The 57,671-nt window shown below is 39.2% G+C and carries 59 protein-coding genes and 2 riboswitches (1 of these 61 running past the window's edge); of the genes, 28 read left to right on the plus strand and 31 right to left on the minus strand.

Going from position 1 to position 57,671, the window contains the following annotated elements:
- Positions 1 to 336 precede the first annotated feature (336 nt).
- The 12 genes from lysS to pth all read right to left on the minus strand — a co-directional run bounded on the left by lysS (position 337) and on the right by pth (position 15,587).
- On the minus strand, positions 337 to 1,830 hold the full coding sequence (lysS, locus tag AC5KOD_RS17730) for a lysine--tRNA ligase (protein ID WP_496915921.1): 1,494 nt from the start codon (positions 1,828 to 1,830) through the stop codon (positions 337 to 339).
- Positions 1,831 to 1,976: 146 nt separating this feature from the next.
- Positions 1,977 to 2,966, minus strand: coding sequence for a tRNA dihydrouridine synthase DusB (dusB, locus tag AC5KOD_RS17735; RefSeq protein WP_496915922.1), 990 nt, complete (start codon positions 2,964 to 2,966; stop codon positions 1,977 to 1,979).
- A 19-nt stretch (positions 2,967 to 2,985) separates the two neighbouring features.
- Entirely contained in the window at positions 2,986 to 3,864 is an 879-nt protein-coding gene (hslO, locus tag AC5KOD_RS17740) for an Hsp33 family molecular chaperone HslO (RefSeq protein WP_496915923.1), read from the minus strand.
- 172 nt (positions 3,865 to 4,036) lie between these two features.
- Positions 4,037 to 6,199: an ATP-dependent zinc metalloprotease FtsH gene (gene ftsH, locus AC5KOD_RS17745; protein ID WP_496915924.1), complete on the minus strand. Its 2,163-nt coding sequence runs from the start codon at positions 6,197 to 6,199 to the stop codon at positions 4,037 to 4,039.
- A 70-nt stretch (positions 6,200 to 6,269) separates the two neighbouring features.
- On the minus strand, positions 6,270 to 6,818 hold the full coding sequence (hpt, locus tag AC5KOD_RS17750; RefSeq protein WP_496915925.1) for a hypoxanthine phosphoribosyltransferase: 549 nt from the start codon (positions 6,816 to 6,818) through the stop codon (positions 6,270 to 6,272).
- A 52-nt stretch (positions 6,819 to 6,870) separates the two neighbouring features.
- Positions 6,871 to 8,268 carry a tRNA lysidine(34) synthetase TilS gene (tilS, locus tag AC5KOD_RS17755; protein ID WP_496915926.1) on the minus strand — a complete coding sequence of 466 codons (1,398 nt, stop codon included), beginning with the start codon at positions 8,266 to 8,268 and terminating at the stop codon, positions 6,871 to 6,873.
- Between the two features lie 220 nt (positions 8,269 to 8,488).
- Entirely contained in the window at positions 8,489 to 8,926 is a 438-nt protein-coding gene (locus AC5KOD_RS17760) for a S1 domain-containing RNA-binding protein (protein ID WP_209532140.1), read from the minus strand.
- 69 nt (positions 8,927 to 8,995) lie between these two features.
- On the minus strand, positions 8,996 to 9,460 hold the full coding sequence (locus AC5KOD_RS17765) for an FtsB family cell division protein (protein WP_496915927.1): 465 nt from the start codon (positions 9,458 to 9,460) through the stop codon (positions 8,996 to 8,998).
- A 62-nt stretch (positions 9,461 to 9,522) separates the two neighbouring features.
- Positions 9,523 to 9,798 (minus strand): RNA-binding S4 domain-containing protein, encoded by a 276-nt coding sequence (locus tag AC5KOD_RS17770; RefSeq protein WP_496915928.1) that lies wholly within the window; start codon positions 9,796 to 9,798, stop codon positions 9,523 to 9,525.
- 71 nt (positions 9,799 to 9,869) lie between these two features.
- Positions 9,870 to 11,453: a putative polysaccharide biosynthesis protein gene (locus tag AC5KOD_RS17775; protein WP_496915929.1), complete on the minus strand. Its 1,584-nt coding sequence runs from the start codon at positions 11,451 to 11,453 to the stop codon at positions 9,870 to 9,872.
- A 9-nt stretch (positions 11,454 to 11,462) separates the two neighbouring features.
- Entirely contained in the window at positions 11,463 to 14,999 is a 3,537-nt protein-coding gene (mfd, locus tag AC5KOD_RS17780; RefSeq protein ID WP_496915930.1) for a transcription-repair coupling factor, read from the minus strand.
- Between the two features lie 18 nt (positions 15,000 to 15,017).
- Positions 15,018 to 15,587 (minus strand): aminoacyl-tRNA hydrolase, encoded by a 570-nt coding sequence (gene pth, locus AC5KOD_RS17785; protein WP_496915931.1) that lies wholly within the window; start codon positions 15,585 to 15,587, stop codon positions 15,018 to 15,020.
- A gap of 367 nt (positions 15,588 to 15,954) precedes the next feature.
- On the opposite strand from pth, the gene AC5KOD_RS17790 reads away from it, so the two are divergent.
- Positions 15,955 to 17,337, plus strand: a complete 1,383-nt coding sequence (locus AC5KOD_RS17790) for a L,D-transpeptidase family protein (protein WP_496915932.1) — start codon at positions 15,955 to 15,957, stop codon at positions 17,335 to 17,337.
- Positions 17,338 to 17,384: 47 nt separating this feature from the next.
- Here AC5KOD_RS17790 and AC5KOD_RS17795 read toward each other — a convergent pair whose 3' ends face one another.
- The 4 genes from AC5KOD_RS17795 to AC5KOD_RS17810 are packed head-to-tail and all read right to left on the minus strand — an operon-like array spanning position 17,385 to position 19,859.
- A complete protein-coding gene (locus tag AC5KOD_RS17795; protein WP_496915933.1) occupies positions 17,385 to 17,906 on the minus strand; it encodes a transcription repressor NadR in 522 nt (173 codons plus the stop codon).
- A 4-nt stretch (positions 17,907 to 17,910) separates the two neighbouring features.
- Positions 17,911 to 18,177, minus strand: a complete 267-nt coding sequence (locus AC5KOD_RS17800; protein ID WP_496915934.1) for a chorismate mutase — start codon at positions 18,175 to 18,177, stop codon at positions 17,911 to 17,913.
- A gap of 20 nt (positions 18,178 to 18,197) precedes the next feature.
- On the minus strand, positions 18,198 to 18,890 hold the full coding sequence (locus tag AC5KOD_RS17805; RefSeq protein ID WP_496915935.1) for an NAD-dependent protein deacylase: 693 nt from the start codon (positions 18,888 to 18,890) through the stop codon (positions 18,198 to 18,200).
- A 51-nt stretch (positions 18,891 to 18,941) separates the two neighbouring features.
- Entirely contained in the window at positions 18,942 to 19,859 is a 918-nt protein-coding gene (locus AC5KOD_RS17810; protein WP_496915936.1) for an EamA family transporter, read from the minus strand.
- Between the two features lie 186 nt (positions 19,860 to 20,045).
- On the opposite strand from AC5KOD_RS17810, the gene AC5KOD_RS17815 reads away from it, so the two are divergent.
- The 4 genes from AC5KOD_RS17815 (at position 20,046) to AC5KOD_RS17830 (ending at position 23,508) form a co-directional block, all read left to right on the plus strand.
- Positions 20,046 to 20,345: a hypothetical protein gene (locus AC5KOD_RS17815; RefSeq protein ID WP_496915937.1), complete on the plus strand. Its 300-nt coding sequence runs from the start codon at positions 20,046 to 20,048 to the stop codon at positions 20,343 to 20,345.
- A 50-nt stretch (positions 20,346 to 20,395) separates the two neighbouring features.
- Positions 20,396 to 20,571, plus strand: a riboswitch (Lysine riboswitch).
- A 134-nt stretch (positions 20,572 to 20,705) separates the two neighbouring features.
- Positions 20,706 to 22,289 carry an ABC transporter permease subunit gene (locus tag AC5KOD_RS17820; RefSeq protein WP_496915938.1) on the plus strand — a complete coding sequence of 528 codons (1,584 nt, stop codon included), beginning with the start codon at positions 20,706 to 20,708 and terminating at the stop codon, positions 22,287 to 22,289.
- 2 nt (positions 22,290 to 22,291) lie between these two features.
- Positions 22,292 to 23,032, plus strand: a complete 741-nt coding sequence (locus tag AC5KOD_RS17825; RefSeq protein ID WP_496915939.1) for an amino acid ABC transporter ATP-binding protein — start codon at positions 22,292 to 22,294, stop codon at positions 23,030 to 23,032.
- 293 nt (positions 23,033 to 23,325) lie between these two features.
- Positions 23,326 to 23,508 (plus strand): hypothetical protein, encoded by a 183-nt coding sequence (locus AC5KOD_RS17830; protein ID WP_496915940.1) that lies wholly within the window; start codon positions 23,326 to 23,328, stop codon positions 23,506 to 23,508.
- A 62-nt stretch (positions 23,509 to 23,570) separates the two neighbouring features.
- On the opposite strand, the gene AC5KOD_RS17835 is transcribed toward AC5KOD_RS17830, so the two are convergent.
- The 3 genes from AC5KOD_RS17835 to AC5KOD_RS17845 form a co-directional block, all read right to left on the minus strand.
- Positions 23,571 to 24,194, minus strand: coding sequence for a 50S ribosomal protein L25/general stress protein Ctc (locus tag AC5KOD_RS17835; RefSeq protein ID WP_496915941.1), 624 nt, complete (start codon positions 24,192 to 24,194; stop codon positions 23,571 to 23,573).
- Between the two features lie 524 nt (positions 24,195 to 24,718).
- Complete coding sequence (locus AC5KOD_RS17840; protein ID WP_496915942.1) at positions 24,719 to 25,516, minus strand: alpha/beta hydrolase; 798 nt, start codon at positions 25,514 to 25,516, stop codon at positions 24,719 to 24,721.
- 19 nt (positions 25,517 to 25,535) lie between these two features.
- Positions 25,536 to 26,327, minus strand: a complete 792-nt coding sequence (locus AC5KOD_RS17845; protein WP_496915943.1) for a putative ABC transporter permease — start codon at positions 26,325 to 26,327, stop codon at positions 25,536 to 25,538.
- A 604-nt stretch (positions 26,328 to 26,931) separates the two neighbouring features.
- Between AC5KOD_RS17845 and AC5KOD_RS17850 the strand changes: the two genes are divergently transcribed.
- The 4 genes from AC5KOD_RS17850 (at position 26,932) to AC5KOD_RS17865 (ending at position 32,168) form a co-directional block, all read left to right on the plus strand.
- Positions 26,932 to 27,534: a helix-turn-helix transcriptional regulator gene (locus AC5KOD_RS17850; RefSeq protein WP_496915944.1), complete on the plus strand. Its 603-nt coding sequence runs from the start codon at positions 26,932 to 26,934 to the stop codon at positions 27,532 to 27,534.
- Between the two features lie 6 nt (positions 27,535 to 27,540).
- Positions 27,541 to 27,774 carry a DUF2922 family protein gene (locus tag AC5KOD_RS17855; protein ID WP_496915945.1) on the plus strand — a complete coding sequence of 78 codons (234 nt, stop codon included), beginning with the start codon at positions 27,541 to 27,543 and terminating at the stop codon, positions 27,772 to 27,774.
- A 905-nt stretch (positions 27,775 to 28,679) separates the two neighbouring features.
- Positions 28,680 to 30,407: an ABC transporter ATP-binding protein gene (locus AC5KOD_RS17860; protein WP_496915946.1), complete on the plus strand. Its 1,728-nt coding sequence runs from the start codon at positions 28,680 to 28,682 to the stop codon at positions 30,405 to 30,407.
- Positions 30,408 to 32,168, plus strand: a complete 1,761-nt coding sequence (locus AC5KOD_RS17865) for an ABC transporter ATP-binding protein (protein WP_496915947.1) — start codon at positions 30,408 to 30,410, stop codon at positions 32,166 to 32,168.
- Positions 32,169 to 32,212: 44 nt separating this feature from the next.
- Here the strand turns inward: AC5KOD_RS17865 and thiT are convergent, their stop codons facing one another.
- Positions 32,213 to 32,803, minus strand: coding sequence for an energy-coupled thiamine transporter ThiT (gene thiT / locus AC5KOD_RS17870; protein ID WP_496915948.1), 591 nt, complete (start codon positions 32,801 to 32,803; stop codon positions 32,213 to 32,215).
- A gap of 66 nt (positions 32,804 to 32,869) precedes the next feature.
- A riboswitch (TPP riboswitch) is annotated at positions 32,870 to 32,973 on the minus strand.
- Positions 32,974 to 33,106: 133 nt separating this feature from the next.
- Complete coding sequence (locus AC5KOD_RS17875) at positions 33,107 to 33,583, minus strand: nucleoside deaminase (RefSeq protein ID WP_496915949.1); 477 nt, start codon at positions 33,581 to 33,583, stop codon at positions 33,107 to 33,109.
- A gap of 148 nt (positions 33,584 to 33,731) precedes the next feature.
- Here AC5KOD_RS17875 and AC5KOD_RS17880 point away from each other — a divergent pair, with 148 nt between their 5' ends.
- Positions 33,732 to 34,598 carry a PhzF family phenazine biosynthesis protein gene (locus tag AC5KOD_RS17880; protein WP_496915950.1) on the plus strand — a complete coding sequence of 289 codons (867 nt, stop codon included), beginning with the start codon at positions 33,732 to 33,734 and terminating at the stop codon, positions 34,596 to 34,598.
- 147 nt (positions 34,599 to 34,745) lie between these two features.
- On the opposite strand, the gene AC5KOD_RS17885 is transcribed toward AC5KOD_RS17880, so the two are convergent.
- Positions 34,746 to 35,219: a helix-turn-helix transcriptional regulator gene (locus AC5KOD_RS17885; protein ID WP_496915951.1), complete on the minus strand. Its 474-nt coding sequence runs from the start codon at positions 35,217 to 35,219 to the stop codon at positions 34,746 to 34,748.
- A 426-nt stretch (positions 35,220 to 35,645) separates the two neighbouring features.
- On the opposite strand from AC5KOD_RS17885, the gene AC5KOD_RS17890 reads away from it, so the two are divergent.
- From AC5KOD_RS17890 to iadA, 5 genes are all read left to right on the plus strand, one after another.
- Positions 35,646 to 35,852 carry a hypothetical protein gene (locus tag AC5KOD_RS17890; protein ID WP_496915952.1) on the plus strand — a complete coding sequence of 69 codons (207 nt, stop codon included), beginning with the start codon at positions 35,646 to 35,648 and terminating at the stop codon, positions 35,850 to 35,852.
- A 5-nt stretch (positions 35,853 to 35,857) separates the two neighbouring features.
- Entirely contained in the window at positions 35,858 to 36,562 is a 705-nt protein-coding gene (locus tag AC5KOD_RS17895; protein ID WP_496915953.1) for a sortase domain-containing protein, read from the plus strand.
- A gap of 357 nt (positions 36,563 to 36,919) precedes the next feature.
- Positions 36,920 to 37,879, plus strand: a complete 960-nt coding sequence (locus AC5KOD_RS17900) for a sortase domain-containing protein (RefSeq protein WP_496915954.1) — start codon at positions 36,920 to 36,922, stop codon at positions 37,877 to 37,879.
- Between the two features lie 344 nt (positions 37,880 to 38,223).
- Positions 38,224 to 39,960, plus strand: coding sequence for a putative basic amino acid antiporter YfcC (gene yfcC, locus AC5KOD_RS17905; RefSeq protein WP_496915955.1), 1,737 nt, complete (start codon positions 38,224 to 38,226; stop codon positions 39,958 to 39,960).
- A 29-nt stretch (positions 39,961 to 39,989) separates the two neighbouring features.
- On the plus strand, positions 39,990 to 41,174 hold the full coding sequence (gene iadA, locus AC5KOD_RS17910) for a beta-aspartyl-peptidase (protein ID WP_496915956.1): 1,185 nt from the start codon (positions 39,990 to 39,992) through the stop codon (positions 41,172 to 41,174).
- Positions 41,175 to 41,224: 50 nt separating this feature from the next.
- Here iadA and AC5KOD_RS17915 read toward each other — a convergent pair whose 3' ends face one another.
- Both AC5KOD_RS17915 and AC5KOD_RS17920 read right to left on the minus strand, forming a co-directional pair.
- Positions 41,225 to 41,866 carry a helix-turn-helix domain-containing protein gene (locus tag AC5KOD_RS17915; RefSeq protein ID WP_496915957.1) on the minus strand — a complete coding sequence of 214 codons (642 nt, stop codon included), beginning with the start codon at positions 41,864 to 41,866 and terminating at the stop codon, positions 41,225 to 41,227.
- Positions 41,863 to 42,039 (minus strand): hypothetical protein, encoded by a 177-nt coding sequence (locus AC5KOD_RS17920; RefSeq protein WP_496915958.1) that lies wholly within the window; start codon positions 42,037 to 42,039, stop codon positions 41,863 to 41,865. Before AC5KOD_RS17920 ends, AC5KOD_RS17915 begins: the two co-directional genes overlap by 4 nt.
- Before the next feature lie 138 nt (positions 42,040 to 42,177).
- Here AC5KOD_RS17920 and AC5KOD_RS17925 point away from each other — a divergent pair, with 138 nt between their 5' ends.
- From AC5KOD_RS17925 to AC5KOD_RS17935, 3 genes are all read left to right on the plus strand, one after another.
- Positions 42,178 to 42,930, plus strand: coding sequence for an exodeoxyribonuclease III (locus AC5KOD_RS17925; protein ID WP_496915959.1), 753 nt, complete (start codon positions 42,178 to 42,180; stop codon positions 42,928 to 42,930).
- A gap of 21 nt (positions 42,931 to 42,951) precedes the next feature.
- Complete coding sequence (locus tag AC5KOD_RS17930; protein ID WP_496915960.1) at positions 42,952 to 43,563, plus strand: hypothetical protein; 612 nt, start codon at positions 42,952 to 42,954, stop codon at positions 43,561 to 43,563.
- A 184-nt stretch (positions 43,564 to 43,747) separates the two neighbouring features.
- Positions 43,748 to 44,281 (plus strand): 3'-5' exonuclease, encoded by a 534-nt coding sequence (locus AC5KOD_RS17935; protein ID WP_496915961.1) that lies wholly within the window; start codon positions 43,748 to 43,750, stop codon positions 44,279 to 44,281.
- A gap of 90 nt (positions 44,282 to 44,371) precedes the next feature.
- Here the strand turns inward: AC5KOD_RS17935 and tsaE are convergent, their stop codons facing one another.
- The 3 genes from tsaE to AC5KOD_RS17950 all read right to left on the minus strand — a co-directional run bounded on the left by tsaE (position 44,372) and on the right by AC5KOD_RS17950 (position 46,770).
- A complete protein-coding gene (gene tsaE / locus AC5KOD_RS17940; protein WP_496915962.1) occupies positions 44,372 to 44,830 on the minus strand; it encodes a tRNA (adenosine(37)-N6)-threonylcarbamoyltransferase complex ATPase subunit type 1 TsaE in 459 nt (152 codons plus the stop codon).
- Positions 44,831 to 44,937: 107 nt separating this feature from the next.
- A complete protein-coding gene (gene pta, locus AC5KOD_RS17945; RefSeq protein ID WP_496915963.1) occupies positions 44,938 to 45,918 on the minus strand; it encodes a phosphate acetyltransferase in 981 nt (326 codons plus the stop codon).
- 162 nt (positions 45,919 to 46,080) lie between these two features.
- Positions 46,081 to 46,770, minus strand: a complete 690-nt coding sequence (locus AC5KOD_RS17950; RefSeq protein ID WP_496915964.1) for a uracil-DNA glycosylase — start codon at positions 46,768 to 46,770, stop codon at positions 46,081 to 46,083.
- A 337-nt stretch (positions 46,771 to 47,107) separates the two neighbouring features.
- On the opposite strand from AC5KOD_RS17950, the gene AC5KOD_RS17955 reads away from it, so the two are divergent.
- Entirely contained in the window at positions 47,108 to 47,977 is an 870-nt protein-coding gene (locus AC5KOD_RS17955; protein ID WP_496915965.1) for a Cof-type HAD-IIB family hydrolase, read from the plus strand.
- Between the two features lie 50 nt (positions 47,978 to 48,027).
- The gene (locus tag AC5KOD_RS17960) at positions 48,028 to 48,555 is read left to right on the plus strand and encodes an LURP-one-related/scramblase family protein (protein WP_496915966.1); all 528 of its coding nucleotides are present in this window, start codon (positions 48,028 to 48,030) and stop codon (positions 48,553 to 48,555) included.
- A 44-nt stretch (positions 48,556 to 48,599) separates the two neighbouring features.
- On the opposite strand, the gene AC5KOD_RS17965 is transcribed toward AC5KOD_RS17960, so the two are convergent.
- Positions 48,600 to 49,163, minus strand: coding sequence for a GNAT family N-acetyltransferase (locus AC5KOD_RS17965; RefSeq protein WP_496915967.1), 564 nt, complete (start codon positions 49,161 to 49,163; stop codon positions 48,600 to 48,602).
- A 180-nt stretch (positions 49,164 to 49,343) separates the two neighbouring features.
- Complete coding sequence (locus AC5KOD_RS17970; RefSeq protein WP_496915968.1) at positions 49,344 to 50,474, minus strand: 3D domain-containing protein; 1,131 nt, start codon at positions 50,472 to 50,474, stop codon at positions 49,344 to 49,346.
- Positions 50,475 to 50,657: 183 nt separating this feature from the next.
- Between AC5KOD_RS17970 and AC5KOD_RS17975 the strand changes: the two genes are divergently transcribed.
- Both AC5KOD_RS17975 and AC5KOD_RS17980 read left to right on the plus strand, forming a co-directional pair.
- Positions 50,658 to 51,137: a nucleoside 2-deoxyribosyltransferase gene (locus AC5KOD_RS17975; protein WP_496915969.1), complete on the plus strand. Its 480-nt coding sequence runs from the start codon at positions 50,658 to 50,660 to the stop codon at positions 51,135 to 51,137.
- 190 nt (positions 51,138 to 51,327) lie between these two features.
- Complete coding sequence (locus tag AC5KOD_RS17980; protein ID WP_496915970.1) at positions 51,328 to 52,203, plus strand: helix-turn-helix transcriptional regulator; 876 nt, start codon at positions 51,328 to 51,330, stop codon at positions 52,201 to 52,203.
- 89 nt (positions 52,204 to 52,292) lie between these two features.
- On the opposite strand, the gene AC5KOD_RS17985 is transcribed toward AC5KOD_RS17980, so the two are convergent.
- Both AC5KOD_RS17985 and coaB read right to left on the minus strand, forming a co-directional pair.
- Entirely contained in the window at positions 52,293 to 52,844 is a 552-nt protein-coding gene (locus AC5KOD_RS17985) for a flavoprotein (protein WP_496915971.1), read from the minus strand.
- Entirely contained in the window at positions 52,845 to 53,573 is a 729-nt protein-coding gene (gene coaB / locus AC5KOD_RS17990; RefSeq protein ID WP_496915972.1) for a phosphopantothenate--cysteine ligase, read from the minus strand. It abuts the gene before it with no gap.
- 305 nt (positions 53,574 to 53,878) lie between these two features.
- Here coaB and AC5KOD_RS17995 point away from each other — a divergent pair, with 305 nt between their 5' ends.
- The 6 genes from AC5KOD_RS17995 to AC5KOD_RS18020 all read left to right on the plus strand — a co-directional run.
- Positions 53,879 to 54,463 (plus strand): MptD family putative ECF transporter S component, encoded by a 585-nt coding sequence (locus tag AC5KOD_RS17995; protein WP_496915973.1) that lies wholly within the window; start codon positions 53,879 to 53,881, stop codon positions 54,461 to 54,463.
- 35 nt (positions 54,464 to 54,498) lie between these two features.
- Positions 54,499 to 55,191, plus strand: coding sequence for an energy-coupling factor transporter transmembrane component T (locus AC5KOD_RS18000; RefSeq protein ID WP_496915974.1), 693 nt, complete (start codon positions 54,499 to 54,501; stop codon positions 55,189 to 55,191).
- A 1-nt stretch (position 55,192) separates the two neighbouring features.
- Complete coding sequence (locus tag AC5KOD_RS18005) at positions 55,193 to 56,659, plus strand: ABC transporter ATP-binding protein (protein ID WP_496915975.1); 1,467 nt, start codon at positions 55,193 to 55,195, stop codon at positions 56,657 to 56,659.
- 152 nt (positions 56,660 to 56,811) lie between these two features.
- On the plus strand, positions 56,812 to 57,051 hold the full coding sequence (locus tag AC5KOD_RS18010; protein ID WP_496915976.1) for a hypothetical protein: 240 nt from the start codon (positions 56,812 to 56,814) through the stop codon (positions 57,049 to 57,051).
- Between the two features lie 63 nt (positions 57,052 to 57,114).
- Positions 57,115 to 57,327 carry an SHOCT domain-containing protein gene (locus AC5KOD_RS18015; protein ID WP_496915977.1) on the plus strand — a complete coding sequence of 71 codons (213 nt, stop codon included), beginning with the start codon at positions 57,115 to 57,117 and terminating at the stop codon, positions 57,325 to 57,327.
- 25 nt (positions 57,328 to 57,352) lie between these two features.
- Positions 57,353 to 57,671 carry the 5' end (the start) of a response regulator transcription factor gene (locus tag AC5KOD_RS18020; protein ID WP_496915978.1) on the plus strand. It continues 359 nt past the right edge of the window, so the window shows 319 of its 678 coding nt (coding positions 1-319); it begins with the start codon at positions 57,353 to 57,355; its stop codon lies off the right edge, out of view.

Genomic DNA, 57,671 nt, shown 5'->3' on the forward strand with positions numbered 1-57,671 from the left:
ACATAACACAGTTGACAATGTCAACAACTTTTTTAAAGTTTTTTATGTTGTGTTTTGTCTGTCACATCTCAGCGACATGTAATAATATACCAAGTCTTTTAGGAAATTGCAACTATTATATTGAGTTTTTTTAGTTTTTTTTATTTAGCTGTATAAACCCAGTAAATACCTGTGTATTATTCGTCTTTTACCTACAAACAAGAACACTCTTCCTTTATAACATTCGCAAAAGTAATCACCATGAAAACTGACTTCTGACAATCGCCCCTACTTACTTGGTATAAATTAGCTAAAAATAAATGTAAAAGCCCACTAAAAATTAGCGGGCTTTCTTTGTTAACGCATCGTTGGAAAAAGTAACACATCGCGAATTGATTGGGAATTTGTCAGCAACATAACCAGTCGATCGACACCAATTCCTAAACCACCTGTTGGCGGCATACCATACTCTAACGCTTCTATAAAATCATTGTCGATTCCATGTGCTTCATCATTCCCTAAATCTCGCTCACGATCTTGAGCTTCAAATCGTTCACGCTGATCAATCGGATCATTTAATTCAGTAAAGGCATTACCATACTCATTTCCGACAATAAAGACTTCAAAACGATCTGTAAAACGACTATCTTCTGGATTTTTCTTCGATAACGGTGACACCGCTACAGGGTGACCATAGATAAATGTTGGTTGAATTAAGGTGTCCTCAACAAATTCTTCAAAGAACTCATTGACAACATGACCAAATTCCATGTGCTCCTCAACTTTAACATTATGTGCGTTCGCAATTTCACGGGCCTCTTCATCGGTCATCTCCTGCCAGAAATCAACACCTGTCTGCGCCTTGATTGCATCCACCATATGCAAACGAGTCCATTCACCACTCAAATTGACTTCCGTTTCACCATAAAGAACCGTTAAACTACCATTTACTTTTTGAGCGACATGCTTAATGATCCCCTCTGTTAAATCCATAACATCACGGTAATCCGCATAAGCTGTATAGACTTCTAACATGGTAAATTCAGGATTATGAGTCGTATCAATTCCTTCATTACGGAAAACTCGCCCAATTTCGTAGACTTTTTCCATCCCACCAACAATTAGTCGTTTCAAATGCAGTTCTAGCGCAATTCGTAAATACAATTCAATATCAAGAGCATTATGGTGTGTAATAAACGGTCGAGCCGCAGCTCCACCTGCCATATTATGTAACGTTGGCGTTTCAACTTCTAAGTAATCATGATCGTTTAGATAATTACGAATTTCCTTAATAATCTGGCTACGTTTCACAAACGTATCAAAACTATCGCGATTACTAATTAAATCTAAATAACGTTGGCGATAGCGCTGCTCCACGTTAGTTAAACCATGATATTTATCTGGTAAGGGACGAAGAGCTTTCGTTAGAAAGGTTAGGCTCGTTGGCTTAATTGTCAATTCACCCATATCTGTTTTCATGATATCACCGGTCACACCGATAAAATCACCTAAATCAGCCTGTTTAAACAAGTCGTATTCTTCTTCACCGACTGTATCTTTTCTGACATAAATCTGAATTTGCCCTTCTCTATCTTGCAAATGAGCAAACCCTACTTTTCCTTTACCACGCTTAGTCATTATTCTACCAGCAACCGTTGCTGTTAAATGTTGATCGTTTAGCACTTCTTTAGTCATGTCACCATATGCTTCGTGCAATTGCTTAGAATTATGGCTACGATCAAATCGTTGGCCAAATGGATCCATTCCAGTAGCCTGTAACGTGGCCATCTTTTCTCTACGAACCAATAATTGGTCATTCATTTCTTGTTGAGTATTTTGTTCCTCAGTCACTCTGTTTCCTCCGTTCTTTCAAAAGCTACATTCTTCTATCTATAATGCCACACTAAAAACAAAAAAGGCAAGGGAAATCTTTCCTTTTGCCTTTTTTATCCATTTTAAACACTTGATACCCTCATCTTTTAGCTGGTAGTATTCACTTAACGTGCAAGCCCTCTAGCTTCTGTTGCATCCACAAACTCATCCAACAACGTAATAATTTCCGCTTGTTTAGTCGCTTGATTAATCGCAACCTTGGTTTTTGCCGCTCGCGGAATCCCCTTCAAATAATAAGCAGCATGCTGACGAAATTCGCGGGCACCAATCACTTCACCCTTCAAGTCAACTAAACGCTCTAAATGAAGCTTAGCAGTTTTTATCTTTTCACGTGCCTCAGGTTCTGGTAATAACTCACCCGTCTCCAAATAATGCTTGGTTTGATAAATCATCCACGGATTACCTAATGCAGCACGTCCGATCATAACTCCCTCACAACCAACCTCTTCAATCATCCGCTTGGCATCTTGAGGCGTTCGGACATCACCATTCCCCATAAAAGGAATCGTTAACTGCTTTTTGACTTCCCGTAGAACATCCCAATTCGCTTTACCTTCATACATCTGAACACGAGTCCGACCGTGCATAGCAACTGCCGCCGCACCAGCTTTTTCTGCCGCCAACGCATTCTCAACAGCAAAAACATGTTGATCATCCCAGCCAATTCTCATTTTAACCGTTACAGGTATCTTGACAGCCGAAGCCACCGCCTCAACCATCTCATACACCTTATTAGGATCCAATAGCCACTTAGCCCCTGCCTCATTTTTAATCACTTTATTGACCGGACACCCCATGTTGATATCAATAATTGCCGCTTTTGTATTTTCCTCCACAAATTTGGCCGCCTCAACCAAGGTATCTTTACCGCCACCCATGATTTGCACACTTAACGGATGCTCACTCTCATCGATATAAAGCATCTCTAAGGTCTTTTTATTTCTAAATTGGATCCCTTTATCACTAATCATTTCGCACACTACTAACCCTGCGCCAAACTCTTTGACCGTTACCCGAAAAGCAGCATTACTAATACCGGCCATTGGTGCAACGACCACTCTATTAGGAATCTCAATATCGCCTATTTTCCACATAGTGGTTCCCCCTTATTCCTTACCCGATCTCTTCCAACAAAGCTGTTAAATCAGCTTCATCAAACTGATACTTATTACCACAAAAATGACAGACCGCTTCCGCTCCCTGATCCTCATCAATCATCGTTTGAATTTCTTCCCTCCCTAGGGAAATAATTGCAGATGAAAACTTATCCTTCGTACAATCACAATGAAATTGGACAGGCACCTTGTCCAAAATCTTGACATTCTCTTTACCTAACAACCGGTTAAGAATCTCTTCAGGTGTTTCCCCTTGCTCAATCAAACGCGAAACAAATGGAATTTCGGCAATATGTTTTTCGATTTTAGTAATCGTTTCATCCGTTGCACCTGGCATCACCTGAATCATGAAACCACCAGCAGCTTTAATCGTGTCATCTTTATCAACCAAAACACTTAACCCCACAGCAGATGGCACTTGCTCAGAATTAGCCAAATAATACGTGAAATCCTCACCTAATTCACCAGAAACTAAAGGTACTTGTCCTGAAAAAGGCTCCTTGAGACCTAAATCCTTAATAACAGACAGCACACCTGCCGTCCCAACCGCTCCTCTAACATCAATCTTTCCTTTATCATTTAAAGGCAAACTAACATGAGGATTTTGAATATACCCCTTCACATTACCATGCCCATCAGCTACTACAATAATTGATCCTCCGGGACCATCCCCTTGAATCTTAACAGTGATTTTGTCCTCACCTTTATTCATCGCACCTAACATCAAAGAACCGACAATGCTTCTCCCTAAAGCGGCAGAAGCCGTATTCCACGTGTCATGGCGATGCTGCGCTTCCCCAACAGTTTTTGTAGCATTAACAGCAAAAGCTCGTATTTGACCTTCAAAACACAACGCTTTTAATAAATAATCTTCCATTTAAATTCACCTATTTTTCTAGATTTTAATTGTCCTTACTATCTTAAACCGAAAAATCATTTTAGACAATTTTGCTGTTTGATAGTGTATCAAGAATAGAAATTGATTGCAAGCTCTCTGGTATCATCCAAAGCAAAAGTGGGCTGCCAAGGCAACCCACTTGATTTAACGCTTATTTGTAGCGATCTTCGAATTTTTCTTTTTCATACTCGGTTTTCGCTTCTGCTTTTTCTTCATCTGTTTGCTCTTCAGCATCATCTGATGGAACTCTTGGTGTCACAGGTTCGTCAGTTGTTTTAACTGGTTCATCAGCTTCCAAAGCTCTCTCTTTATCTTCTTGCTTCTCTTCCTCTTGCTTCTTCGCTTCTTTTTCTTCTAAGGCTCTTTTAGCTTCCTCAAAAGTACCAGCCTTTTCACTTGGGAATTGATTAGCAATCACATCAGCAGGCATCACACCATCTTCGAAAAGTGATTTAATGCTACGAGCATCTAATGTTTCAAACTCTAACAATTTCTCAGCAATTAATTTGTGCTGCTCACGATGCTCTTCAATAATTTGACGAGCCTTCGCATGAGCTTCGTTTAGAATACTACGAACTTCTTCGTCGATTTCAAACGCAACTTGCTCAGAATAAGCCTTAGTTTGACCATAATCACGGCCAACGAAAACTTGATGATTCCCTTCATACTGAACAGGTCCTAATTTATCGCTCATACCGTACTCAGTTACCATGCTACGAGCTAAACCAGTTGCTTGCTCAAAGTCATTGCTAGCTCCCGTTGATTTAACCCCAAAGATAATCTCTTCAGCAGTACGACCACCTAGTAAACCAACAATTTGTTCAAACATTTCTTTCTTAGTGATTAAGAAACGATCTTCCTTAGGAAGGGAAATCATATAACCACCCGCACGACCACGAGGAACAATTGTTACCTTATGAACCGTGTTAGCATCATCTAACACTAGCCCACAGATTGTATGACCCGCTTCATGGTACGCAACCAATTCACGCTGCTTCTTGCTGACAACCCGATCTTTCTTAGCAGGACCCGCAATAACACGGTCTTGTGCTTCATCAATATCAGAAGCATCCACTTTCTTTTTATTACGACGAGCAGCCACTAAAGCTGCCTCATTCAAGACATTCTCTAAATCAGCCCCGGCAAAACCTGGTGTTTGTTGAGCAACGACTTTCAAATCAACATCCGCTGCCAATGGTTTATTCTTGGCATGAACTTTAAGAATCGCTTCACGCCCCTTAACATCTGGGCGACCAACTAAAATTTGACGGTCAAAACGACCTGGACGTAACAATGCTGGATCCAAGACATCAGAACGGTTAGTTGCCGCAATGACAATAACACCTTCATTCCCACTAAATCCGTCCATTTCAACAAGTAATTGGTTCAGGGTTTGCTCACGCTCATCGTGTCCACCACCCATACCAGCTCCACGTTGACGACCAACCGCATCGATTTCATCAATAAAGATAATCGCAGGAGCCGTTTTCTTAGCTGTTTCAAATAGATCACGAACACGGCTTGCACCGACCCCGACAAACATCTCCACAAAATCAGAACCTGAAATTGAATAGAATGGTACGCCGGCTTCACCTGCTACTGCTTTAGCTAGTAATGTTTTACCTGTTCCTGGAGGGCCCTCTAATAGAACACCTGCCGGAATTCTAGCACCAAGCTCCACAAAACGACGAGGATCTTTTAAGAATTCAACCACTTCTACTAATTCTTGTTTCTCTTCCTCAGCCCCTGCTACATCAGAGAAACGAACTTTATTGGCTTTTTTATCAGCTTCTTTGGCTTTTGATTTACCAAAATTCATTACACGGCCACCGCCGCCACCTTGCTGACCTTGCCCCATCATCATGTAAACAAAGAAAATCATCACAATCAATGGTAGGAAAGAGAACAACATTGACAACCAAACACCATTGCTAGATTGTTCTTTAATTGTTACTTTCGTTTTAGCCGTTGTGGCATTTTTAGTAATTTCTGCTAATGTCGCATCATTAGGCAAGACGATGGTTGTAAAGCGATCATTCGCCACATTACTTGAACCCAAAATCGATAGACCTTTGTCTTCAACTTTTGGTTTGTCATAATACGTTCCTGTAATCTTATACGCACCATTAGCTGGCTGTATTTCCATGTCTTTAATTTTATCATTTTTTAACTGCTCAGAAAACGTTGAATACGTTATATCCGAACCGGGGCTTTTCTTATCGCCAAAGAAAAAGAACACGACCATTGCCATCGCTAAAACTAGCAATATATAATAGAGTGTATTCTTCATTCCCCCGTTTTTCTTTTTATTCATATAGGGCCTCCCTCTAATCACACAATCTTTTTGTCACGCATATTTATTCTAACATACTTTTGAAATATTATTAGTTATTTGTCTCGTAAATCTCAGGTTTTAATACGCCTACAAATGGTAAGTTACGATAGTTTTCTTTATAATCAAGTCCACAGCCCACAACAAACTCATTTGGCACATCGAAACCAGAATAGTCAGGCGTAATATCAACCACTCGCCCCTCTGGTTTATCTAAAAGCGTCACAATTTTAACTGACTTAGCTTGACGGTATTTAAATAATTCAACTAAATATTTTAAGGTTTGACCACTGTCAATTATATCTTCAACAATCAGCAAGTCACGACCTGCCACATTGGTATCTAAATCCTTAATAATTTTAACCTCTCCAGAAGAAACGAGCGCTACCCCGTAGCTTGAAACATCCATAAAATCCATCTCTAATTGCATGTTCATTTCGCGAATTAAATCCGCCATAAATGGAACAGCCCCTTTTAAAATACCAATCACTAACGGATTTTTGTCTTGATAATCCTTCGTAATTTGTTGACCCAATTCTTTTGTTTTAGCTGCTATTTCTTCCCTTGAATACAATGATTTTTCAATGTCTTTCTCTAACATAAGAGTCTCCTTCCAAGTCTTGCTTACTCTTTTGAAAAGCTTTTAAGGACTATCAGTCCAACTTTAAATAGATAAGCCTGTAATGTATTTTATCAGTTTCTTTCACAATACTCAAATAACTTTTCTTAATTGGGACAATCCACAGAATTTCACCTTGTGGTTCGCAAACTAACCAGGTTTGCCAACGTTTATTAGCCGGTATTTTCTCATCAATAAAAATCCGACTAACTTTCTTATGATTACCTGCTTGATTAAAAATAACTCGGTCTCCAGCCTCTGCTTGTCGAACGATTAAATGCTTCATTGCCACATCTGCTGAAACAGGACAATCAAAAGCCTGCCACTGGGCAATCTCAGGTGGTAGCCTTAAAGGCTGATCCACTCGCTCAAAGCCTAACCATTCAGTCGAACTAAGGTAAATACCCGCTCCTACCTCAAGGTGTCGCGGTGAATCACACATACTTTCAGCAACCACCGTCTTACTCAAATAGGCTTCATCATAACTTTTTTCAAAGTGCCACCCTTTAGATAAATGAAACTCATGAGCCCCGTCATCCGCTCGTAACATCACTAACAGTTGCATAAGTTGCTCTTCGTTTACAGCTACCCCGTCAGAAACGAGCGCTCTCTGAAAAAGAGCAACCAATAGCATGTATTGTTGACTCTCCTTTAACAGACGAAACTCTGTCAGATCGATTCGCCAAGACTCAGCTACTACTCTCATAACACGTGGCCAAATTTCTTTGACCGTATCCTCTATAATATCATTAGCATACGCAATTTGTTTGACTAAATTATGAATATGTTTTAAAAAGTTTGCGTTTTCTGCTTTAAATTGTGGAATAAGTTGGTGTCTCACACGATTTCTAAAATAATCATGACTGTAATTACTTTCATCTTCAACATACGGTAACTGTTCCTTTTCTGCCCATGTCAAAAGCTGCTCCTTAGAAAAAGCTAGCAAAGGCCGATGAATAACCAGTCCATTTCGGTAACTGGTTGGGCGGATACCTACCATATTTTGGAGCTGAGCCCCTTTAGTCACTTTCATCAAAATAGTCTCTGCCTGATCATCAGCATGGTGTGCTGTCACTACACAATCATACTTCTCACGATCACATATTTCAGCAAAAAAAGAGTAGCGAGCTTCTCGGGCTCTGCTTTCCACATTTCCTACCTCGACTTGCTGATCCCACCTCTTAACATAAAAAGGAATCCCAGCCTGTTGACAATAAGATTCTAAAAAAAACTCCTCCGCCAAAGAGGCTTCTCGCAACTGATGATTGACGTGAGCCACTCCAAAAAAAGGACGTTCCGTCTCAGACAATTGCTTAAATAGCCCCAACAGCACCATTGAATCCACACCGCCAGAGACAGCCAACAAAACCCGATCAGATTGTCGCCAAAAGGATTCTTGCTTATTTAATTGCCTAAACTCTCGGCTTAACACCACATACCCTCCTTATTTCAAAACCAATGCACCTAACAAGAAAGGGGGTGGGACAAAAGTCCTACCCCCTATTTCACGAATGCTATGCGGTCCATACACTGAAATCTGCTCATTACACTTCAAAAAAATTGCGAGCCACCATTCATTGGTCTTTAAACCTTAGACATGAGGGACATCGAAGTAACTTACAGGTTACACAACTTCGTATAAGTTCAATTATTTAATTACGTCGTCCGCCACGACCGCCACGTTTGCCTTCAGTGTTACGTTTTAACGAAGTCAAACGATCATCGCTGTCTTTCAAGAATGAACTCATTAACGAGTCAAAATCATCCTTTTTGTGAGCAGCTTGGACAACCGGTTTTTTATATTCTTTTCGTTGAGGGCGAGTAAATTCTTTTTTCGGTGCTCTTTCAGGCACTTCTTCGGAAACTCGGCGAATGGATAAACCAATCTTACCATCATTACCAACAGACATTACTTTAACTTCAACAGTTTCGCCTACCTTAAGTACATCATTAATGTCCTTAACGTAATTATTGGAAACTTCACTAATATGAACCAACCCTGTTTTACCTTCACCTAGATCGATAAATGCTCCAAAATTTGTAATACCTGACACTTTACCAGAAATTTTTGCCCCTACTTCGATTGACATAAAAAAGTTGTTCCTCCTTAGTATTTTTAACCCTTTTTTATTATAGTAACTCACCTACAAGCCCAATACCTATTTCGACGATTGATTCGTCTCAGAATTAGTAGCGGATTCATCGGCTTTTGTTTCTCCACGAGAATTTGGATTGATTTGCGGGATACTGTAAACACGTTCTCCCTCTTTAGTGTAAAAATATTTTTGACGTGCTAATTTTTGCAAATAAGCCGGATCCTCTAATAGTTTCACATCATATTTCAACGAAGCCACTTGCGCTGTTAAATCTGCTTGAGTTGCTTCAGCTGTCGCCTTTGTCTCATTCAATACATTGATACGTTGATAACTACGCAATAAATTAAACCCACTTAACACGAAAACAACTAACGCTACAGCAAAAATAACCGCTAAACGACGACGTTTAAAAATGATTCGCTTTTGTTGTTTATTAAATTGTTTAATTTGTTCCTTAGTAAATTGATTGCCAATAGACGCAACATTAGACTCTTTTGGCTTTGGCTGTTCAATTATCTTATCTTCCATATCAAAAACTCCATTCACGGATTCAGTATCATAGACATTATATCAATAAGGACGGCCATTGTCTAATCTAAATTTTCGAAGGTTTTCTCTCTTGTTTCACTGACAATTTCATACATATCTTGCGCGTCCTCTTTTTTGGTCGAATCCTTCAAATCCAATACTTTAACTTCAAGGGTTTTATTCCCAAAAACTATTTTAAGTTGATCGCCAACTTTAACACTTGTCGACGATTTTGCTAACTGGCCATTGACTTGTATACGGCCTTTATCCGCCACTTCTTTCGCCACTGTACGCCGCTTAATAATCCGCGACACTTTTAAAAATTTATCTAAACGCATCGTTGTTCCTCCTATTTTATAATTACCAATTTTTTTACTTAATAACACAAGATAAAGTTATCCACCATACCTTATTTCTTTAAACGCAGCAGCTTCTTCCCCATCGGAATCGCTAGCCACTCTCTTAACGTAAACAACTCACCTTTAACCAATAACCAAACAAAAATGCCTCCGCCAATTACGACCCCAACGATTGCTGCTAGAAAAAATAACACACGCGACCCAGTTGCTAACAACCACGTTTCTATAAGTAAACGATACGCACCAACACTTGCCACCATCGCTACAAGACACTTCATTAATTTCCATAAAAAAATAGCATTAACGGCCCCTTTTGTCTGCTTTGGCGAATAATAAATCAAAATAAGCAAGCAACTAACCAAGCCAAGTAAAGTTGCAAGGCTAGCCCCTGTTGTACCTAATGTCCGAGTCAATAGTGGACTCGTCACAATTTTAATCACGCATCCAACACTCACGCCATACAACGGCGGTCGGTAATGGTTACGACTTTGAAACAACGTTTGAAAAGCTAACACTAGCGACATTAGGAAAATCGTCCCCATAAACAAACTCAATGACACTTCTTCGCCGTTGTCTCCAAAAAGACTTCGGTTAACATATGGAAGCAGTAAAATTAATCCAACACTAGCTGCACTAGAAACCACAACCGTTAATCGTAAAAAAGTAGCCACTGCTCGTTGATAAAAAACATATTTTTTTTCTACATGGTACTTCGTCAACGTAGGTAAAAAAGAGGTAGTCAACGCGACCGCAATCACCAAACCAACTTGTACCAGAGGCTGCCCTCGGTCATAGATTCCTTTAGTTACTTTAGCTTCCATATTCGTTAAACCAAAAACTACCAACTGATTTTTTATCACAAATGAATCAACGAGCTGAAATAATACCAGTAATGAACTGTAGCCACAAATCAAACCACCCTCTACTAAAAAGCGGCGCAAATAGACGCGTGACTGAGTCGTTTGGCCAAGACTATGCAATAAGCCTTTTAATCCAATCCCCTCAGTGACTAATGAGGATGTCATTAAGATAACAAGCGCTCCACAACCACCAACAACCGCACCCGCCATCGCAATTGTGCCGATTTGATAAATTGACCAATCAAGTCTTGTCAAAATGAACGCCGCGACTAGAATGACACCCACTCGTAAAACTTGTTCCCATAATTGAGAATAAGCTGTTGGTCCCATAACTAGTTCCCCTTGAAAGTAACCTCGATAACTAGTCAAAAAAGGGGTGAGTAAGAACACGAATGAGACCATCTTTATCATAGGCGACAACGCCTCATCACCCATCCAGCTAGCCAGTAAATCACTGCCAAAAAAGGTGACTGCGAACAACACCGTAGATAACCAAAAAACTAAAGGGAAAAGCTGCCTAACAACCACTATTTTTTGAGTCTCATCCTCTTGCTCAGCAACCAATTTTGAGACAAATATCGGCAATCCGGAAAGAGCCAACGTCATCGCAATCCCATAAATTGGATAGACTTGCTGATAGGCGTAAAACCCCTCATCGCCAACCATATTTTGAAAGGGAACTCGGTAAATAGCACTCAAAATTTTGACAATAAAAGAGGTTGCCGTCAATAATAGCGCCCCGCGCATCAACCGTTGTTGACCTGCTTTCGCCATGTCTCTCACCTACACTTCTTCCATCGCTTCTTTGCTAACATACTTTTCTTGTCGAAGAGCTGTCACAAATTGAGAAAGTTCCATCAACCATACCGCCGCACTCATATCCTTTGGTATCGTGAGCGTAATTTTCATCTGAGCATCATCTAATCCCAAATCAGCTTCCAATTTGGTTGCCGTTAGCGTCTTAATAATCTGCTCCACCTTGTAGGCATTGGTTCCCGCAGTACTCAATAGTAGGCTCAGTTTATTTTTTGTTCGACGAATACTTTCAATTAATGCAAAATCACCGTTCATCTTAATCAGACCAATTGACAGTAAGTAACCAACCTCATCAGGATATGGCCCAAAACGGTCAAATAAATCATTTTCCAGTTCCTCATACATGTCCATTGTTTCTAATTGGCGAACTCGTTTATAAATTTCAATTTTTTGACGCTCATCAGTTATATACTCTGAAGGAATATACGCATCAATTCCCACATCGATCTCTACAGAGGTTTTGTAATCATGGGTGGTTGACCCTTGTTTACGCGCTACAGCATCGCTTAACATTTGAGTGTACATATCAAATCCGACTGAATCAATAAAGCCGTGCTGTTGAGCGCCTAGTAAATTTCCAGCTCCACGAATAGATAAATCACGCATCGCAATCTTAAACCCTGACCCTAACTCGGTAAAATCTTTAATCGCTTGAAGACGTTTTTCACTCACTTCATTTAAAATTTTCTGCGGCTCATACATGAAATACGCATAGGCTACGCGATTACTCCGACCTACCCGACCTCGCAATTGATACAATTGAGACAAGCCCATGTGATCCGCGTTCTCAACAAACAGCGTATTAACATTAGGAATATCCACTCCAGTCTCAATGATAGTTGTCGTCACAAGTACATCGTACTCTTTATTAACAAAATCATATAAAACATTTTCCAGTTGAATCTCAGTCATTTGACCATGAGCGTGGGCAATTCGAGCATCTGGAACTAACTCCAATAACTCATCCACTTTTTGGACAATCGTGTCCACACGATTATACAAGTAAAATACCTGACCTCCGCGAGCTAACTCGCGCTCAATCGCATCACGAACTGCCCCAGGATTTTTTTCCATGACGTAAGTTTGCACCGGATAACGATTAGCCGGTGGTGTTTCAATCACTGATAAATCACGCACACCAAGCATTGACATGTGAAGTGTTCGAGGAATCGGTGTCGCCGTCAACGTTAGCACATCCACTTCAGAACGAAGCTGTTTAAGTCGCTCTTTGTGCTTCACACCAAAGCGTTGCTCCTCATCAATAATCAACAGACCTAGGTCTTGAAAATTAATATCTTTCGATAAAATTCGATGTGTTCCTACAACAATATCAATTTGACCTTTGCGCAAAGCATCCGTGGTTTCTGTTTGTTGTTTTTTAGTTCGGAAACGACTTAACAAACCAACCGTTACTGGAAAACCTGCAAACCGTTCAAGCATCGTTTCATAGTGTTGCTGAGCTAAAATAGTCGTTGGCACCAAAAAAGCAACTTGCTTGCCGTCTTGAACCGCCTTAAAAGCTGCTCGCAAAGCAACTTCTGTCTTTCCATACCCAACATCCCCTACTAATAAGCGGTCCATTGGTTTAGTTTTCTCCATATCGCGCTTAATTTCCTGAATACTCCTTAGCTGGTCCTCTGTCTCACTGTATGGAAACGCATCTTCAAATTCCTTTTGATAATCATCGTCTGGCGAAAAAGCATACCCTTTTTCAGCTTCACGAGCTGCATATAATTGAATCAAATCATCCGCGATATCTTCAATTTTAGCGGTTACTTTACTACGTGTTTTGGTCCACTCGCTGCCACCTAATTTATTGATCTTCGGCGATTTAGATTCTGATGCAACATACTTCTGAATAAGATTAAGCTGTGTCACTGGGATAAATAATTTATCATTATTCTGATAAACAATCGTCATATAATCCTGATGAACCCCATCCATTTGGAGAGTCTCCATCCCAACATATTTACCGATCCCGTGATTAATATGAACCACGTAGTCACCAGGTGTTAACTCATTGTAGCTCTTTAAACGCTCTGCATTAGAAATGGTTTGCTTACGAGCTCTTTTTTTAGCTACCGTCTGCAACAACTCACGTTCTGTAATAACAACTAGCTTTTCTTCTGGTAGCTCAAAACCTGATTGTAACTGCCCAACCGCAATTTGAACCTTGCCATCCAATAACTTATCAGCCGTCGTAATAACCGCTGACATACCATGATCAATAAACATCTCTTCAGCTTTTTTACTTTTTTCTTCATTAGAAACTAATACGATGACTGTTTCATTTTTCTTCTGCCAACGCTCCATTTCAACTTTTAACAGTGGCATCTGACCGAAAAATTGTTGCATCGCTCTAAACTGAATATTATGAACAGCTTGAAACTTTAAATTTCCCATACCTTTTTGAAATAAAGAAAAGAAACTAATATGACAAGGTGTCTGCTTTAAGACCTGACGAAACTCTGCTCCTAAGGCTTGATCTGGAAACACCCTTAATTCTTGAAGCTTGAGTGTCAGCCACTCAGCCTCTTCAAGCAGCATCTCTTTTTCAGCTTCCAAAACTCGTGGGTAGTCATCCACACAGATCAAGTCACCAGTCTCTAGATAGTCAAATAAGGATGTTTTGTCAGCATATAAAAAATCTAAATAATAGCGCGCATCATCTGTTGGATTACCTGATTGCCACTCACCAATTAAGGTCTCAAAATAGCTTCTTAGTAACTCTTTATCAGTCTCTTCTTTAACCACCGCTACATGTTTAGCTAAGGCATCCTTTAAGCGCTCTGCTCCCGCGCTTAACTCTGCCTCACCAACAAATACATCTGTTGCTGGACTAATAGTAATCTCCTCAATCGGCTGAATAGACCGTTGAGTATCTGCTTCAAAATAACGAATTGAATCTACCTGTACATCAAAAAAATCAATTCGAACAGGGTAATCGGTCGTCAATGGATAAATATCTAAAATACTGCCACGCAAACTAAATTCTCCTGGTTTGCCGACCATCCCTTGACGTTCGTAACCCATGAGAACTAACTGCTTAATTAGTTGATCAATGTCAACCTCAGCCTCTTTAACAATTTTGCGTTCAAAATTTTGCCAATCATTTGGCGCAGGTAAAAACTTACGTACCCCAGCCAAAGGAACCACAATAACACCTGGCTGACCACTTGCCAAAAATGACAATGTCGTCACTCGTTCTGCCACAGCTTCTGGTGAAGAGAATGACATCTCAACGGAAGTTACCTCATCAACTGGAAACAAATGAAGACGATCATCAGGGATTACATTCCGTAAATCATCTATTAAATTACGCGCCTGGTATAAATTAGCTGTTACAAGAACGACACGTTTTTGCTTCTCCTGAAATAAGCTAGCCATAACCAGCATTTTAGCTGAACCAGCTAATCCTGTGACTAATTGCTGTTTAGCCGTATCCGTTTGGTCCAACCACGACCGCACTTTTTCTGATTTAATCACCTTATCTAAAATACTCATTAATTGTTATCCTACTTCCTATGTCTTCATATTAAATTGATTCATTGCCTCAGCAAAAGTATGACCTGCCGCCCAATAAAGACTTGCATCGGCCGCTTTTTTAACAGAAATTAATATCTCCTCATGAGTTTCTTTTGGAAAAGTTCCTAGTACATGAGAAATCACATCTTGACCTGGTCGTGGACGATCAATGCCAATTCTAATCCGATTAAATTCTTGAGTTCCTAAATGTTGAATTAAACTTTTAATTCCATTATGACCACCAGCACCGCCTTTTTGACGTAAGCGTAAACTACCAATCGGTAAATCCAAATCATCGTAGACAACTAATAAATCAGCCATCTCCAAATTATAATAAGACATTAACAGTCCTACTGAGCGACCAGATTCATTCATAAAGGTCACCGGTTTCGCTAAGATAATCTTTTCACCACCAATAAAAAACTCCGCAATTTCTGCTTCACACTGATGCTTATTAAATGATGCCCCTTCTCGGTGCACTAATTCGTCAATTGTAATAAAACCGATATTATGTTTTGTGGCCATATATTTTGGGCCTGGATTACCTAATCCCACTATTAACTTCACTAATGATGCCCCTTTCAATTAATCAACTGACTGAAAATCATGTTAGAAAAACCCTGAAATTTTACTCAGTCATACACAAAATAGCTGAGCGATGAGTCACTCATCGCCCAGTTTTCCTTCAATTATAACACATCTCTGGAAATCTTCATAAATAATTTACTTGCTTTCTACTAAGAAAATTTCTATATTTAACTTAGGAGCGCCATAACTAGTCAGGCTACTAGTTATTAACCTGTCATTGATTCTTAATATTCTCTTAAAACGATTCAATTTCACCTCAAAGACTCCCATTAGCAAAAGAAATAGGTCGCAATTTCTAGCCGATATGTTACAATATGATTACAAAACATAAGAAGGAGCTTTTTTAATGAAAGCAAAGAATTGGATATTTATCTTAATAGGCGTACTTTTAATCCTAATCATTGGTCTCTATGCCTATCAAGTTAATTTTTTTAAACAGCATTATTTCCCACAATCTTCGGCCAATGGTGTCGATGTTAGTCAGATGACTCTTGAACAGGCCGAAAAAGTAATGACCGATCACAATGCCAAAGAAACATTTGACATTCTTGATAATGGACAGGTTTGGAAACAGATTCCCACAAGTGAATTGGGTATGGAATACAATTACTCTCCTGACCTAAAAAAAATATTAAGTGAACAAAATAACTATTTATGGTTTATGAGTTATTTCAATAAAAAGAATCATGAATTGAAAGATGCCTCCGTTAATGAAGAAAATTTAAAAGCCTTCACGGACTCACTCACAAATGAAATCAGTGAACTTAATAAAAGTCGTACCGTGTCCGTCAATGCTACGATTAAAAAAAATGACCAAGGGTTTGAAATAGTTCCAGAAGTTCAAGGGAACAATATTGAAACGGATAAAGTCATTGAAACATTGAAAACAAACCTAACAACAGGAAAAGAAAATCTCGAGTTAGAAACATTTATCGCAACACCAACAGTCAAATCTGATAATGCTGATTTGAAGAAAAATTTAGATGAAGTAAGTCGCATCACTAATCAACAAGTTAACTATGTTATTAATGGTAACAATGTGGCCATATCAAAAGGTGACATTGCCAATTGGATTAATTACGATGGCGCCAACAACAAAGTGGCTCTGGACAAGGAAAAAATCAGAGCTTATGTTGCCTCTATCGGTGACCAGTATAACACTAGTACTAATCCAACCACTTTCAAAAGTACCGCTCGTGGTGAGGTGTCTGTTCCAAGTGGTTCTTACAGTTGGACAATTCAAACTGATTCTGAGACTGATACTCTTTACGATGAGCTTTTAAAAGGAAATGGCGTTAATCGCTCACCAATTGCTCAAGGAAGTGCCTCAATCAGCTCACCTTTAATTGGCAATACGTACATAGAAGTTGATTTACAAAGTCAGCATATGTATTACTACCGCGATGGTGGCTTAGTTTTAGATACTGACATTGTCTCTGGAAAACCAGCCACACCAACACCTCCTGGCGTGAATTACATCTGGAACAAAGAACGTAATTCAACCTTACGAGGAACAAATGACGATGGCTCCAAGTATGCAACTCCCGTTGATTATTGGTTGCCAATCGATTGGGCTGGAGTGGGGATCCATGACTCTAATTGGCAGCCAGCATATGGTGGACAATTGTGGCAAACAGCTGGCTCACACGGTTGTGTCAATACACCGCCTGATGTCGCTGGTAAACTCTTTGATGCTGTTGAAGTTGGTACGCCAGTATTAGTCTTTTAAACAAATAGAGAGTGAGACAAAAGTCGATTTGGCTTTTGTCTCACTCTCTATTTTTCTTGGTAAAGTAACCCCGCTTCAGCGAGCCCTTCTCGAATCTGAACAAAATGAGCGTAATCAAGACATCGCAACGTGTGCAGATGAATCCCGCCGGTCAAATCAAGTAATAAGCGAGCATTTTTTTGCATGATTTTTTGGATAAATAGAGCCACATCCTCTTTTGTACGGATATCCAAATTCCCTGTCAACTCACCATAAAAAGGATGATCCACAGACACATTCTCCACTATGCCGCCTAGGTTAACAATCAGCAACAGCTCTGCTTCTGTTTCTGCCAATTGATGCTGACACACTACCTGCCCACGGTAACACTCAGGAGTTTCTTCCTGCTCTAAGACATAACCTTTAGCAGTTGCACGTACTGCCACTCCCGCTGCCCGAATCAAGGCAACATCACCGACAATAATTTGACGACTCACGCCAAAATCCTTAGCAAACGCTGACGCACTCAATGGCTTTTCTGCTGCTACTAATTGTGCCACAATCAACTCTCGCCGCTCTTCTCCTGTCATGACATCACTTCCCATTAGTCTTTGATTGGTAATTCTTAGAAATAGCTAGCATTTCTTGATAAACCTCAACAATACTAGCTTCATACGACAGTTCTTTCACATAACTTCGAATTTTATCTAAAACAATGGCTTCTCGTTGACCATCTAAAATATCTAATTGATTCTCTCGTTTAATCCTCGCCACTTCTGTGACAACTGACATCCGCTCTTCCAATAAAGCGACAATTTTTCGATCTAATTCATCAATCTTTTTACGTTGCTCAGTTAACATAATCTTCCTCTTTTCCATGGTCACAGCTCGCTAAAAAATTCTACTGCATCCTCTGTCACCATCAGGTAGTCCTCTTTTAAACAAAGAGGCTCATTATTCACCACAATCACTTGACTTCCCGGTTTCTTGAAACGTAACAAATCACTAAACGGATACACCTTAAAACTCGTTCCAACAATCACCAATACCTCTGCCGATTCAACTGCTTGAATGGCCGACTCAATCACTTGATTAGCTAAGTTTTCTTCATATAAAACAACATTAGGTCTAAGATGTCCCTCACATTCTCTATGTCGATCACTCATCAAGTACTCATCTACGGTTACCTCTTTTTGGCACGTTAGGCAATAGCACTCATACAAACTGCCGTGAAAATTAATTACCTGACTGCCTGCCGCCTGATGAAGCTGATCAATGTTTTGTGTCACAACTACAACTTCTTTTTGACTTCCTAGTTGAGCCATTTTTTGATGAATACTATTTGGTTTAGCCAAAGGATGATACAACTGCTTAATAAACCCATAGAAAACAGCTGGTTCAGTCATCAAACAACTATGACTCAACAAATACTCCGGCTTCTCAAGTCCTTCATACACGCCACCCATCGACCGATAATCAGGAATACCTGACGGAACAGAAACGCCTGCTCCTGTTAAAAAAGTCAGGTGCTGACTCTCTCTTATTACAGCCAATGCTTGCTCTCGTCTACTCATCTTTATCACCTCTCTTCATTATAACAATAAAAAAGGACTCATTCTAGCTGATTAGCCATCATAAAAACCTAAAATAGCAATCGCCACCATAATCATCCCAATCACTAAATACTGCTTAACCGTCAATTTTTCCTTTAAAAAAAGTCGTGATAAAAGAACTGAAACAATGCTATAAGATGAAATCAGTGGAGCAACCACAATAGCATTACTTGCAATCGCACCAACATAAAAAAATTGGCCCAAGGTCTCACAAAGAGCTGCTAACGTACGATACTTCTCTTTCCTGATGGACATCTTGTCCCTCTTTATTAAAGTTAAATAGCCCAAAATAACACAAGCAACTATCAGAAAGGTTAATTCATAACTGATTAAGGCTTGATCCTCAGACATAATCTTCTTAGTTTCTAAGTAATAGCCATCGAGAAACGTTCCAGCTCCATCAATTACACAATACAAAATTGGAAAAATAATTGCCACTGCCCCTAGTCGGTATTTTTTATCAATCGTTTCCTTTGCATCAGCTAAAGCACGATCGGCTTCTTTCTTTTCATAGTAAGACAATAAAAATATTCCTACTGAAATCAAGCCTACTGCCACAAATTGAACAAAAGCCATGCGACTACCCAAAATCAAAAATGACATCAACGCTGAGACCGCTCCCGAAGAATTACTAATCGGCGATGAAATAGATAATTCAATATACCTTAAGCCCAAATACCCAATTGCCATCGATAAAATATACATGGCTGAAACAGGCAAATAAAGAACCAGATTATGCCAATCAAAATTAACTTTTTGATAGATCATCATATAAAAAACAGCATGTAAACCCATTACAAGGCCAACCATTACAACTGTTTTTAGCGCACTATTAGACTCTGCAGGATTATTTCCTTTTTTATAAAATAAATCTGCCGTTCCCCACGCTAAAACCGTAATTAGTGCTGGAATAAACCACACTATTATCACCTACTTTTCCTATTTGTCTTATTAAAAATAACGTAGAATCCTTTAAAGGTCAATAGACCGCTTTTATTCCTCTCGTCACTATTAAAGGCAGAGTTTGTGATAAAAAAAACAGTTTTCTAACAGTTTTCAATGACAAGGCCTAGATAAGATGTTAAAATAGCAAGTGAGAAGAAAGAGGTGGAAAAAATGGTAGCATTTTTAATTTATTGGGTGAGTATTTTGGTAAGTATTGCATGGATCGTTATCAGCACTGGTTTCTCTATTTATTACTTAACGAACAAAGAAAATGGCAATTTATGGGCATTTGCACTATTTAACGTTTTAGCAGCTATCGTTCTAGCTATTGTTTTACTTGTTTATAAGACATGGGATTTCGGTATCACCACATATAGCTCGCTAATGTACGCACTAATTGCAGTTGAATTAGTCTTAGCAGTTATTAAAGCTGTTCTTGGCCGTGAACCAAAGCTAGAAACAGCTAAATAAACCAAGCAGCACTTATATGAATCATCACAACAATTAAATACGTACCTCAGATATGAGGTAGAGGTCGCGATAATTAGGAATGGTAGTCGAGTATGAGGATACATTGACGCTATCAGGAGGGAACATCGCCGAAATATCTATTAGCCTCACTAATAGATATTGGGACAACAGTTGATAGCTGTTGAACTGTCTTAGTTTGTAAAAACTAAGTTGCGCTAGTCATGTCTAAAGGCAGGATGAATTAATCCGTTATAGCGACCTCATGAAAAAATCATGAGGTCGCTATTTATTTTTCATCAAGTGACGCAACAAGCAATTCAAATAATGGAGACTCATCATGCTCCATATTAGGAGGAACAAATGACGATTAGAAAAAAAGTTGGGGTAATCCTCGCACTATTTGTCGGGCTGTTGATTGGTAGCCAAACTGTCCACGCAGAAGGCACTTTTAGAGTGGGGATGGAAGCAGGCTATGCCCCTTTCAACTGGACCCAGACAGACGATAAAAACGGAGCTGTTCCCATCGAAGGCTCAAAAGAATTTGCAGGTGGGTACGATGTCGAAATTGCAAAAATTATCGCAAATAAGCTAGGCAAAGAACTAGTGATTGTCAAAACCGAATGGGATGGTCTAGCTCCTGCTTTGACCTCAGGAAAAATTGACGCTGTAATTGCTGGGATGTCTCCAACTGAAGAACGAAAAAAACAAATCGATTTTACCGATGTCTACTATCAATCTCATCTCGTGATATTAGTAAAAAATGGCAGTACATTTCAAGAGGCAAAAAGCTTGGCTGATTTTAAAGGAGCGAAAATCACCGCTCAATTAAATACCTTCCACTACTCTGTTATCGATCAAATTCCAGGAGTTAGTAAGCAAACAGCCATGGATAATTTCCCTGCTATGCGGGTGGCACTTGAATCAGAGAAAATTGATGGCTATGTCACGGAAAAACCTGAAGCACTGACCGCAGAAAAAGCTAATCCCAATTTTAAATTGGTTGAATTTTCTAAGGAAAATAGCTTCCAAACTGCGCCAGAAGATACGGCAATTGCGATTGGATTGAAAAAAAATAGTCCTTTACGGACGGAAATCAATCAAATTTTAGCTGATATTCCTGTTGATAAACAAGACGACATTATGAAAAGTGTGATCGATAAACAAGCAGACAACGAGACCAACGAGATTTGGATTGTCAAAATCATTAAAGAAAATGGCATGATGTTCTTACGAGGAGCAGGAATGACCCTTTTCATCTCCCTTATCGGTACAGTTATTGGAACAACAATTGGGATGGCCATCGGAATCTTCCGAACAATCCCAACACCTGACACGGCCCTTAAAAAATTTGGCCTAGGCTTCCTCAACAAGTTTTTCTCTGTTTATATTGAAATTTTCCGCGGGACGCCAATGATTGTTCAAGCCATGGTCATCTATTATGGCAGTTCTCAGGCGTTTAATATTGACCTGAATCCAACCTTTGCCGCGCTCTTTATTGTCTCTATCAATACAGGGGCGTACATGACAGAAATTGTTCGTGGTGGAATTTACTCCGTTGATAAAGGACAGTTTGAAGCTGCTCAAGCAATTGGTATGACTCATTTTCAAACAATGAAAAATGTCGTGGTTCCACAAGTTATTCGCAATATTCTCCCTGCGACAGGAAATGAATTTGTCATTAATATTAAAGACACCTCTGTCTTAAATGTCATCGCCGTAAGTGAATTGTACTTCCAAGGAAAATCTGTCGCCGGTAGCAACTACCGCTTTTTCGATACTTTCTTTGTCGTCTGCATCATCTACTTTATTATGACCTTCACTGTGACACAAATACTGCGCTACTTAGAACGCCGACTTGACGGACCTGATGATTACGCACCATACGCCAATCAAATGCAAGTTAAAAAAATTGAACAAACCGACTCTACAAGAGGGGGGAGATAGTTATGACAACAATGATTGATATTCAGCATCTTAATAAATGGTATGGACAAAATGAAGTTCTAAAAGACGTCAGCCTCTCTGTGGATAAAGGCGAAGTGGTGACTATTATCGGCTCCTCAGGTTCTGGAAAGTCAACCCTACTACGCTGTATCAATTTACTCGAACAACCGACCAAAGGCAAAATCCTTTTCAATGGTCAAGACATCCTAGCATCAGCCTATAATCTACCAGAGTACCGCACCCATCTAGGCATGGTCTTTCAGCAATTTAATCTGTTTGATAATCACGATGTTTTGAGCAATTGTGTCGTCGGTCAAGTCAAGGTCTTAAAACGATCAACAGCTGAGGCTGAAAAAATAGCTGTGGATAACTTACGAAAAGTTGGCATGGCTGATTTTTGCCACGCCAAACCTAAGCAATTATCAGGAGGACAAAAACAGCGAGTCGCCATTGCTAGAGCACTCTCGATGAATCCTGACTGTCTCTTATTCGATGAACCGACCTCTGCTCTCGATCCAGAAATGGTCGGCGAAGTCTTAAAAATCATGCGTGATTTAGCTGAATCAGGACTGACAATGGTTGTTGTTACCCATGAAATGGGCTTCGCCCGCGATGTATCTGATCGGGTGATCTTCATGGATAAAGGCGTCATAGCCGAGTCGGGCACACCTGAGCATATTTTTAATCATCCTACTGAGGAACGAACAAAACAGTTTCTTGAAAGAGTCTTATCAGATAATTAGACCTTTTCCCCAACTCAGAAAAACTGTGAATAACTTTTACACAAAGTTATTCACAGTTTTTTAATTAATTTCACTCATTTTTTCATCGTTACTCACAATATAAACAGGGTTATCCACAAAAAAAGTGGATAACTTTTGTTTTTCTGTGGATAACTCTCTTTTTTCCCCACTTTTACCTAAGCAGAAAAGTTGTTCTTCGTTCAAAAAAAGCTTAAATTAAAAGAGGCTTGAAATTAGTCTAAACAAATTAAACAGACTAAAATAATCGAAACGAGCGGTGTTGGAGGTAGTTCATGGAGTTCAAACGTTTTTTGCAATTATTTATCGTATATAGTCTCTCAATTTTTATTCCACTTTTACTAATTAAGTGGTTAAACATTTCAAATTTCAGTATCATGCTTGCCATTCTTATTATCATCGGCTATTTAGTCATGACCATCCCATTAACCATCATGACCTTACGAAAAAACAAGTAATCACGCAATTCAGCCACTTAAAAAGGCTAAGACATTTTTCAGTCCTAGCCTTTATTTATTAATTATTCAGCCTTATCTCCACCAATAACTTCTGGTTGAGTTGGGGCACTTGTTTCATCACTTTCAGGCTCTTCATGTACTTGAGCTTCTTCCACAACTGCTACTTGCTCTTCTGGATCTGTTACAATCGTGAAGTCTGAGTTAACAGGAATATCAGCTATTGTAATAGCATCGCCAATCTCCATCCCTGACACATCTACGTCAATTCGGTCTGGTAACTTATCTGGCGTTGCAGATACGATTACTGTGTATAGGTTTTGTCCAAGAACCCCACCAGCCTTAACTCCTTTAGGTGTTCCAACTAGTGCTATCTCTGCTTCAACTTCTGTTTCTTCGTTCATGTCCACTGCTAAAAATTCTACGTGTACCCAATCCCGCTTAAAGGTATCTAATTGTTGATCGTACAATAACGTTGGGACTTTTCTACCGTCAATTTCTAACGTATAAACAGCATTTTGACCATTCTCTTTCAAAATACGGGTCAATTCTTTGCCATCTACTGAAATAGCCGTGTTTTCAATTTTGTTGCCGTAAACGACACCTGGGACTTGTCCTTCTGCACGTAATTTCTTACGTAATGATCTCGGTCTAACCGCTCTTTCTGCTACTTTTAAGATTACTGCCATAATTATTCTTCCTCCTTAAGATATTATCCAAAAATAAGCTCGTTTTAGGTCTAGAATAGGAGTCAAATCCTCAATCAATTTTCACTTAATCCTACACTAGCTCTAAACATTAAATCTTTTTTTGCCATTTCTTGAGAAACGAACTTCCACTTATAGTTATAGACAATCTCTCTCAATTATAAAGAATACCTCTGGCTGGACAGGCCTTCATCATTCACTAATCAAAAAACAAACGAGATTGCTTAAACAACTAATCTAGTCCACTAAATTAGCTATTTGCTCATCGCAAGCTTTCTGTCTACCATCAACAACTGACGGCTTAACAAAACTCGCACTATAATATAAGCTTATGTCCTAACCATACTAGCAATACCTATTTAAGTCAAATTTAGCGGTTATTCTAGCGAAGAAACCGCTTTTTAAGTGATAATTTAATATTTTATTTACTTTTTTCATGATTTATTCATTAAAAAATCACCGATTAACCACATTTAACTTTCGTGATTAATCGGTGTGTCTATCTATTAATCGTGTTTTTTCTCAGATAATAACCACTTCAATGCTACTTGAATTTGTTCATCCCAGTCTTCCCACTTATGATCCCCATTACTAAAACTCGCAGTAACATCATAATCCAAATTGTTTAAATGAGTTAAGGCCCGTTGATTCTGACCATATAAAAAATCCTGTTTGCCACACCACATAAAGAGGCGTGGTTTAGGTCGATCGCTTTTTACCAGCTCATCACTCAAATACAGCAAGTCATTATTGGAACCTGTTAGACTCTCGGCTGAACCAAATATTCCCTGCCAAAAAGGAGAATCAGCTTCCATCTCTCCCTGTTTAAAAGCTGTTGCAATATCCAATGCACCTGAAAGTGACGCAGCAGCACCAAATGTTTCGGACTGACGTAAGCCTAGTTTGAACGCTCCGTAGCCACCCATAGACAAACCAGCCACAAAAGTCTCCTCACGTTTTTTAGACATTTTCGGAAAAAATTCACGACAGATTTGCGGCAGCTCTTCTGAGATATGTTGCCAGTAATTAAGTCCATAGGCGGTGTCTGTGTACCATCCCAAATGTGTGGTCGGCATCACAACCGCGATTCCCAACTCGCTCACATAACGCTCAATTGATGTTCGGCGTAACCAAATACTGTGATCATCGCTCATGCCATGTAACAAATACAAGGTCGGGTACTCTTCAGTAGTTACTGTCCCAGTCATTCCAATTTGGGTTTTCGTTTGCTGAGGTATAATCACATTCATCGACATTGTCATTCCTAATACATTTGAAAAATAACTGACTTGCATTAACGCCATTTAACTTCCCTCATTATCTTTACTTTTTTTTAGGTCGTAGTTCTTTTATAGCCGCTCGTAATTCATCCATATTAACCACATCAGTCATCTTAAATTGGCTAAAGCTTCCTAAGATACGGCGATGATTAAAATTAATTTTAGGTAATTTTGCCAGTTCACTCCGCTTCTCACGTAGCTTGTTAACTAACTCTGAACGACTGACCACCAACTGCTCTTTTTTCTCTTCCAACTCCGTTGTCACGCGAGCCTTTAGCTCGGCCTTACTCGATTCAACTGCCTGAGACCAAGCAGCCATAGCTTTGCGAAAAGCTAGCATATTCGTCACCGTGTAAATTAAATCCATTCCCATTAGGACTATCAAGATAATTGGCAATCCATTTCCAAATGTCCGCTCTAAAAAGCTCGCCAACACCTGAACTTGTGGATGAATGACTTTGACAATCAAGACACACGCTAGCCCCCAAAACAAAGATACAGGTACTGCGATACGGCCATTAATATTCAATGGCACATCATGATAATCCCACCAAGTGGCATGAAACAGCTTTTCCAAGACATAACTTGTAAGATACTCCAGCACTGTCACCAAAACAGCCGAAAATACATAGAGCACTAACACATTATTTTGATACGGCTCCACAAAATAGAGCACACTCACCACACCAAACCCATAAATCGGACAATAAGGCCCCACTAAAAAACCGCGATAAACAAATTTCTTAGCCTTTAGAGAACAGTAAACAGTCTCCCACAGCCAGCCAATAATCGAATAAATAACAAATAATAGCACAACTCGACTAAAAATCGACACACCCTCACCTCTTTTGTTTTCTTTTATTGTACCAAACCTCACGGAAACTGTCGTGAATTATTACGCAAATATGACTAAAAGGAGGATAGTCTTCTATCATAAAACAATGACCTTAAACCTCTAGATAGAACCCTTTTATGGTTAGTTAACATACAATTGACAACAAACCACATCATAACAATCTTTTCATTAAGTTAATAAACACTTTTCAGCATTATCATTTATCAAAAATCAGTCTCCCTGTTATTAAACTAATTATGATCAAATAAGCGTTTAAAAAACATTGACAACGTTTTCATAATAATGCAACAATGAGGTAAGAATACAGTTAATTTACTGGCTAACATTAATTTGATTGTTTGCCATCACCTTAAAACGGCTTGGTAGCAGGCGATTCACAACAAACTAAAAAAAATCAAAAGTCAAACTAATGACAGCATTTCCCAAAACTAAGTTAATTTAACCATTTGTGAGAAAAAGGATTGCTCACTTTTTAACAAAACAGCTGTTTTTTTTCTAGTAATAATGTATCACCGCAAATAGACACCAACCGCTAAATCTCCATTCGAAATAATCCTGTGCCTACTAAGAAAGGAAAAAAATAATGACCGAAGATAATACCACACATGATAATCTCAAAGATGCCTCTAAGCTCGTGAGAGACTTGCGAAAGGAAAAACAATGGACACAAGATTTCTTAGCTAAGAAAATGGGCGTTAGTCGCCAAACCGTCATGCGGTTAGAAAATGCCGCCATTGGAAAATTGAGTTTAAATTTATTGGTCAATGCTATAGAATCCTGTGGCGGAAAGCTCATACTTTCTAGCACTTCACAAAAACGACCGTCCAAAAAGAAACGCCGTGACCTTGAAATAGAACAGCAAATTTTGAAGGATTTCTCAAATGGAAACATACTTGAAGCAGAAGAAAAACTAGCAAGTATTAGCCGCTGGAACTATGAAAGCCATCAACTAATGCAGCGAGGAAGCCGAGAAGCCGCCAGAGCGGCTAGTTTTCATTTCAAAGGAAAAGAAACTGCGGCCATTACTCACATTAATAAAATAGCAATGGGCATGCAGATGTGCGGCTTTGATTCACAAGCTAGAGAAGTGGTTGCACGCTTTCAACGCGCTACTATTAAGGGAGAGCAGGCTATTGTGGAGCAGTATGCCGCCATCCAACAACAAAATCAAACAGGAAAGGAGTAACAACATATGAAAAAGCGGAAATATCTACAGTTTATTTTTGTCAACCAAATGGGGAAGAAACATCGAATGAACGTGACCTCCTTCTTGGAAGGACTAGATCCAATATTGCTGCAACAAAGCATTCAAGAGGAGTTAAACAAAAATATATTGATTGATACTAAAGCAAATGATCGCCATTTGGTATACTGCCAAAATATCAAAAGAATTGAAATCACTACTCGTGATCTTTTTACAAGTTAATTTATTATGAAAGCTATCGCACCATGGAGTAGTGCGGTCAAAACTCAACGAAGGGATTCTTCATATGATACTTTTGAAGAACTTAGGTTGCGTTGGACTTTTGTCTTGCTAATTAATCCGACTCGGAATTCGCGAAAAGCTGTCACACCATGGAGTAGAGCGGTCAAAATTCAATAAAGTGGTGCTTCAGATGATACTTTTGAAGGTCTTAGGTTGCGTTGGACTTTTGTCTTGTTATTTAATCGTACTCAGAATTTGCGAAAGGCTGTCACACCATGGGCTAGATCAGTCAAAACTCAACGAAGGGATTCTTCATATGATACTTTTGAATGGCTTGAGTTGCGTTGGACTTTTATCTTGTTAATTAATCTGACTAGGAATTTACGAAAGGCTGTCGCACCATGGGCTAGATCAGTCAAAACTCAACGAAGGGATTCTTCATATGATACTTTTAAACGGCTTGAGTTGCGTTGGACTTTTATCTTGTTAATTAACCCGACTGGGAATTTGCGAAAGGCTGTCACACCATGTGGTAGAGCAGTCAAAATTCAATGAAGTGGTGCTTCAAATGATACATGTTGATAAATTATTTACAATTAGATGAGAGTCTCAAATCAAAAATAAATTGGGTGACAGCCATCCAATTAGCCTCTGGGGAAGTCACATTCTCCAGAGGCTAATTGTGTTACCTCCCCTTTTTCGACTACCACATTAAATAATCCAGCCTATTTCCACTTTTTTACTTTCTTCACTAGATTCACAACACTCCCCTCCGTGTTAAATAACACGCATTAGTGTATAATGTTTTTAGAGAACTTTCATGACTTTTACCAAAAAAAGTAACCACATTGATTGAAAAGTGATCGGGTAAGCAGTTATTAATACCTATTATTGGGAGGAAATTAATGGTTTCATTACTTAAATACACTAAAAAATACCGAAAAGAAATTATTCTTGGGCCATTTTTCAAATTTTTAGAGGCAGTTTTTGAGCTATTATTACCTATTTACATGGCCCGTTTAATTGATAATGGTATTGCTAAAAATGACCCTAATTATGTCATTAAATCAGCAATGACAATGATCGCTATGTCAGTTATTGGCTTAGTTTGTGTCATGATTTGTCAATACTATGCCTCAATTGCCTCACAAGGCTTTGGAACAGAATTACGCAAGCAATTGATGAAAAAAATCAATACCTTGTCTCATCAAGAGCTAAATGATTTTGGAACAGCCACTTTAATTACTCGCATGACCAGCGATATTAATCAACTTCAACTTGCTTTAGCAATGCTGATTCGTTTAGTCATCCGAGCTCCTTTTTTGAGTATTGGCTCCGTTGTCATGGCTTTTTATATCAATCCTAAAATGGCTTTAATCTTTGTTTTCTCCTTGCCAGTGTTCTGTCTAATTCTTTTTTTTATGATGAAAAAAACAGTGCCACTATTTAAAAAGGTTCAAGAAAAATTGGATCATTTAAATCAAGTGATTCAGGAAAATCTTAGTGGGGTACGGGTTATTCGTGCTTTCGCGCAAAAAGAAAATGAACGACATAAAATGGTTGATACTAGCGATAATTTAGCTCAAGCTTACACGCGAGTGGCGAATATTTCCGCGTTGTTAAATCCTGCTACAACCTTTATTATGAACGCATCCATTGTGGCTCTGCTTTATTTTGGTGGGCTAAATGTCAACACTGGTGCTATGGGGCAAGGTGAAGTATTAGCATTAATTAACTATCTAATTCAAATGCTCTTAGCCTTGATTGTTGTCTCAAACTTAGTCGTTATCTTCACTCGAGCTTCTGCGTCCGCGGAGCGAGTAAATGAAATTTTTAACGCCGAAGTCAGCATTCAAGACCATTCTGATAAAGAGTTACTTCCTATCGACTCAGCAGCTCCTCTTGTGTTTAAAAATCTGAGCTTTCGCTATAGCGCAAAAAGCGGGCTAGCCTTAGAGGCCATTGATTTCGCCTTAGAAAAAGGCGAAATGTTGGGTATTATCGGCCCAACAGGAAGTGGAAAGAGTACTCTAACGCAATTAATTCCGCGTTTTTATGAAGCAACCCAAGGAAGCGTTCAGCTCTTAGGTCACAACGTTAAGGATTATGCCTTAACTGATTTACGCAAAAAAATTGGTATCGTGCCACAAACGAGTGTCCTCTTTACGGGTACTATTCGCGATAATCTTCAATGGGGAAAACCCGAGGCAACTGATGAGGAGTGCTGGCAGGCGCTTCGGACTTCTCAGTCGTATGATTTTGTCAAAGCCTTGCCAGAACAGCTAGATACGCCAGTTTTAGAAGGTGGAAAAAACTTTTCAGGAGGGCAACGGCAACGGTTAACTATCGCTCGAGCTCTAATTAAGCACCCCCATTTTCTGATTTTGGATGACTCCCTAAGTGCTCTAGATTATCAAACTGACTTTGAATTGCGCCAAGCACTACATCGGGATTTGACCGATACAAGTTTAATTATTGTCTCTCAACGAGTTAGTTCTGTCCAACAGGCTGCCAAAATATTAGTTCTAAAAGATGGCCAACAAGTGGGACTGGGAACGCACGACCACTTAATGGCTCATTCAGAAGTTTACCAAGAAATTTTTGCCTCACAACAAGAAAAGGAGGACGAGTAAATGCGTAATAAATCAAGCAACTCAACTCCTTTCAAACGCTTTTTACCATACTTAGCCGTTTATAAATTGGAAATTACTGGTGCCTTATTATTAGGTATCAGTGGTGGGACCGCCACGGTTATTATGACTTACCTGACTGGTAAAGGGATCGACACCATGATTGGCGAGGGGCAGGTCAACTTTAGTGCCTTAATGCGAATTTTATATTTATTAGCGGGAATTTTATTGGTTGCCTCTCTTTCCCAATGGCTTGTGCAACTGCTCGGCAATTGTATGTCCTATAAGGCTGTTGCAGAGTTACGAAAAGACACGTTCTATCACTTAAATAATTTGCCAATTAATTACTATGATCAGACCGCTCACGGCACTATTATCAGCCGTTTTACCAATGATTTAGATTTTGTTTCTGAGGCTTGCGTCGCGATTTTCAATACACTTTTTTCTGGCATGACGATCGTGGTCATCTCCTTATTATCCATGCTGATTCTCAGTCCGATTTTAACTATCGTCGTCTTGATTGCCACGCCATTGATATTTTTGGTCACATGGGTGGTGGCACACACTAGTCAAAAACGCTTCTCTGCCCAGCAAAAAATCGTCGGTGAGATCTCCGGCTTTGTCAATGAAGTTATTGGAAACCAAAAAATCGTTAAAGCCTTCCAACATGAAGAGGTCTCGCAAAAAACCTTCGATGCAATGAATAATAAACTATTAGTTGAAGGTCAAAAAGCTCAATTCGCTTCTTCTCTGACTAACCCACTCTCTCGATTTATCGACCACCTTGCTTACGTTTTTATCGGGCTAGTTGGCGGCTTGCTCGCGCTTAAAGGAACAGGCAATCTCAGTGTTGGAATGATCTCTAGCTTTACGATTTATTCAAGTCAATTTTCGAAACCTTTTATCGAATTATCAGGCATTACCACTCAAATTCAAACAGCTTTAGCAGGACTTGAACGAACGTTTGCGATTATTGATGAGCCGTCTGAAACACCAGACTCGCCGAACGCGTTAGGTTTAACCCAAGCTAAAGGGGCTATCAGCTTTAGGAATGTTTCCTTTTCTTACGTTCCTGACAAACCCTTGATTCAAGGGCTGAATTTGGAGGTACAGCCTGGTGAGACTGTTGCTATTGTCGGTAAAACTGGTGCTGGAAAGTCTACTTTAGTTAATTTATTGATGCGCTTCTATGATATTAATGAGGGCAGCATCGAAATTGACGGACAGTCAATTACAGCCTACACTCGCGATTCTTTGCGACAAGCTTTTGGCATGGTTCTACAGGATACATGGCTCTTCGATGGGTCGATTCGAGATAATCTCACCTTTGGACGACCAGAGGCTCGAGAGGAAGACATCATCGCAGCGACTCAGGCTGCCAATATTCATTCCTTTATCAAGAAATTGCCACAGGACTATGATACCGTTATTGGCAGTGCTGGCATCAAAATTTCCGATGGGCAGCGACAGCTTCTAACAATTGCTCGAACGATGATTTCTGAACCGCCTATGTTGATTCTTGACGAGGCCACTAGCTCTGTTGACACATTGACCGAGCAAACGATTCAAGCAGCTTTCCTAAAAATGATGACGGGTAAAACAAGCTTTGTCATTGCCCATCGCTTGTCCACAATCCGCGAGGCTGATACTATCCTCGTAATGGACAATGGTCAGATTGTCGAAATTGGTCGTCATGAAGACTTACTTAAAAAGCCAAACGGGTTTTATAGACAGCTCCATGAATCACAGTTTTCAGAAGAATAACCAAAAAGCCCTTTTCCGAAAATGGAAAAGGGCTTTTTACGGTATTATTTTACTTGATTTACTGGTGAAATTTTCTCACCGGCCATATACAGTTGCGGCATTTTAATGGCGATTGCAACAGCAATAATCGCGGTGACTGCTGCTGTTGCCAAGCCACTCGCCCCATTCATTACCAATGAGAAAAGCAAAGGACTCATGCCACCAAAGGCATAGGCTCCCCAAAATACAACGCCTGCGACAAAGTGCCAAAAATAACGAGCCACACTTCCAACTAAGGTGGCAGCAACAATAGAACCAAGTAACTGACTACGATTGCCAGTTTTAACTGCTTGAACGATTTTATCATGATACACGCCAGCAAATCCGGCAAAAGTAAAGGCCAGTAAATACTCAATCAAGACTTGAATGACACTTAAAAAATAGACTTGTCCTGTTAAAAAATGCAATAACCCCCAAATCAATCCAGCATATAGTCCAGGCATTGTGCCCCGACGCATCGCGTAGATCGTTAAGGGAATCATCCCTAATGAAACTGAAAAACTGCTACCTATTCCGATTGGAATCAATGAAAGTACGATAGCTAAAGCAGCAACTACTGCTCCTTCAATCCAAACTAATAAGCGTTTTGACGTCATAAAAAAACTCCTCCTTAAATTTGTATAGAACAAAGGCCATACAACAAAGGAGGAGTAGAATAATATATTCTGCTCCATCACAATCCCTACGTAAGTATCAACTCAATCAGGTTCGAAGGGTCCAAGCTTGCGCTTAATCTCAGCCTTTTCAGGCACCCCTTTGTGATGGTAAGTTCTATTTAGTTGTGTAATATCCCTATCACTCCCACATAATAACAGTGTTTTCATGATATGTCAAACGCTTGGAATTGCTTGTGGCAGTCGCTTTTTTTGAATGACTCTCGTTTTCCCCTACCTCTAAGCTTATTGCCAAAATCCCTGATGAACTTCCGCTATCGCTTCCTCAAGTTCTGGAAATGGCCCAATTACTGTGACCTCTTTTTGACCTCTAGCTAAAACATCTCGGCAAGGCAAATCGAAGGTTGGATTTTGTTCATCACTACCAGTTAAAGCTAATAGACGCTTTTCAGTCATACCATAGACAATCGTCCCTACATTTGACCAATAAATCGCTCCTGTACACATCGCACAAGGCTCAGCAGTTGTATAGAGAACACACTCTGCCAGAAAAGCTTTGCTATATCGTCTCGACGCTTCCTGAACTAACGTCGTTTCAGCATGACCCGTACAAACGTGCTCAGTCACCTCAATATTCTCTTGTTCTAAAATAATTTCTCCCTGATTATTAACTAATAAAGCTCCAAAAGGCGTATTACCATGCTTTCTAGCCTCTTTCGATAAGTCAATACAACGAGTTAAATACGGAATATGTTGAGTCATTTTACTTCCTCTTTTCATTTTCTCTGATTTGTTCGATACTTATCCATTATACAGTAACTCATCCCCTCAAAAAAGGCTTCAGCTAAATAGCCATATTACTATGCGAATATGGTAGACTGATGATAACCGTCTAACAAGGAGGAACAGCATGTCAATCGTATATGAAGTTAACAGCTTTATCTATCAAGGAGCAGGTGGCAATCCTGCCGGAGTCAAACTAGTAACAGAGACCGATAACCTGTCAGACCTAGAAATGCAAACTATTGCAGCCCGCTTAGGTTATGCAGAAACTATCTTTGTAGCGCCTATAAATCAAACCGAGTTTAACTGTCGCTATTTTACCCCCTTAGCTGAAGTTCCTTTGTGTGGTCATGCAACAATCGCGGCTTTTCATTTACTAAATCATCTGCAATTACTTGTAGAAAAATATCAAACCATCCATACTAAAGCGGGTTCTTTTGCGATATCTTTATCAGAGGATGGGACCATTTTTATGGAACAGCAATTGCCTGTTTTCTACGACTTACAACCAAACAACCAAGAGATTGCCAACTCTCTTGGTTTATCTGTGACAGATTTGTTAACGGAGCTCCCATTAACAATTGTTTCGACTGGCTTAAAAGACCTAATGATTCCTGTTAAGAACTCAACTATACTGCAAAATTTACAACCTGACTTCAAAAAAATCTCAGCTATTTCAAAGGAGCTAACTATTATTGGCTACCATGTCTTTACGCTACCAGAGGACAACCAGTTGCCAACCCTATGCCGCAATTTTGCTCCATCAGTTGGTATCGATGAAGAATACGCGACTGGAACTTCTAATGCAGCGCTCGCCTGCTACTTATTCAAGCATGTCAACCACACTAAACTTAGATATGACTTTAGACAAGGACGACAAACAGCTGATCAAACAGGAAAAATTTTAGCCGAACTGACGGTCATCGACCAAACCTTAAAACAAGTTTTCATTGGCGGACAAGCCGTCATCAAACAAGAAATTCAGCTACCATAAAAAGGCTATCAGACGGGTATTTCACCTCATCTGATAGCTTTTTTAAGTAATTATTTAAATAAATTGCTTCAACAAGAACGTGACTATCATTAACGCAACTAGTGTCATAACTACTGATGCCATCATCAGTAGCACTTTTTCACCTTTTCAATGCTCTTTATCTATTACGTGCTCTTGCGGTTCTTTATTTTCCATAAAGGCCGTAATTTCCGCATAGGTTTGAATGTTATGAGCCTTTTTAACCCTTTCTAGTTTAAAGGCACAGTAGAATAACCAAGCAACTGCTAATGCCATTAACAAGAAGCCATAGAAGCCAACTACTACAACTAACGAAGTTGCTAGCACCAGTGAAACCCATCCTCCAAACATTCCTAGACTGTACTTATTCATTTTACCTATTTCTAATTCATTTTTCATCATCTTCAAGTCTCCTTTAACTAATTCATCTAAAGAAATATCAAAGAGCTCACTCAGCATTAATAAACTACGAAGATCCGGATAACTTCGTCCTGTTTCCCAATTAAAGATAGTTTGACGAGAAACAAATACTTTTTCTGCCAATTCCTCTTGAGACCAGCCATACTTTTTATGATACTGTTTTAATTGATGCGTGATAGTCATTGATAACTTCCTTTCGATATCTTAACCATAGACTTTTTTATGATTCAGCACTAGCAAATCTCTTTATATTTTGCTAAAAAAAGATGATAAAAATAATAGTCATTCTTACAATACCCTAATTCCGCTCACTTTTCCAATTAAAATTAGGATACATGATTATCATCATTTTAGCAGATATCACACTTCACCTTAATTTCCCACCCAACCATTTCTCATCTGGTTGGTAACCTACCTTCTAGACTAAAACGGCTTTTTATCACACTTCATCAATTGCATATCGATATGCAAAATTTGACAGAAATTTTCAAAACATAACACTTAACATTTTTTTGATTTTTTTTATTATATTTTTGTAAAAAAAAAGTAGATTTTAATTTTGTCGACAAAAGAAAAATCTCACCATTTATTATTTGTGGAGGGATAACGATGAAAAAAAATACTTTAATAAGTGGCTTAGTTTTAGTGAGTGTGATGAGCGTTGCCGGGACCTTATCATATATCCAAGATAAAAAAGTAGCGGCCACAGAAACACCAAAAGAAACCATTATTAGCGAAGAAAAAGACATAGAGCCCCTGTTATCAGTGGACAAAAGGATTGGATTATCACTCAAGGCGATCCAATCAATGTTTTAGATGGGGTGACTGCAACTGACAATCGAGACAAGACGATTAAATTAAGTGCTAGCGACTTTCCTAAAGAAACTGTGGGAACCTATCGTGTCACTATTACTGCTGAAGACGGCTCTCATAATAAATCAACTAAAGAAATTAATGTACAGGTCAAGGCCGCTGACACAAGTGATAATCAACCAACTACGACTGACGCAACCGTTCCAGCTCCAGAGCCTGCAACAGAAGCCCCTGCTGAGACAGCCAGTGAGGAAATCTCTGTGCCAGAACCTACTAACCTATCTAGCCAACCCACATGGGCTCCGTTCACAATGTATGTTGGGGGAATGACGATTCCATATGTTAACGCGGGACAAGCAACTGGCCAAAGTGTCATTGACACTAATCCAGACGTCATCGCTACTTGGGGTGGCTCAGCTGTACAATCTGGAACTGATGGTGCAAATCCCCACTTTATTGGGCATAATCCAGGGATTTTTAATGTGCTGTTCTCCCTTGGTATTGGCGATCAACTCATTGTTACTGATGGTTCTGGCACACCAACCTACTATGTAGTCAACCAACTTCTCCAAGTTGACGATTATGCCGCTGACATATCTAACGGACAAGATTACTCTGAACAGATTATTGGCTCTGGTGGCGGTGAGCGGATTACTTTACAGACATGTGTGAACGATGCTGTTAATTTAATTGTAATGGTAAATAGAATTTAATTACGTTTTCAATAACAATATGTCTTTTTACTTTTCTTGATTTTTAAAAATTCACAAACATTTTAATAATACACCTATTAAAAACAGTATTCTCACTCTATTTTATAAAATAAGTGAAATGAAATAGAATGATAGCAACTTTCTTCATAATGATAAGCAAAAATTGAAAAATAGACTATAAAGTACGCCATATCAACAACTACAAATTAAAATAACGCTTGCTTTTCAATGGAAATAGGCAAAATTATCCACATTCGCCCTTTCTGGTCGTATGATAAGTGTAGCAAAAGAAAGCAGATTTTAATTTTATCGATAAAGGCAAAATCTCACCATTTACCATTACATGGAGGGATTAAAATGAAAAAAAAGTTAATAATTAGTTTGATGGCTTTAGTGACAATTATAGGTGTTACCGGAACCCTATTTTACGCCCGAAGCTCGCATCTTGCTGCACAAGAAAGAATTGAAAAGAAACGTAAAGAAGCAGTCTTAATTAAAGCAACTGCAAAAAATAAAGAAACCGAACCGCCTAAAATGATTGGCCAGAAAGATTGGGCGGTTACTCAAGGAACCAAAGTTGATGTTTTAACAGGGGTGACTGCTAAAGATTATGCAGGTAAAAGCGTAACAGTAACCGCTAGTGACTTTACGACAGACAAAGTCGGCGATCAAGCAGTCACATTAACGGCCGAAGATGATGTACATCACGTCACAACTAACACCATCACCATCCACGTTAGTGCCCCAGTTCAAGCCACTGAGCCAGAGGTCACTGACACCAGTAGCTCCGTTGAGGCTCAACCTGTGGAAGAAGCACCTGTTTACGAAGAAATTGCTGAATCAGTGGTAGTTGCAGAAGCACCGGCTGAAAGCCAACCCGCTCCAGCAAGCGAACCAGCTTGGGCACCAAACACGATGTATCTTGGTGGCATCAGTATTTCTTATGAGAATGCAGGACAAGGAAGTGGTCAAGCTGTTATTGATAGCAACCCAAATGTCATTGCAACTTGGGGAGGGGCTGCTGTTCAATCAGGAAGTGACGGAGCCAATACTCACTTTATCGGACATAATCCAGGTGTTTTTGGGACATTATTTTCACTCTCTAATGGTAGCCAAATCACTGTAACTGACGGCGCTGGTACCCCAACTTACTATACAGTCAACCAACTTATTCAAGTAGATGACTACGCGACTGGCATCTCAGATGGTCAAAGTTATTCTGATGCTATCGTCGGCTCTGGTGGTGGCGAACGAATCACTCTTCAAACATGTATTAACGATGATATTAATCTGATTGTTATGGCTAACGCAGCGTAATAATAGCCTGACACAATAGCTGATAATGTAAGGGAGTCAGCTATTGTGTTGCTTTGTATTGTCCGTCTCTTTCTCAACCAACCTCGTTACCAACTAGTTGTTCTACTACAACACTCCTAACTTTTCTTCATTATATTCCTATCTAATATAGCCAAATAGTCGCGTCACTTCTTTATAAAAAAACGGTTAAAAAATGATAATTAGAAACTTCCTCATTAACTCCTAATGATTTGACAATATCCTCGCTACAAAGGTGAGTTTTTATGATATACTCATACTTGTCTTTGAATTTTTATGCATAGAACTATGCTGAATTCATAGTAATCAAAAGGAGGAGTAATTCAATGACTAAAAAGTCTAATAACGCGCCAAAGCGCGATTTAACCAAAATCAAGACACCTCATACTTATGCGATTATTTTCGGAGTGGTTATCGCTTGTTGGTTATTAACATTTTTAATTCCTGCAGGAAAATTTAGTGTAAATGAAGTGGAAATTGAAGGAGCAGATGGTCAAATGACCACTAGAACGGTTCTTGACAAAGAATCATTCCGCTATAGCTACGCCCTCAATCAATCATTTGTCTTTGATCAGCTAGAGGATCTAGCAACAGATCAAACGGCTTTAAGCGAGCTTGATGTTGATCAAAACGCACTCAAAGCTACACTGGCAGACGGTGAAAAAGAGCTGTCACAAGATGCTCTGGATGAACTGTCCTTAACAGATGATGTTTTATACGATCTTTACGGTAAAAAAATCTATGATACCGATAAAAAGCTACATAAAACAGCTAATCTATGGGGAACCGATGATTTTGGTGGATTTGGTTTCCTAAATTATATCTTTGAAGGTCTTACCTCTGGCGATAAATATGGCTCAGCTGTGGGGATTGTCGCACTTATTTTAGTGGTCGGTGGGTCATTCGGAATCATCATGGCAACTGGCGCAATTGACGCTGGTATTTATGCGTTTATCAACAAAACCCGTGGCTTAGAGCGTTTAGCTCTACCTGTTATCTTCTTTATGTTCTCACTAGGTGGCGCCACTTTTGGAATGGCCGAAGAGGTTATCCCTTTTGCAATGATTATGGTGCCATTTGTAATCGCTCTTGGCTATGACTCAATTGTCGCGATTACCGCAACCTATGTCGCCTCTCAAATTGGAAATGCCGCCTCATGGATGAGTCCTTTCAGTATCGCTGTCGCTCAAGGGATTGCAGGGGTTCCTGTCCTATCTGGTGCTACCTTCCGACTAACTATGTGGGTTGTTATCACAACTCTTTCAGCAGGCTATATGATGGTCTACGCTGAGCGGATTCGTAAAAAACCAGTTTTATCAACAACTCATCAATCTGATCAGTACTTCCGTGATCGAATTGCTACTACAACCGAAGAACAAAAGCCTTTTACTCTAGGTCATAAATTAATTCTATTGGAAATGCTTGCCGTTTTGATTTGGATTATTTGGGGTGTGACTGCCAAAGGCTACTACATACCAGAAATCGCGTCTCAATTTTTCGTTATGGGCTTAGTTGCAGGGATTATCGCTGTTATCTTTAAACTAAACGATATGGGGATCAATGAAATTGCCTCTTCTTTCCAATCTGGTGTGGCTGATTTGGCCGGCACAGCAATTGTGGTGGGAATGGCTAAAGGTATCCTATTAGTGTTAGGCGGAGCCGATGCAAACGTCCCTTCTGCTCTAAATACGATGCTTTACAGTATTGGGAACCTATTGACCGGCGTACCTAGCATGATCGGCGCATGGTTTATGTATATCTTCCAAAGCTTATTTAACTTAGTAGTGACGTCTAATTCCGGACAAGCGGCTCTAACGATGCCAATCATGGCACCGTTAGCAGATATTCTAGGTGTCTCTCGTCAAGTTGCAGTCCTAGCTTACCAATTAGGAGCTGGTTTCGTTGATGCCTTTACACCTGTTTCCGCTAGCTTAATCGGCGTTCTTGGTGTGGCTCGTATTGATTGGACAAAATGGGCTAAATTCCAAATTAAAATGCAAGGCTTTCTCTTTGTTTTGGGAACAGCCTTCATCATTATTGCTGTCCTAATCGGTTTGCAGTAATTAATCCTACATAGAAACGAGGTCTTACCGTGAAACTAATTCGTCAAGCTACTGTTTACGCACCTGAGTATCTCGGTCTGAAAGATGTCTTAATTGTTAACGATAAAATTCACTTGATTGAGGGCCAGATTAAATTAACCGAACTGCCCTTTGCCGTTGAGGAAATTGATGGCACGGGGAAAATACTAACACCTGGCTTCATCGACTGTCACTTTCATCTACTTGGTGGTGGCGGTGAGGGCGGTTTTCAAAATCGCACACCAGAGGTCACACTAAGCAACCTTACGACAGCTGGCGTTACAACCGTGGTTGGTTGCTTGGGAACAGATGGGGTTGGTCGCGATATGACTGCCCTAATCGCTAAAGCTAAGGGATTAGAGATCGAAGGACTCTCAACTTATCTTTATGAGGGTTCTTACCGGTTACCAATTGATCCGATCAGTGATTCCCTAATTAAGGATTTTATGATTATTGACAAGGTCATTGGTATTGGGGAAATTGCGATCTCAGATCATCGATCATCACAACCAACTTTTGAAGAATTTAGCAGAGCCGTCGCAGATGCCCGTGTCGGTGGCATGTTATCAAACAAAGCAGGCATCGTTAATGTCCATCTTGGCGGCGGTCAGCGCAAACTTGATTTAATCAATCGTGTCATTGAAGAAACTGAGATTCCTATCAGTCAATTCTTACCTACTCACGCTAATCGCACACCAGAGGTTTTTGAAGCCTGTCTTGACTTTGCCAAACGAGGCGGCGTTATCGACTTCACAGCTAGTGACAACCCCCTATTTTGGGAAGAACAAGATGGAGAAGTCAGCTTCGCTAAAGGTCTAAAGCGGTTGATTGCGGAAGGCATCGACCTAACTAATTTCACGATGTCCTCAGATGGCCAAGGAAGCTTACCTTACTTCGATGACAATAATGAGTTTATCGGCTTAGGAGTAGGCAGCTCAAAAGCATTGCTTATCTGTATAAAAGATGCTTTCTTCGAGCAAGAAATACCACTGGAAACTATTTTGAGAGCTGTCACAATCAATCCTGCAACCATTTTGAAATTGACAACCAAAGGACAAATTGCGGCTGGCTTTGATGCTGACCTTTGTCTCCTAGATGCTGAGACACTAGACATTGACACCGTCATCGCTAAAGGACAGACTATGGTTGCCAACCAACAAATTACTGTATACGGCACATTTGAACAAACAACCTAAAAAGAAGGCGAGACAAAAGTGAGGTCACTTTTATCTCGCCTTCTTTTTTCTTACTCTGCCTTCCTAAATCGCTTGATCAATTGCTTGATTGCCCACGCAACTAAAACACCGACGATAATTCCAGAGCCTAATCCTAACACATGAGTACTATTTTCTTTCGTCACAATTCCTGATATCCTTGAAGCAATCAACAAGCCGACACCAACTGTAAATGAGAGTGGCAACACTAACTGTTGAACCCTTCGCTGAATTCCCGTGTCCTTTTTCGATGCTAGTTGAATTAATTTCGTTTTTGCATACATGAGAATAACTAAATTGCCAAACATGATTAACACTAGCAAGATAATGGAATTGTTGCCAATATCAAAACCATTAACGCCATTCGCCTTCAATAACACTAATCCTAGCAATAGCAGGTTAACAACTGAGCTTGCTCCTAAAAGTAACTGACTCTCCTTCATTGCTGCCTTTCTCCTAATATCTTCTACCATACCATTGTCCTCCTTCAATAATCTGTCCAGAGAAATGTCATAAAGATTACTCAAGGCAATCAAGCTATCAATGTCTGGGTAACTACGACCCGTCTCCCAGCTAGATATTGTTTGTCGTGACACGAATAATTCTGTAGCAACTGCTTCCTGTGTCAATTCGCGCTTGTTTCGCTCAATTCTTAATTGGTCCCCAAATTTCATCTCATCACTTCCTCTGTAAGTTTACTGTAGAATAACTTCCTTAATAATACTAGACGAGCCTTGTTGCATGCAACTTTTTTCGCGCTAAGTAACTCAGCAACCGTATCAATTCGCTGTTTCTCTAAGCAATTGCAACTATGTTGCAATAAGGTTGCACGCCATTTTTTCTCCACTAATCTGTCCTAGCCTTTCAGCCGAAACGATTCTTAAAATTATTTCCACTGAATTATTCTCTCATTCAGCAAGAAAAACATGACGTCAGATCAAATATCCGATACAATATAGGAAGAAACTTGAGGAGGATATCCATTATGAAATTTATCTCATGGAATGTCAATGGCTTGCGTGCTGTTGTAAAAAAAGGCTTTATTGACATTTTTAACGAGTTAGACGCAGATTTTTTCTGTCTCCAAGAAACAAAACTTCAAGAAGGACAGATAGACTTAGAGTTACCTGGTTATCACCAGTATTGGAACTACGCAGTCAAAAAAGGGTACTCTGGCACCGCTATTTTTGCCAAAGAAGAGGCCATTTCAGTCACTTATGGAATCGGGATTGAGCATCACGATCAAGAAGGTCGCGTTATTACACTCGAATATCCTGACTTTTTCTTAGTAACCTGCTATACCCCTAATTCCCAAAATGAACTGAAGCGATTAGACTACCGTATGACATGGGAAGAAGATTTCAAAGCGTATTTGAATCAGCTAGATGCTCAAAAACCAGTAATTTTATGTGGTGATTTAAATGTTGCTCATGAAAATATTGACTTAAAAAATTGGAAAACTAATCGTAAAAATGCCGGTTTCTCTGATGAAGAACGCGAAAAATTCAGTTTATTATTAAATGAAGGCTTCGTTGATACTTTCCGTCATTTTTATCCAGATTTAGAAGGCGCCTATTCATGGTGGAGTTACCGTTTCAACGCTCGGCAAAACAATGCTGGTTGGCGAATCGATTATTTTGTCACATCTGAGCGTTTAAATGATCGATTAGTTGAAGCAACCATCCATAACGAAATTTTGGGTAGCGATCATTGTCCCGTAGAATTAATCATTAACTAAAAAAGGAGGGCTCTCCCTACCATGATAAAAAAATTCTTACACGTGGCAGTCATACTGATTCTTAGCTTAAGTTTAACCCCTTTAGCCTTTGCTGAAGAAACCGATGCAACCTTAATTGGTGATTTAGTTTATGACAAAGAAACCCATACTCTAACAGGGAAAACGGCACCAGATGCCAATGTCTCACTAGCTGATATTGTCGGCACAATAACAGCCGATGAAGAAGGTAATTTCTCTGTCCCTATTCCTGACAACTTGGAAACTACTACTATCAACATCATGGATGTTATCAATGATAAGTCAGCCGATGTCAATTTTGATTTTGTCACAGGCAAAATCATGACACAAGAACCCATTGCGACTCCTCTAAGTGAAACATCAGAAAGTTCAGTCAGCAGATTGGCTACTTCAACAAGTCAAAAAATGACTGAAAACAAACAGGAACCTTCACCTAAAAAGGATTCCTCTCTCTTATTTTGGCTGTTAATCCTGGTCATTGTTATCATACTGACTATTTTAGGTCTTTTCTTGTATCATAGAAAAAAAAGACAACTACAAGCCGAAAAAGAGCGCGCTAGAAAAAAAGCAAAAGGATCACGCCGACGTAAACGTCGAAAAAAATCAACACAGTAGCTTAAGAAGGAAGTGAGGAAATCCCCTCCTTCCTTTTTTCTTTCTATAAAATGAGCTATAATAGAAGGAACAGAGGTCATCAACTTAACATTCTTTTCTAAATAAAGCGTGTTGAACTATATAATTACTCAAGATGACTCAACTGTGGATCATTACACCCTATTCAGTAAGGAGTCCTATCACTATGAACTTTATCGCCTTTGACTTTGAAACGGCCAATTTTCAAAAACATAGCGCCTGTTCCGTCGCCCTAATCATGGTCCAAGATGACCAAATTGTGGGACGTTACTACTCGCTTATAAAACCTGAAACAGAGTTCCATTGGAAAAATATTCAAATTCACGGGATTCACCCCGAAGATGTTGCTGATGCCCCAAAATTTCCTGAGGTTTGGCGCGAGATTCAAGATTACTTTCAGGAAAATCGATTGATTGTTGCTCACAATGCTACGTTTGATTGTGGTGTCTTAAAAGGTTGTCTTGATTACTATGGCCTTGAACAGCCACATTATTTATCACTTTGTACGGTCCGCACCAGTAAAAAGCTCTTTCCAGAGTTTGAAAATCATAAACTAAACACAGTAAGTGATAAGCTTGGCATCACCTTGGACAATCATCATAATGCCTTGGATGATAGCTTAGCTTGCGCTAATATTTTATTATATCAAGCCAATCAATTTGGTGTTGATCCGTTAAAGAAACTAGTTAAATACATGTAAATTTATTTTCAACAAAAAAGAGTCTAGGATTATAGTGACCCCTAAATCCCTGACTCTTTTTTTGGTGGTTGTAGCTAGTCTAATGACTCCTTATAAAACTGCCTTAATTCGGTTTAGTAATGCTCCACCCTGTGGCCCTGGAGAAAACTCAAGTCCACGACTATCTACCGTTTCCTGATAAGTCAAAATTAATTCAACATACGTATCCGGTAGTTCAGCTTCAATCAGTTTCCCCCACTCGACAATCGTGACACCTTCTGATTCAAAATACTCATCCAGACCTAGCTCGCTAGCACCATCCTCTAATCGGTAAACATCCATATGAAACAAAGGCAGCCGGCCCTTACGGTATTCACGAACAATCGTATAGGTTGGTGACTTTACCATCTGCTCGATTCCCAATCCCTTTGCAATTCCTTTAGTAAAGGTTGTTTTACCTGCTCCTAGCTCCCCTGTCAAAACCAAACAATCGCCACTCTCTAGCATCCCACCAATTTTTTCAGCAACTATTTGCGTATCCACTTCATTTCTTAAATTAATCTCACACATATTTTGACCTCTCTTAAAAAAAATAGACGAAATAATCTTCTTAACCTAGTATACTCATTCAGACAAAAAAAAACTACCCAACAACGCTGAGTAGTTTTGTCTATTCTTTATTTCATTAATGATTGTCCTGCAGTAATAATCGATAATTTGTATACTTCTTCTTCGTTACAACCACGAGATAAGTCAGAAACAGGTTTGTTTAACCCTTGTAAAATTGGTCCAATTGCTTCAAAGTTACCGAAACGTTGAGCAATTTTATAGCCAATGTTACCTGATTGAATTTCAGGGAAAACGAAGACTGTTGCTTGACCCGCTACCTTTGAATCAGGTGCTTTTTGTTGACCAACAGAGGCAACATAAGCCGCATCAAATTGTAACTCGCCATCAATTTCATACTCTGGTGCCAATTCTTGGGCGATTTTAGTTGCTTCTTCAACTTTTGTAACTTCTTCTGACTTAGCAGAGCCTTTCGTAGAAAAACTCAACATTGCCACCTTAGGATCAATGCCAAACATTTCAGCTGTTTTAGCACTTGCAACAGCAATCTCAGCTAATTCTTGCGCATTTGGGTTAACGTTAATCGCACAATCAGAGAAAATGTATTTTTCTTCATCACGACCACGAACCATTAGGAAGGCACCACTTGTACGGCTGATACCAGGTTTAGTTTTGATAATTTGTAAGGCAGGACGAACAGTGTCACCTGTTGAGTGAATCGCACCACTAACCATGCCATCGGCTTTATCCATATAAGTTAGCATTGTACCAAAGTAGTTAGGATCTTTTAAAATCGTTCTAGCTTGATCTTCTGTCACTTTACCTTTACGGCGCTCAACAAAAGCAGCTACCATTTCATCAAACTCAGGATATGTTTCTGGATTGATCAACGTCAAACCAGATGTTCTTAGGCCACGACTATTAGCAATTTCTTCAATCTCTGTCTCGTTACCAATAACGATAGGTTCTAACAAGCCTTCAGCACTTAATCGAATTGCTGCACCAAGCACTCTTAAATCCGTTCCTTCTGGAAAAACAATCTTAACATTTTTCCCTTGAATTTGTTCCTTTAAGCCTTCAAAAATATCCACTATAGTACCTCCAATAATTGGTTTATTTCTTTCTTCTCTATCATACACCCAATCACTTAAAAAGAACAGTTTAAATTAGCTGTATCACATTATTTTATTCATAACTTAATCGACTCTTCATCCCGTTGTCATTTATTTAGTGATACAGATTAAAGAAGCTTATCATACAGTTTCAGGCAATTGCCAATCAATTGGTTTTTGACCATTAGCCACAAGAGCTTGATTGGTTTTTGAAAACGGTCGTGTGCCAAAAAAACCACGGTGGGCAGATAGTGGACTTGGGTGGGGGCCCTCCAAAATAAGGTGCCGCGTCCCATCAATCATCTTGCCTTTTGTTTGAGCAGGCTTGCCCCACAAAATAAATACAATCGGTTCTTTTCGTTCATTCAACTTCTTGATAATCTCATCAGTCAGCTTCTCCCACCCACGATTTCGATGAGAATTAGCTTGCCCATCTCTCACTGTTAAAACCGTATTCAAAAGTAACACGCCTTGTCGTGCCCACTTTTCCAAATACCCATGCGCAACCGATTGGTAACCTAAATCACTGGCTAACTCTTTATAAATATTTCGTAATGACGGAGGAATTTTATTGCCAGGCAACACTGAGAAACTTAGTCCGTGAGCCTGATTTGGCCCATGATAAGGGTCTTGTCCCAAAATAACCACTTTAACTTCTTCGTAAGAAGTCAGATTGAGTGCCTCAAATATCCGATCCTCAGCTGGATAAATTGTTGTTGTTTGATACTCCATATCCAAAAAATCTTGCAACGCCTGACAATAAGGCTTTTTTGCCTCTTCTACTAATAAATCATGCCAACCATTTGTTGGTAACTGTCTCACATAACTCACATCCTTTAATAACTAGCATACTAAAACAATCGGTGACACTCAAGTGGCAACTGCATAAAAAAGGAAAGTGGAACAAAAGTTGGCTCACTACGTTTTACTATGTTACGATCACATTAACTCCTATATGAAACATCAAAGAGTGCTAAGGTATCGGAGTGACATAACGCTCGGAGCAAAACGATTTTATATCCCAGCTTACTTTCAGAAAGCTGACAACAACTTTACATGCTGAATTGACAAAAAAATGGTAAACTAGAGTGGACGACATTATGTCTGACATTAGCCATCATTGACTACAACTTTACTAAAGAAAACCAATTCATTAGGAGGAAATTAGATGATTAAATTAATTGCATCAGATATGGACGGAACATTATTAGGGACACGGATGAATGTGCCTCAAGAAAATATCGATGCTATCCATTTTGCAGAGGAAAAAGGCATTCAATTTATGGTTGCAACAGGACGCGGGTACACAGAGGCTAAACCACCTTTAGATGAAGCTGGTATCAGTTGTCCGATGATCGCAGTGAACGGCGCTCAAGCCTTTGATAAGGACGGAAATATCTTATTTACCATCGATTTTAAGCGAGAAAATGCCAAAAAAATCATTTCTGTTCTGCAAGCTCACAATGTTTACTTTGAAATTGCCACTGATCATGGCATATACTCTGACAATCAACTTCAACGAATCGAAAATGCGGCAATTATGTTAGCCAACCAATTACCACATTTAACTTTTAAAATGGCGATTGCTATGGCCGCTGCTCACTTAGAACTACTTGATATTAATTATGTCAGTGACTACCAAGAGCTCGTGGCAGACGAACACGTGAAGTTTTTAAAATTTATCGTATTCTCACAAGAAGGAGCAAAAGTACTTGATCCCTTGCGTAAAGAAGTCGAAAAATTACCAGACTTGATTGTCACGTCTTCCTTCGGTAACAACATTGAAATTAACCATGTAGACGCACAAAAAGGGATTGCGGTTAAACATATTGCAAAAGATCTTGGCATTCCATTAGAAGAGGTCATGACTATTGGCGATAACTTCAACGATGTCAGCATGTTGGAAGTTGCTGGCGTTAGCTTTGCTATGGGCAATGCAGAAGAAGGCGTGAAGCATGTCGCTCGTTACGAAACCGACCATCATATGGAAGCTGGTGTAGGGAAAGCAATTATTCGCGCAATCGAAGAAAATTTGTAATAAACTACAACTACCATAGAAACCACTTAGTTTGAGAAAGGTGTGATTCAATGACCCACTACTATATTCGCCAAAACTTATTAGCCAGCAGCAGTCGTACGGTAATCAAAAATCAACACGGCGAATCACTCTACCTAATGGTTGGTCGCTGGGGCATGCGAGGTGACGTTCTTTCTCTCTATCAAATGAATGGTGACATCGTCGCTAGCATTAAACAAGCAAATTTTGCTTTTAAATACGGCTCTCGCTTCGATCTCTATCATGAATTTGAAAAAGTCGGTTCATTACAACGAATACTTTCTTTTAATCGCGATTTTTATTATGTTCACCAACTTGGTTGGGTGGTAATCGGTGACATTGGAAATCATGAATATGCCATCTATCACTTAAACCGGTGTGTCATGAAGATGGAAAAGGCTACTTTGACCACTGGTGATTTTTACTCCCTCGAAATAGCTAAAGAAGAAGAGGCGCCTCTTTGTATTTGTATTGCTGCAGTTCTTGATTACTGGCTATTGAATCGCAAAAAGAACATCGCCTCCTCTAAAAAACACCTACCAAATTTAAGTTTTGACTAATAAAAAGGATGAGATCACTATATATGTGGTCTCATCCTTTTTAGTTAAATATTTTTTTGCATATGATCGTACGAGTGACCACTGATCGTAGCTCGACCAACTTCCTTAAAGCCATGACGAAGATAAAGTTGCTTCGCACGAGGATTCCCATCATCCACACTTAGTCCAATCCGACAGGCTCCTTTTTCGGTTGCAAACCTTGGTAACGCCTCTAACAACTGAGCACCGATACCGCGTCCTTGCTGATCTTCACGAACCGCAATGCTATCTAAATACCATTCATTATCAAAGGCCTCTTGATCTGTAAACATCACTTCATCCTCTGGAATTCCAAAGTTTGTATAAATAGCTGCCAGTGGCTGATCTATGATTTTTTCATCTTCCGCTAAATAACCAAAAGCAACCCCTAATATCTCGCCCTCTTCTTCTAAAATAATTCCACGTGTGTAACTATACCGGAAGGTCTCATCACTAAATGCTTCTGTCAAAACTGCTTTTAAAGTTTCTTCGCCATATTTCTGTAAAAATTCTAGCTCCATATCTTTTAAAATAATCATAATTAACGGTACTACCTGATTAACATCAGATTTATTTGCTGAACGTATCACATTTTTCCCTCCTAATTTACTCTCATTAAAAATTGTACGAGTCTCTTTAAGAAAAGTCAACCATGTCATGAGTTTCTATGGGTAAACAACCCTTGCAACCAACCTAAATATGACGTTGCATACCTATTACTCCAAACAAAAAACCCATCAAATTTAACTGATGGGTTCATATTCTAAATCTTATAATACGGTAATATTAATTTGACGACGCCCAAATTGAATAGCTTCTGGGTTACTACCAACAAAGATGTCAATAATATAACCATTGACCGCTCCGCCTGTATCTTCAGCAATATATACGCCAGAATACTGTGGCATACTAGGAACTTCGATTTGAACTCGACTACCTAAAGGAATCTTACTTGGATCTACCGCAATTGTTCTACCTGGCGTTGGAACTGTCCCAGTCGCAGTATTATTACCTGTTGCAACATAAGCCGTTGCTTGACCAGAAATACCTCCAGTAGCTGGGGGTGTCACTGCTGGTGGCGTCGGTGTCGGCCCAGGAGGGGTCGGTTGTTGGCCACCTGCTGTGTCTCCTGCATTCGAACTAGAATCAGTTGACTCAGAATTACTTGTTGAAGTTTGCGTCTCAACTACTTGTTTAGCTGCTTCTTCTTTAAGTCGTGCTTCTTCAGCTGCCTTAGCAACAGCCGCTTCTCGAGCTGCATTCTCTTTATTAATTCGTTCAGTTGTTAGACTATTTAAAGTAGAGGCATTTGCTGAAAGTTTTTCTTTTAGTCCAGCTACTTCCGTATCTAGAGCTTCTTTTTCAGTTTTTGCTGTCTCTTGTTGTGTCTCTAAATTCGTTTGTGTCTCAACTAATTTTGTTTCTAATTGACTCAATTTTTCTTTGTCTTCATATAAAGAATCAATTTTAGTTTTTTCTGCATTTTGCAAAACTGTCACAGCATAGGCCCGATTAATAAAATCTGAGAAACTATCAGCTTCTAACAGAGCTTGCAGTGAACTTTGACCGACTCCACGTAACTGAGCATCTTTCATTCGTTCTGCAACGACCTCAGTCCGTTTTTCAATACTCTCTTGCGTAGCAATAATATCTGTTTCTGTTTTTTCTATTTCTTTCCGTGATTCAGAAATTTGTGTGTCTAGTTTTGCTAAATCTTGATATTTACTGTTAACTTCTGCAACGACTGTATCGATTTCTGCGTTAATTGATTCGCCTTCTTTTTTGACTTCAGCTTCTTTTGTTTTAATATCTTCTACAGACTCAGCTAAAGTTATACTTGGCATAACTGTTGCAACTAATACAGTTAGAACCATTAGATAGGTTATTTTCCGTGATTTCAACACCCACAACACCTTTCATTACCCTTTATATCTTACATAATTATTGTCTCTTTTAAAAGCTTCACTCCTACATTATACTCGAAAACCTTAAGAGAAATATAACAATTCCTTTACAATATATTACAAAATCGCTAATCTATAGGTAGCATGTAATATTAATAAAATAGTAAAGGAGTTTTTTTCATGCCTAAACAACTATACTACGCTGCACCACTTTTTTCAAATATGGAGTTGCAGTACAACGACTATCTTGTCAACAAGCTGCGCGACCGTTACCCTGAAGAAACATTTTATGTCCCACAAGAACAGATGAGTATTAACGATAAAAGTAATTATGCTGATTCAATGACTATCGCTAAATACGATACAGATGCACTTCTGGCAAGTAAAGTTATGATCGCCATTCTTGATGGCCCTGTAATTGACGTCGGCGTAGCATCAGAAATCGGCGTAGCCTATCAAGCTGGAATTCCCATAGTCGCTCTTTTCTCTGATAGTCGCCAACAAGGAGCAAATTCACCAGAAAAATTAGCAGCTCTCCAAGAAGTAGCCGAATCACAATTTCCATACGCAAATCTCTACACCATCGGTTTGGTCAAACTTAATGGTAAAGTCTTGGCCAATGAATCAGACTGGCTAACAGAAATTGGAAACTATCTATAATACACTTATACCATTCGTAAAAAAAGCAGTAGGAAGAACGTTTATTCTTCCTGCTTTTTTGTTACATAATTGTTACAACCTCCTGAAAACCCGCATTCTACGTGGACGCAACCAATAAGTGCGAAAAAAACAGTTATTTTTCTGGCACTTCCTTGTATACTGAAACTAACAAAAGAGGAGGTTATCCAGTATGAAACTAGCTGAGAATTTAAAATATTACCGAGAAGCAAACGGACTTACTCAAGATGCAGTAGCTCACGAATTACGAATCTCTCGACAGTCAATCTCAAAATGGGAGACAGGCGAAAGCTACCCTAGTATCGACAACTTAATCGCTCTGAGGCGCCTCTTTAATCAATCAATTGATGAATTAATTATGGGTGAAAAATTTCTACCACTTCCGTTCAGTGTCGGCCAAAGTCGCTCAGTAAAAAAACAGTTTTTAAAACGTCCATTGATTATTAGTTGTGCGATTGCCTTTACTGTAACCATCGCCGCTTCTTCACTAGTCTGGGGAACATTGACTTTTCTATTAGTCTTGTTACTTTCTATTTTCTTTTTCTATACTATCGCCGTTGATTTAGTTTACCAACATTGGATTTTAGAAAAAAAAGGGCTGTGGTACTTACCACCGACAACTAACTTTCGCTCCCAACTAAGACGAACCATGGCTATTCTCCAAAAAAAAGAGAGGAACTTATTAACTAATGTGGCTTATACGGATCTATCAACAATTGAGCTCGTTTACCAAAAAAAGGCGTTCGATTTGTTTCAAATAAGTCCTTTTCAATATGACTTACTTCCCATGATGCTCTTATCAACTCAAGATCCTTTTTATTTTTTGATAACAACTAAACAAGGGCAAGAAATCAAGCTAGATTTGACCATTGATCACCGCCATCAACAAATTGCCTATAGCCATTTGAAAGAAATTTGTCAGTTTTTTGAAGAAAAACAGCTTCCAGTCACAGATTCTCTTAACATTGTCGAGATTCAACAACAAAATCTTAATCTTTATAGCTATCTTTACCACGGAACTAAAATCTCCCTTAATTCCTCACATTGATTAACTGATCATCACTAAAACGGAGGTAGGACAACGGTCCTACCTCCTGCTAATTTCACAATTATTAAGCAACAATTTCATTTCCAAGATTATACTGTCGGCAAGCCCAACTCAGTCATCACTCGTGACACAATATCGGGTACTTTTGCCATTGCACCAATTCCAATATCTCCACAAGCTAACCGTTCAACAACAGGTTCAATTTCCTGATAGCCATAGCGAGCAAGCTTTTCTCTATTTTCCTTAGTAACAGGCTGCTCGTACATCTTAGTATTCATAGCTGGGGCATACAGTTTAGGCGTTGTAGTTGGGGTTGCCATACAAACTGTCGACAGCATATCATCAGCTATTCCGTTGGTAATCTTGCCGATCATATTAGCCGTCGTTGGGGCAATTAAAATTAAGTCACTGTTTTGAGCCAAATAAATATGATTAATTCGCTCTACTGATGGCTCTGTCATAACATCCACATGAACTGGATTTTCTGACAAAATCTGCATCGTCAAAGGGGTAATGAACTGCGTGCTATTTTTCGTCATTATTACATGCACGTCAATTCCCTGTTTTTTTAATTCTGTTACAATTGTTGCTGCTTTATAGGCAGCAATACTAGCACTAACACCTAATACCACTCGTTTCATCTAATTATTTCTTCCCTTCATTGTCTGCTCAACAATCCCTTGAGCAATTTCTTGCTTGGTGCCATAACTCGTGATTCCACCCGCTCGATCAATCAAGTGGCCGACATGCTGGTCACCATTTATCTTTGTTTTGTCATTAGCTAAAACAAAGTCACATTCGTTTTTAGTCATGATATCTGTCGCCACAGCCATCAGATGTTCCTCTGTCACGTCAACCAACAACTTGAAACCAACCAAACACGTCGTTGGTTGCAACTGTTTAATTAACCCTATAACCTTAGGTGTTTGCTTTAACTGAAAGTACATCGTGTCCGTTTGTGAACTTAACTTTTGAGGCACACTACTTATCGGATCAAATGCCTGTTTCAAGCCCTCTTCAGTATTCTCATTCAAAGATAGCTTAGCCAGTAGCTGTTCTTGACTTGCAGTACCAGCTAAAAAATAATCACTAACTGCCATACTATGAACAACCACATCGAATCGTATTGTCTTCAGTTGGTTGGTAACCTCTGTTAGTAAATCCTGGACAGATTCAACCTTAATCAGAGCAATAGCCGGATTTGTTGGTTTAAACGCGCGCTTCGTACTAATCAAGGTTACCTGAACATCTGGCAACAAACTATACGTATCAGCAATTAAACTACCTAAACGCCCAGTAGAAAAATTAGTAATTGCTCTGACATCATCAATCCGTTCAGAGGTTCCGCCCGCCGTAATTAATACTCGCATACTTTTGTCACCCTATTCTCTATACTTATTTCCCTATCTAGTGTAGTAGAGATTCTCTGAAAAAGAAAGTACTTAGTTTGGTTTAACTAAAATAAAATTAGAAGATGGCTGTTGCTCTTTAATAATTTCTAACAGACTTTTTTTAACTAAAATGTTGAACGATTGATCATCAACAACTGATAATCATTATCAATTATGGTATACTACTAAATGATATTCGCTTCTCCGAAGGTGGAATCATCCACACAGTCTACAATTAAGATTGTGAAAAAACAAGCATTTTGAAGAAGGAGCTTTTATACATTATGGGAAAAACACTAAAGATCCAAGACATGATCACAATTGGGGTCTATTCTGCTATTTATTTCGTCCTAACTGCCATTGCATCCGGAGCTGGAACAGCCTTGTTACCTGGTTTTTCAGTTATTTTACTACCAGGATTTTGCGCACTCATCACAGGCCCGGTTTACTTATTATTAATCAAAAAAGTACCAAAATTTGGGGCTATTTCTACTATGGGAATTATTATGGGGCTATTCTTCATTTTAATCGGTCGCTTTATCTTAGCGATAGTTCCTCATATCGTCTTCGGAATGGGCGCAGATCTAATTGCTAGAAAAGGAAAGTACGTTGATCGACGCCTGAATCAACTAAGCTTTTTAGTTTTCTCACTTAATATGACCGGACCTATTCTGCCTTTATGGTTTTTCAAAAATGGCTATACTCAAAATCTTGTCAATCGCGGGAAAGACGCTGAGTATATCGCCCACACATTCGCTTCTATCACTTGGCCAAATTTAGCTGTCTGCCTACTTTTCACTCTTATCTGCGGGGCAATCGGTATTGTGATCGGTCGTAAACTTATAGATAAGCACTTTTCAACTTTATAAATCAACTGATGAGCCCAATGAAAGGAGATTGTTCTTTGTCTCGCAAATTTACTTTAGACACACAAACAAAATTATTATTAATCCTTTTCGCTAATTTTTTGACTTTTTTTCAATTTTCTTTAACAGATGAACTAATCAGCGTTGCCTTTCTTTTGCTGATTACCTTAATAGTAAGCGGCCCAAAACGTACTATGATTTATAGCGCCATTTATCTGAGCTGCATTGCTATTGAACAATTACTTATCGGCCATTATCTTAATTATTTTGTTTCATTTTTTTCATTGTACGCTGTCACACTCAGACGCCTTCTACCACTTTTACTTGTTGGCCATCTCTTTATTGCCACAACCAAGGTTTCAGAATTAACCTATACCTTAAGAAAATGGCGGTTACCAGAATTTATTGTCATTCCCTTTAGCGTCTTGTTTCGTTTTTTTCCAACACTTAAAGGAGATTATCGACACATTCGTTCTGCCATGCGCTTAAGAGGTATTGCTGTAACAAATGTCGAGTTATTCAAGCACCCTATTCAGACGTTAGAATATATCGTGGTGCCCCTTTTGATGTCTGCTACAGTGACGGCTACAGATTTAAGTGCTGCCGCTCTAACAAGAGGTATCTCAAATCCAACGAAACAAACAACAATCCACCCAAACGGTTTAAAGCTCCTAGACTATTTAGTTTTAGGCACTGCTTTAGGACTGATCATTCTGAGAGGAATCCGATAACATGAGTATCAAATTGAATCATGTCTCATTTCACTATGAAAAGACTCACGGCTTAAACAACGTCTCTTTCACCGTTGCACCAGGAGAATGCCTCGTACTTTGTGGGAAAAGTGGCTGCGGTAAAACAACCCTGACACGGCTAATCAACGGCTTAATCCCTGAGTTATTTGAAGGAACCATCACTGGACAAATAGACATCAATCAATATCAGACAAATGAAACGCCGATTTATACTTTATCTGAAATTATTGGCTCAGTTTTTCAAAATCCTAAAACTCAATTTTTTACAGTGGATGTTGAAAGTGAGCTAGCTTTTGCTTGTGAAAACAAGGGAATGTCCCCTACGATTATCCGCGAGCGAATGATCGAAGTTGCTCAATTATTTGATATCACACATCTGCTAGGCCGAAAAATGTTTGACCTGTCCGGTGGAGAAAAACAGCTAGTCGCTTTTGCTTCTGCTTACATGATTCAACCGGAAATACTTGTCCTAGATGAACCCTCAAGCAACTTAGATTTGGCGACAATTGAAAAAATAAAGCAAATTCTTTTAGCCATTAAAAAGCGCGGATGTACTATAATAATCGCAGAACATCGGCTCTATTACCTTAGAGAATTAGCTGATCGATTTATCTTAATTGTCGAAGGAACTCTTCATGCAAGCTATACCGCTCAAGAGTTTGCAACCCTCGAACAACCTATTTTAAAAGAACTAGGCTTACGAACTCTATCGCTGGGAAACATCGATACCCAAGCGCCAATCGTCACTCAACAACACCCCTCCGACATCTTGGAGCTTACGTCTCTTGAAGTCCGATACCCTAAAGCAAAAACCAATGCTTTAGAATTTAGTAGCTTACGTGTTACCTCAGGAAATGTGATCGGCGTTTTGGGACGCAACGGTGCTGGGAAAACGACATTTGCCCGAGCCTTATGTGGTTTACACAAGAAAATCAGTGGCAGTATTAAACTGAACGGCACTAACCTATCACAACAAGATCGCCTTCACCAAAGTTTTTTAGTTATGCAAGATGTTAACTATCAACTTTTTTGTGAAACGGTTGAGAAAGAACTGTTGTTAAAAGCTAAAAGATCCAACTTATTTAACGAGGTTGTCTCTTCATTTAATTTAAGAGAACTTTTAAACCGTCATCCAATGAGCCTTTCTGGCGGTCAAAAACAACGCGTTGCAATAGCCACTGCCGTTTTATCTGGGAAAAAAATCATTGTTTTAGATGAACCAACTAGTGGACTGGATTATTATCACATGCAACAAGTAAGTCAAATGGTTGCCAACCTGCGATATTTAAATGTTTTCATCTTTATTATCAGCCACGATGTCGAGTTCATTCAAAGCAGCTGTACACACTTATTAACCATCACTCAGGGAAAAAAGGCAGCTGAATTTGCTTTGGATCATTCTACTATTCCCGACTTAGTGACCATCTTTAATCAGCTCAGCAAGTAACGATAGGGTTAAAGCACTACTTTCAGAATTTTTTCTGAGATGACTGCTTTTATCCTATCTTTTTTGTTGACCTACTATTTCTCCATAATATCTACAAAACTCTTATTTATACTAAATACAAGAAACAACTAACTCAAACTTGGAGGAAAAACATGAAACACAACAATCAACTTATTACTATTGCTCTTATTTTAATCACTATTGCAGGAATTGGCTGGTTTGTCACGAGTAAAGCTGAGGAAACAGCCACGCGTCCTCAACAAGATCAATTAATCGACACACCACTCGTAGAAGAAGTCACAACAAAAACGATGGAAACTCAAACTAATCAAGGCCGTCACCGCAATCAAACAACTAACGGACAACATTGTCACGAACAATGGACTGAATAAAGAAAGAAGGAACTATTTATGTTAAATCACTGTACAAACTTTTTTTCTCGAGGAGGATTTGGTATGATGATGCCAATGGGATTAATTTGGGGCTTTTTATTTATTGTAGGAGGAATTTTATTATGGCGTACACTTATGACAAGAAGTCAACAAGAACAGCTTGTTACTGAGCCTTCTCAACAAGAAAGTGCTCAAGATATCTTATTAAAAGAATTTGCTAAAGGAAATCTTACAGAAGAAGAATACTTAGCTAAGAAAAAATACATAGACCAATAAACGAGAATCAGCAGGAGACGAGAATATGAAAATCTTAATTGTAGACGACGAACCCAAAATACTAGATATTGTCGAGGCCTATTTAGTTGCCAGTCACTACACAGTTATCAGAGCTACTACTGGCTCTGAAGCGTTAAGTCTCGTTTCCAAAGTCACTCCTGATCTGATCGTTCTTGATTTAATGCTTCCTGATGTCAATGGAATAGACGTCTGTCTTCAATTACGTCAACAATCACCCATTCCTATTATCATGCTAACAGCAAAATCAGCAGAGGAAGATATTTTGACTGGTCTCACTAGTGGCGCAGATGATTACCTGGTGAAACCCTTTAGCCCTAAAGAGC

Source organism: Vagococcus sp. WN80Y, from assembly GCF_059621045.1.

Bases quoted from the DNA above. Each gene is read 5' to 3' on its own strand.
- AC5KOD_RS17830 (WP_496915940.1), top strand. From the start codon at position 23,326: ATGGAGTTCAAACGTTTTTTGCAATTATTTATCGTATATAGTCTCTCA.
- coaB (WP_496915972.1), bottom strand. From the start codon at position 53,573: ATGCGAGTATTAATTACGGCGGGCGGAACCTCTGAACGGATTGATGAT.
- dusB (WP_496915922.1), bottom strand. From the start codon at position 2,966: ATGTGGAAAATAGGCGATATTGAGATTCCTAATAGAGTGGTCGTTGCA.
- AC5KOD_RS18010 (WP_496915976.1), top strand. From the start codon at position 56,812: ATGAAACACAACAATCAACTTATTACTATTGCTCTTATTTTAATCACT.
- hpt (WP_496915925.1), bottom strand. From the start codon at position 6,818: ATGTTAGAGAAAGACATTGAAAAATCATTGTATTCAAGGGAAGAAATA.
- AC5KOD_RS17875 (WP_496915949.1), bottom strand. From the start codon at position 33,583: ATGACTCAACATATTCCGTATTTAACTCGTTGTATTGACTTATCGAAA.
- AC5KOD_RS17775 (WP_496915929.1), bottom strand. From the start codon at position 11,453: ATGGCGAAAGCAGGTCAACAACGGTTGATGCGCGGGGCGCTATTATTG.
- AC5KOD_RS17960 (WP_496915966.1), top strand. From the start codon at position 48,028: ATGACCCACTACTATATTCGCCAAAACTTATTAGCCAGCAGCAGTCGT.
- ftsH (WP_496915924.1), bottom strand. From the start codon at position 6,199: ATGAATAAAAAGAAAAACGGGGGAATGAAGAATACACTCTATTATATA.
- AC5KOD_RS17770 (WP_496915928.1), bottom strand. From the start codon at position 9,798: ATGCGTTTAGATAAATTTTTAAAAGTGTCGCGGATTATTAAGCGGCGT.
- yfcC (WP_496915955.1), top strand. From the start codon at position 38,224: ATGACTAAAAAGTCTAATAACGCGCCAAAGCGCGATTTAACCAAAATC.
- AC5KOD_RS17850 (WP_496915944.1), top strand. From the start codon at position 26,932: ATGACCGAAGATAATACCACACATGATAATCTCAAAGATGCCTCTAAG.
- AC5KOD_RS17790 (WP_496915932.1), top strand. From the start codon at position 15,955: ATGAAAGCAAAGAATTGGATATTTATCTTAATAGGCGTACTTTTAATC.
- AC5KOD_RS17860 (WP_496915946.1), top strand. From the start codon at position 28,680: ATGGTTTCATTACTTAAATACACTAAAAAATACCGAAAAGAAATTATT.
- AC5KOD_RS17975 (WP_496915969.1), top strand. From the start codon at position 50,658: ATGCCTAAACAACTATACTACGCTGCACCACTTTTTTCAAATATGGAG.
- thiT (WP_496915948.1), bottom strand. From the start codon at position 32,803: ATGACGTCAAAACGCTTATTAGTTTGGATTGAAGGAGCAGTAGTTGCT.
- AC5KOD_RS17825 (WP_496915939.1), top strand. From the start codon at position 22,292: ATGACAACAATGATTGATATTCAGCATCTTAATAAATGGTATGGACAA.
- AC5KOD_RS17985 (WP_496915971.1), bottom strand. From the start codon at position 52,844: ATGAAACGAGTGGTATTAGGTGTTAGTGCTAGTATTGCTGCCTATAAA.
- AC5KOD_RS17980 (WP_496915970.1), top strand. From the start codon at position 51,328: ATGAAACTAGCTGAGAATTTAAAATATTACCGAGAAGCAAACGGACTT.
- AC5KOD_RS18015 (WP_496915977.1), top strand. From the start codon at position 57,115: ATGATGATGCCAATGGGATTAATTTGGGGCTTTTTATTTATTGTAGGA.
- AC5KOD_RS17840 (WP_496915942.1), bottom strand. From the start codon at position 25,516: ATGGCGTTAATGCAAGTCAGTTATTTTTCAAATGTATTAGGAATGACA.
- AC5KOD_RS17865 (WP_496915947.1), top strand. From the start codon at position 30,408: ATGCGTAATAAATCAAGCAACTCAACTCCTTTCAAACGCTTTTTACCA.
- AC5KOD_RS17800 (WP_496915934.1), bottom strand. From the start codon at position 18,177: ATGTTAACTGAGCAACGTAAAAAGATTGATGAATTAGATCGAAAAATT.
- AC5KOD_RS17930 (WP_496915960.1), top strand. From the start codon at position 42,952: ATGATAAAAAAATTCTTACACGTGGCAGTCATACTGATTCTTAGCTTA.
- tsaE (WP_496915962.1), bottom strand. From the start codon at position 44,830: ATGTGTGAGATTAATTTAAGAAATGAAGTGGATACGCAAATAGTTGCT.
- AC5KOD_RS17795 (WP_496915933.1), bottom strand. From the start codon at position 17,906: ATGACAGGAGAAGAGCGGCGAGAGTTGATTGTGGCACAATTAGTAGCA.
- AC5KOD_RS17925 (WP_496915959.1), top strand. From the start codon at position 42,178: ATGAAATTTATCTCATGGAATGTCAATGGCTTGCGTGCTGTTGTAAAA.
- mfd (WP_496915930.1), bottom strand. From the start codon at position 14,999: ATGAGTATTTTAGATAAGGTGATTAAATCAGAAAAAGTGCGGTCGTGG.
- AC5KOD_RS17915 (WP_496915957.1), bottom strand. From the start codon at position 41,866: ATGAAATTTGGGGACCAATTAAGAATTGAGCGAAACAAGCGCGAATTG.
- AC5KOD_RS18005 (WP_496915975.1), top strand. From the start codon at position 55,193: ATGAGTATCAAATTGAATCATGTCTCATTTCACTATGAAAAGACTCAC.
- AC5KOD_RS17885 (WP_496915951.1), bottom strand. From the start codon at position 35,219: ATGACTATCACGCATCAATTAAAACAGTATCATAAAAAGTATGGCTGG.
- AC5KOD_RS17815 (WP_496915937.1), top strand. From the start codon at position 20,046: ATGGTAGCATTTTTAATTTATTGGGTGAGTATTTTGGTAAGTATTGCA.
- AC5KOD_RS17805 (WP_496915935.1), bottom strand. From the start codon at position 18,890: ATGAGTAGACGAGAGCAAGCATTGGCTGTAATAAGAGAGAGTCAGCAC.
- AC5KOD_RS17955 (WP_496915965.1), top strand. From the start codon at position 47,108: ATGATTAAATTAATTGCATCAGATATGGACGGAACATTATTAGGGACA.
- AC5KOD_RS17760 (WP_209532140.1), bottom strand. From the start codon at position 8,926: ATGTCAATCGAAGTAGGGGCAAAAATTTCTGGTAAAGTGTCAGGTATT.
- AC5KOD_RS17835 (WP_496915941.1), bottom strand. From the start codon at position 24,194: ATGGCAGTAATCTTAAAAGTAGCAGAAAGAGCGGTTAGACCGAGATCA.
- AC5KOD_RS17855 (WP_496915945.1), top strand. From the start codon at position 27,541: ATGAAAAAGCGGAAATATCTACAGTTTATTTTTGTCAACCAAATGGGG.
- AC5KOD_RS17935 (WP_496915961.1), top strand. From the start codon at position 43,748: ATGAACTTTATCGCCTTTGACTTTGAAACGGCCAATTTTCAAAAACAT.
- AC5KOD_RS17880 (WP_496915950.1), top strand. From the start codon at position 33,732: ATGTCAATCGTATATGAAGTTAACAGCTTTATCTATCAAGGAGCAGGT.
- AC5KOD_RS17890 (WP_496915952.1), top strand. From the start codon at position 35,646: ATGAAAAAAAATACTTTAATAAGTGGCTTAGTTTTAGTGAGTGTGATG.
- AC5KOD_RS17765 (WP_496915927.1), bottom strand. From the start codon at position 9,460: ATGGAAGATAAGATAATTGAACAGCCAAAGCCAAAAGAGTCTAATGTT.
- AC5KOD_RS17900 (WP_496915954.1), top strand. From the start codon at position 36,920: ATGAAAAAAAAGTTAATAATTAGTTTGATGGCTTTAGTGACAATTATA.
- AC5KOD_RS17995 (WP_496915973.1), top strand. From the start codon at position 53,879: ATGGGAAAAACACTAAAGATCCAAGACATGATCACAATTGGGGTCTAT.
- AC5KOD_RS17820 (WP_496915938.1), top strand. From the start codon at position 20,706: ATGACGATTAGAAAAAAAGTTGGGGTAATCCTCGCACTATTTGTCGGG.
- hslO (WP_496915923.1), bottom strand. From the start codon at position 3,864: ATGGAAGATTATTTATTAAAAGCGTTGTGTTTTGAAGGTCAAATACGA.